General features: G+C 59.4%; 50 protein-coding genes and 3 pseudogenes (1 of these 53 running past the window's edge). 25 read left to right on the top strand and 28 right to left on the bottom strand.

From position 1 onward, the window contains the following. The 11 genes from LB547_RS25215 to virB11 all read left to right on the top strand — a co-directional run. Positions 1 to 643, top strand: partial view of a type IV secretion system lytic transglycosylase VirB1 gene (locus tag LB547_RS25215; protein WP_064993315.1) — the 3' portion only. 131 nt of this gene lie to the left of the window's left edge; 643 of the gene's 774 nt are visible here — the last part of the coding sequence; its start codon lies off the left edge, out of view; the stop codon is at positions 641 to 643. 74 nt (positions 644 to 717) lie between these two features. After that, entirely contained in the window at positions 718 to 1023 is a 306-nt protein-coding gene (gene virB2 / locus LB547_RS25220; RefSeq protein ID WP_411908931.1) for a pilin major subunit VirB2, read from the top strand. After that, on the top strand, positions 1023 to 1349 hold the full coding sequence (locus tag LB547_RS25225) for a type IV secretion system protein VirB3 (protein ID WP_013533342.1): 327 nt from the start codon (positions 1023 to 1025) through the stop codon (positions 1347 to 1349). The genes virB2 and LB547_RS25225 overlap by 1 nt, the downstream gene beginning before the upstream one ends. After that, positions 1349 to 3718: a VirB4 family type IV secretion/conjugal transfer ATPase gene (locus tag LB547_RS25230; protein WP_064993314.1), complete on the top strand. Its 2370-nt coding sequence runs from the start codon at positions 1349 to 1351 to the stop codon at positions 3716 to 3718. The genes LB547_RS25225 and LB547_RS25230 overlap by 1 nt, the downstream gene beginning before the upstream one ends. Before the next feature lie 13 nt (positions 3719 to 3731). After that, a complete protein-coding gene (locus LB547_RS25235; protein ID WP_064993313.1) occupies positions 3732 to 4415 on the top strand; it encodes a type IV secretion system protein VirB5 in 684 nt (227 codons plus the stop codon). 58 nt (positions 4416 to 4473) lie between these two features. Next, positions 4474 to 5361 (top strand): type IV secretion system protein, encoded by an 888-nt coding sequence (locus LB547_RS25240; protein WP_064993312.1) that lies wholly within the window; start codon positions 4474 to 4476, stop codon positions 5359 to 5361. A gap of 22 nt (positions 5362 to 5383) precedes the next feature. Beyond that, the gene (locus tag LB547_RS25245) at positions 5384 to 5542 is read left to right on the top strand and encodes a type IV secretion system lipoprotein VirB7 (RefSeq protein WP_013533338.1); all 159 of its coding nucleotides are present in this window, start codon (positions 5384 to 5386) and stop codon (positions 5540 to 5542) included. After that, positions 5539 to 6252 carry a type IV secretion system protein VirB8 gene (locus LB547_RS25250; protein ID WP_013533337.1) on the top strand — a complete coding sequence of 238 codons (714 nt, stop codon included), beginning with the start codon at positions 5539 to 5541 and terminating at the stop codon, positions 6250 to 6252. The genes LB547_RS25245 and LB547_RS25250 overlap by 4 nt, the downstream gene beginning before the upstream one ends. Further along, entirely contained in the window at positions 6249 to 7130 is an 882-nt protein-coding gene (locus tag LB547_RS25255; protein WP_064993311.1) for a TrbG/VirB9 family P-type conjugative transfer protein, read from the top strand. Before LB547_RS25250 ends, LB547_RS25255 begins: the two co-directional genes overlap by 4 nt. After that, a complete protein-coding gene (gene virB10, locus LB547_RS25260; RefSeq protein ID WP_064993310.1) occupies positions 7127 to 8269 on the top strand; it encodes a type IV secretion system protein VirB10 in 1143 nt (380 codons plus the stop codon). Before LB547_RS25255 ends, virB10 begins: the two co-directional genes overlap by 4 nt. After that, positions 8253 to 9293, top strand: coding sequence for a P-type DNA transfer ATPase VirB11 (gene virB11, locus LB547_RS25265; protein ID WP_013533334.1), 1041 nt, complete (start codon positions 8253 to 8255; stop codon positions 9291 to 9293). The genes virB10 and virB11 overlap by 17 nt, the downstream gene beginning before the upstream one ends. Positions 9294 to 9411: 118 nt before the next feature. Here virB11 and LB547_RS25270 read toward each other — a convergent pair whose 3' ends face one another. From LB547_RS25270 to LB547_RS25290, 6 genes are all read right to left on the bottom strand, one after another. Continuing rightward, positions 9412 to 11847, bottom strand: a complete 2436-nt coding sequence (locus LB547_RS25270) for an ATP-binding protein (RefSeq protein ID WP_064993308.1) — start codon at positions 11845 to 11847, stop codon at positions 9412 to 9414. Between the two features lie 167 nt (positions 11848 to 12014). Then, positions 12015 to 12767 (bottom strand): carbonic anhydrase, encoded by a 753-nt coding sequence (locus LB547_RS25275; RefSeq protein ID WP_064993307.1) that lies wholly within the window; start codon positions 12765 to 12767, stop codon positions 12015 to 12017. Positions 12768 to 13938: 1171 nt separating this feature from the next. Further along, entirely contained in the window at positions 13939 to 14208 is a 270-nt protein-coding gene (locus tag LB547_RS32740) for a hypothetical protein (RefSeq protein WP_411908923.1), read from the bottom strand. A gap of 58 nt (positions 14209 to 14266) precedes the next feature. After that, the gene (locus tag LB547_RS32745; protein WP_411909458.1) at positions 14267 to 14440 is read right to left on the bottom strand and encodes a porin; all 174 of its coding nucleotides are present in this window, start codon (positions 14438 to 14440) and stop codon (positions 14267 to 14269) included. Continuing rightward, the gene (locus LB547_RS32750) at positions 14358 to 14879 is read right to left on the bottom strand and encodes a nucleotidyl transferase AbiEii/AbiGii toxin family protein (RefSeq protein WP_084015686.1); all 522 of its coding nucleotides are present in this window, start codon (positions 14877 to 14879) and stop codon (positions 14358 to 14360) included. Before LB547_RS32750 ends, LB547_RS32745 begins: the two co-directional genes overlap by 83 nt. Then, positions 14876 to 15475, bottom strand: a complete 600-nt coding sequence (locus tag LB547_RS25290) for a type IV toxin-antitoxin system AbiEi family antitoxin domain-containing protein (RefSeq protein WP_084015684.1) — start codon at positions 15473 to 15475, stop codon at positions 14876 to 14878. The genes LB547_RS32750 and LB547_RS25290 overlap by 4 nt, the downstream gene beginning before the upstream one ends. 104 nt (positions 15476 to 15579) lie before the next feature. Between LB547_RS25290 and LB547_RS25295 the strand changes: the two genes are divergently transcribed. Further along, positions 15580 to 19638 (top strand): helix-turn-helix domain-containing protein, encoded by a 4059-nt coding sequence (locus LB547_RS25295; RefSeq protein WP_064993355.1) that lies wholly within the window; start codon positions 15580 to 15582, stop codon positions 19636 to 19638. Between the two features lie 171 nt (positions 19639 to 19809). Here the strand turns inward: LB547_RS25295 and LB547_RS25300 are convergent, their stop codons facing one another. Further along, entirely contained in the window at positions 19810 to 21456 is a 1647-nt protein-coding gene (locus LB547_RS25300; RefSeq protein ID WP_064993354.1) for an MFS transporter, read from the bottom strand. A gap of 141 nt (positions 21457 to 21597) precedes the next feature. Here LB547_RS25300 and LB547_RS25305 point away from each other — a divergent pair, with 141 nt between their 5' ends. Then, the gene (locus LB547_RS25305; protein ID WP_064993304.1) at positions 21598 to 21786 is read left to right on the top strand and encodes a hypothetical protein; all 189 of its coding nucleotides are present in this window, start codon (positions 21598 to 21600) and stop codon (positions 21784 to 21786) included. Positions 21787 to 21796: 10 nt separating this feature from the next. On the opposite strand, the gene LB547_RS25310 is transcribed toward LB547_RS25305, so the two are convergent. The 9 genes from LB547_RS25310 to LB547_RS25350 form a co-directional block, all read right to left on the bottom strand. Then, positions 21797 to 22780 carry a beta-ketoacyl-ACP synthase III gene (locus tag LB547_RS25310; protein WP_064993303.1) on the bottom strand — a complete coding sequence of 328 codons (984 nt, stop codon included), beginning with the start codon at positions 22778 to 22780 and terminating at the stop codon, positions 21797 to 21799. Further along, a complete protein-coding gene (locus tag LB547_RS25315; RefSeq protein WP_064993302.1) occupies positions 22777 to 24042 on the bottom strand; it encodes an adenosylmethionine--8-amino-7-oxononanoate transaminase in 1266 nt (421 codons plus the stop codon). The genes LB547_RS25310 and LB547_RS25315 overlap by 4 nt, the downstream gene beginning before the upstream one ends. After that, the gene (gene bioD, locus LB547_RS25320) at positions 24042 to 24677 is read right to left on the bottom strand and encodes a dethiobiotin synthase (protein ID WP_064993301.1); all 636 of its coding nucleotides are present in this window, start codon (positions 24675 to 24677) and stop codon (positions 24042 to 24044) included. Before bioD ends, LB547_RS25315 begins: the two co-directional genes overlap by 1 nt. Next, a complete protein-coding gene (locus LB547_RS25325; protein ID WP_064993300.1) occupies positions 24674 to 25816 on the bottom strand; it encodes an 8-amino-7-oxononanoate synthase in 1143 nt (380 codons plus the stop codon). The genes bioD and LB547_RS25325 overlap by 4 nt, the downstream gene beginning before the upstream one ends. After that, positions 25813 to 26823 carry a biotin synthase BioB gene (bioB, locus tag LB547_RS25330; protein WP_064993299.1) on the bottom strand — a complete coding sequence of 337 codons (1011 nt, stop codon included), beginning with the start codon at positions 26821 to 26823 and terminating at the stop codon, positions 25813 to 25815. The genes LB547_RS25325 and bioB overlap by 4 nt, the downstream gene beginning before the upstream one ends. Before the next feature lie 190 nt (positions 26824 to 27013). Further along, the gene (gene nadC / locus LB547_RS25335; RefSeq protein WP_064993298.1) at positions 27014 to 27892 is read right to left on the bottom strand and encodes a carboxylating nicotinate-nucleotide diphosphorylase; all 879 of its coding nucleotides are present in this window, start codon (positions 27890 to 27892) and stop codon (positions 27014 to 27016) included. Beyond that, positions 27889 to 29436 (bottom strand): L-aspartate oxidase, encoded by a 1548-nt coding sequence (locus LB547_RS25340; protein WP_064993297.1) that lies wholly within the window; start codon positions 29434 to 29436, stop codon positions 27889 to 27891. Before LB547_RS25340 ends, nadC begins: the two co-directional genes overlap by 4 nt. After that, positions 29433 to 30407: a quinolinate synthase NadA gene (nadA, locus tag LB547_RS25345; protein WP_064993296.1), complete on the bottom strand. Its 975-nt coding sequence runs from the start codon at positions 30405 to 30407 to the stop codon at positions 29433 to 29435. Before nadA ends, LB547_RS25340 begins: the two co-directional genes overlap by 4 nt. Before the next feature lie 64 nt (positions 30408 to 30471). Beyond that, on the bottom strand, positions 30472 to 31434 hold the full coding sequence (locus LB547_RS25350; protein ID WP_064993295.1) for an NUDIX hydrolase: 963 nt from the start codon (positions 31432 to 31434) through the stop codon (positions 30472 to 30474). 173 nt (positions 31435 to 31607) lie between these two features. Here LB547_RS25350 and panB point away from each other — a divergent pair, with 173 nt between their 5' ends. The 4 genes from panB to LB547_RS25370 all read left to right on the top strand — a co-directional run bounded on the left by panB (position 31608) and on the right by LB547_RS25370 (position 34919). After that, positions 31608 to 32444 carry a 3-methyl-2-oxobutanoate hydroxymethyltransferase gene (panB, locus tag LB547_RS25355; RefSeq protein ID WP_064993294.1) on the top strand — a complete coding sequence of 279 codons (837 nt, stop codon included), beginning with the start codon at positions 31608 to 31610 and terminating at the stop codon, positions 32442 to 32444. After that, entirely contained in the window at positions 32441 to 33304 is an 864-nt protein-coding gene (gene panC, locus LB547_RS25360) for a pantoate--beta-alanine ligase (protein WP_064993293.1), read from the top strand. Before panB ends, panC begins: the two co-directional genes overlap by 4 nt. A gap of 159 nt (positions 33305 to 33463) precedes the next feature. Further along, positions 33464 to 34189, top strand: coding sequence for a LuxR family transcriptional regulator (locus LB547_RS25365; protein ID WP_064993292.1), 726 nt, complete (start codon positions 33464 to 33466; stop codon positions 34187 to 34189). Between the two features lie 94 nt (positions 34190 to 34283). Then, positions 34284 to 34919 carry an acyl-homoserine-lactone synthase gene (locus LB547_RS25370; RefSeq protein WP_064993291.1) on the top strand — a complete coding sequence of 212 codons (636 nt, stop codon included), beginning with the start codon at positions 34284 to 34286 and terminating at the stop codon, positions 34917 to 34919. A gap of 557 nt (positions 34920 to 35476) precedes the next feature. Here the strand turns inward: LB547_RS25370 and LB547_RS25375 are convergent. From LB547_RS25375 to LB547_RS25400, 6 genes and pseudogenes are all read right to left on the bottom strand, one after another. Continuing rightward, positions 35477 to 36700, bottom strand: a complete 1224-nt coding sequence (locus tag LB547_RS25375) for a hypothetical protein (protein WP_224655955.1) — start codon at positions 36698 to 36700, stop codon at positions 35477 to 35479. Between the two features lie 657 nt (positions 36701 to 37357). Next, positions 37358 to 38167, bottom strand: a complete 810-nt coding sequence (locus LB547_RS25380; RefSeq protein WP_064993289.1) for a galactosyl transferase — start codon at positions 38165 to 38167, stop codon at positions 37358 to 37360. After that, positions 38164 to 39176 (bottom strand): annotated as a pseudogene (locus LB547_RS25385) (polysaccharide pyruvyl transferase family protein). The gene LB547_RS25380 and the pseudogene LB547_RS25385 overlap by 4 nt, the downstream one beginning before the upstream one ends. Positions 39177 to 39208: 32 nt before the next feature. Next, positions 39209 to 39616 (bottom strand): hypothetical protein, encoded by a 408-nt coding sequence (locus tag LB547_RS25390; RefSeq protein WP_064993288.1) that lies wholly within the window; start codon positions 39614 to 39616, stop codon positions 39209 to 39211. Positions 39617 to 40027: 411 nt separating this feature from the next. After that, positions 40028 to 40218 (bottom strand): annotated as a pseudogene (locus LB547_RS25395) (polysaccharide pyruvyl transferase family protein); the annotation flags it as partial. Further along, positions 40215 to 41180: pseudogene (locus LB547_RS25400) on the bottom strand (glycosyltransferase family 2 protein). The pseudogenes LB547_RS25395 and LB547_RS25400, both read right to left, overlap by 4 nt. Before the next feature lie 522 nt (positions 41181 to 41702). On the opposite strand from LB547_RS25400, the gene LB547_RS25405 reads away from it, so the two are divergent. Continuing rightward, entirely contained in the window at positions 41703 to 41957 is a 255-nt protein-coding gene (locus LB547_RS25405) for a helix-turn-helix domain-containing protein (RefSeq protein ID WP_064993353.1), read from the top strand. Between the two features lie 209 nt (positions 41958 to 42166). On the opposite strand, the gene LB547_RS25410 is transcribed toward LB547_RS25405, so the two are convergent. Further along, positions 42167 to 42556, bottom strand: a complete 390-nt coding sequence (locus LB547_RS25410) for a hypothetical protein (RefSeq protein ID WP_064993287.1) — start codon at positions 42554 to 42556, stop codon at positions 42167 to 42169. A 452-nt stretch (positions 42557 to 43008) separates the two neighbouring features. On the opposite strand from LB547_RS25410, the gene queC reads away from it, so the two are divergent. The 3 genes from queC to queE are packed head-to-tail and all read left to right on the top strand — an operon-like array spanning position 43009 to position 44794. After that, the gene (gene queC / locus LB547_RS25415; protein ID WP_064993286.1) at positions 43009 to 43707 is read left to right on the top strand and encodes a 7-cyano-7-deazaguanine synthase QueC; all 699 of its coding nucleotides are present in this window, start codon (positions 43009 to 43011) and stop codon (positions 43705 to 43707) included. Further along, a complete protein-coding gene (gene queD, locus LB547_RS25420) occupies positions 43707 to 44063 on the top strand; it encodes a 6-carboxytetrahydropterin synthase QueD (RefSeq protein ID WP_013533306.1) in 357 nt (118 codons plus the stop codon). Before queC ends, queD begins: the two co-directional genes overlap by 1 nt. Next, a complete protein-coding gene (gene queE / locus LB547_RS25425; protein ID WP_064993285.1) occupies positions 44060 to 44794 on the top strand; it encodes a 7-carboxy-7-deazaguanine synthase QueE in 735 nt (244 codons plus the stop codon). The genes queD and queE overlap by 4 nt, the downstream gene beginning before the upstream one ends. Before the next feature lie 440 nt (positions 44795 to 45234). On the opposite strand, the gene LB547_RS25430 is transcribed toward queE, so the two are convergent. Next, entirely contained in the window at positions 45235 to 45471 is a 237-nt protein-coding gene (locus LB547_RS25430; protein WP_086081356.1) for a DUF2188 domain-containing protein, read from the bottom strand. A gap of 246 nt (positions 45472 to 45717) precedes the next feature. On the opposite strand from LB547_RS25430, the gene LB547_RS25435 reads away from it, so the two are divergent. Continuing rightward, on the top strand, positions 45718 to 46251 hold the full coding sequence (locus tag LB547_RS25435) for a hypothetical protein (RefSeq protein ID WP_064993284.1): 534 nt from the start codon (positions 45718 to 45720) through the stop codon (positions 46249 to 46251). Between the two features lie 523 nt (positions 46252 to 46774). Here the strand turns inward: LB547_RS25435 and LB547_RS25440 are convergent. From LB547_RS25440 to LB547_RS25450, 3 genes are read right to left on the bottom strand one after another with little or no spacing between them, the layout of a single operon-like run. Further along, positions 46775 to 47320, bottom strand: a complete 546-nt coding sequence (locus LB547_RS25440) for a hypothetical protein (RefSeq protein WP_086081355.1) — start codon at positions 47318 to 47320, stop codon at positions 46775 to 46777. 22 nt (positions 47321 to 47342) lie between these two features. Then, a complete protein-coding gene (locus tag LB547_RS25445; RefSeq protein ID WP_084015674.1) occupies positions 47343 to 47588 on the bottom strand; it encodes a DUF2188 domain-containing protein in 246 nt (81 codons plus the stop codon). Between the two features lie 56 nt (positions 47589 to 47644). Continuing rightward, complete coding sequence (locus LB547_RS25450) at positions 47645 to 47911, bottom strand: DUF3892 domain-containing protein (protein ID WP_064993282.1); 267 nt, start codon at positions 47909 to 47911, stop codon at positions 47645 to 47647. A gap of 435 nt (positions 47912 to 48346) precedes the next feature. On the opposite strand from LB547_RS25450, the gene LB547_RS25455 reads away from it, so the two are divergent. Next, the gene (locus LB547_RS25455) at positions 48347 to 48487 is read left to right on the top strand and encodes a hypothetical protein (RefSeq protein ID WP_181168594.1); all 141 of its coding nucleotides are present in this window, start codon (positions 48347 to 48349) and stop codon (positions 48485 to 48487) included. Positions 48488 to 48656: 169 nt separating this feature from the next. Here the strand turns inward: LB547_RS25455 and LB547_RS25460 are convergent, their stop codons facing one another. Then, positions 48657 to 48893: a hypothetical protein gene (locus LB547_RS25460; RefSeq protein ID WP_140700729.1), complete on the bottom strand. Its 237-nt coding sequence runs from the start codon at positions 48891 to 48893 to the stop codon at positions 48657 to 48659. A 494-nt stretch (positions 48894 to 49387) separates the two neighbouring features. Here LB547_RS25460 and LB547_RS25465 point away from each other — a divergent pair, with 494 nt between their 5' ends. Together LB547_RS25465 and LB547_RS25470 are read left to right on the top strand one after the other, a co-directional pair. Next, the gene (locus LB547_RS25465) at positions 49388 to 49810 is read left to right on the top strand and encodes a thermonuclease family protein (RefSeq protein ID WP_224655965.1); all 423 of its coding nucleotides are present in this window, start codon (positions 49388 to 49390) and stop codon (positions 49808 to 49810) included. 329 nt (positions 49811 to 50139) lie between these two features. Further along, positions 50140 to 51093, top strand: a 954-nt coding sequence (locus LB547_RS25470) for an RNA-directed DNA polymerase (protein ID WP_140700728.1), incomplete at its 3' end; no start/stop codon positions are given.

Raw genomic sequence — 51093 nt, forward strand, 5'->3', positions numbered from 1 at the left:
CACCCTTGCCGCGATTGCCAAGATTGAAAGTGGCTTTGAAACGCTGGTGGCTCATGACAACACCACAGGTGAGCAGCTTCGCTGGATAGACCACCTGCAAGCCACGCGGGGCATCAAGGACCGACTCGAAGCACAACATTCCGTCGATGTTGGATTGATGCAAATAAACAGCAACAACTTTCCCACGCTCAATCTCACGCCGGAAAAGGCATTCGAGCCCTGCGCCTCGCTTTCGGCCGCCGCCCACTTGCTTGAAAGCCGGTATGCCGGCGGCACGACTGCCCCAGCGCAGCAACTGGCGCTTCGCCGTGCCATCTCGGCCTATAACACGGGTGACGTCACGCGTGGCTTTGCCAACGGTTATGTACGCAAGGTCGAGTTGGCCGCAAAGGACATGTCAGAGACAACGCAGGAGCCGACCGCCCAAGATGCGCCACACCTTGAGGCACCGGGTCGGAAAGCAGTGCCGCCTCTGCTCCAGCTGAACCAAAAGGCCAACCAAAAGCAGCCCCGCCAAAATTCCTGGGCCATCTGGGGCTCCTATCAGACAAACCGCTCCGGGGCCGATCCCTCCGGTCCGACAGACAGCCGGGCTGCCGATGAGCGGGAACCCTCGAACCCGAACAAACTCGTATTCGATTGAAACATGGAGATACAATGATCAAGCCACTCAAAATACTTCGTGCGCTTAAAACGCGTGTTCCTTCGCCTTTTTCCATGCTGCGAATGGCGGCTGAATACGCGCCGGCCGCTGCTGCGGGCGTGGCGTGGACGGTCTTCTCCAGCGGGCCGGCCGCGGCACAGGTGACCGGAGGGACGGATCCCGCCAAGATGGTCCAGAATATCTGCACCTTCATACTTGGTCCCTTCGGACAATCACTGGCCGTGCTCGGACTCGTGGCCATCGGGATCTCCTGGATGTTCGGTCGTGCTTCACTTGGCCTGGTTGCGGGTGTCGTTGGAGGAATCGTCATCATGTTTGGCGCCAGCTTCCTGGGCAAGGCGCTGATAGGCGCCGGCTGATGAGCGACCGGCTGGAAGTGAGCACCCTCTATGTGGCGGCGACACGCCCCGCACTGTTTTTGGGGGTGCCGCTGACGCTGGCCGGAGCGCTCATGATGTTGGCGGGACTCGTCATCATCATCCTTAAGAACCCGCTCTATGAAGTCGTGCTCGTGCCACTCTGGTTCGGAGCACGGCTGATTGTTGAGCGTGACTATAACGCCGCAAGCGTGGCGTTTCTCTATTTGCAGACCGCCGGCAGAAGCGTGGATGGGTCGGTCTGGGGCGGGGCGAGCGTCAGCGCGAATCCGATCAGAGTGCCGAAGCGCGGAAGAGGAATGGTGTGATGTTTGGCGCCAGTGGCAGGACCGAGAGATCTGGCGAGATCTATCTTCCGTATGTCGGTCATCTGAGCGACCAGGTTGTCCTTCTGGAAGACGGATCGATTATGGCCATGGCACATCTGAACGGGCTGCCATTTGATTTGGAAGACGCTGAGATGCGCAACTCGCGCTGCCGCGCGTTCAACACTCTCTTGCGCAACATCGCCGACGACAATGTCACGCTGTACGCCCATCTTGTGCGAAACAACGATGTGCCGGAGCCGGCATCGCGCCAGTTTCAAAGTGCATTCGCTGGCAGTCTGAGCGAGGCGTATGAGAGCCGTGTCCTGTCGGGCAAGCTCTTTCGCAACGACCATTTCCTCACTGTCGTCGTGTTCCCCCGCACCGCAATCGGCAAGATCGGCTGGCGTAGCGCAAAATCGTCCAGACGCAATGACAACGATCTGGCCACACAAATGCGAAGCCTGGAAGACCTCTGGCAGATCATTGCTGGCTCACTGGGCGGTTACGGTCTGCGCCGGTTGGGTGTTCGTGAGAAAGGCGACGTGCTCTTCACGGAAATCGGTGAGGCGCTTCGGTTGATAATGACGTGCCGGTTTCTTCCGGTTCCGATGGTTAGCGGCTCACTCGGCGCCTCGATCTACACTGACCAGGTCATCTGCGGGAAGCGGGCGCTTGAGATTCGACGGCCCGGGGGCAGCTCGGTGGGGTCATTGTTTTCGTTCCGTGAATATCCGGCGACGACGCGGCCCGGCATGCTAAATCCCTTGCTGTCGGCCAACTTCCCGCTTGTGCTCAGCCAGAGCTTTTCCTTCCTCACTCGGCCCCAAGCTCATGCGAAGCTTAGCCTTAAGTCCAGCCAGATGACGAGCGCCGGCGACAAGGCTCTCACCCAGATCAATGAACTTGCCGAAGCAGAGGACGCACTGGCAAGCAACGAGTTCGTCATGGGTTCGCATCATCTGAGCCTGTGCGTCTATGCCGAGAGCCTCAACAGCCTTGCAGATCGCGCAGCAAATGCCCGCGGAAGGCTGGCCGATGCGGGCGCCGTCATCGTCCAAGAGGGTATCGGTATGGAGGCCGCGTACTGGTCCCAACTTCCGGGGAACAACAGGTGGCGCACACGCCCCGGGGCCATCACCTCGCACAATTTTGCCGGGCTTGTGTCATTTGAGAACTTCCCAAACGGTTCCGCATCCGGCCACTGGGGCAAAGCTGTTGCGCGCTTCCGCACGAACGGTGGAACTTCTTTCGACTACATCCCCCATGAGAATGACGTGGGCATGACGGCGATATTCGGGCCAGTCGGCAAAGGCAAGACGACGCTGATGACCTTTATCCTCGCGATGCTTGAGCAAAGCGTGGTCGATCGCGATGGTGCCATCGTCTTTTTCGATAAGGACCGGGGTGGTGAACTGCTGGTGCGGGCCACGGGGGGGACATATCTAGCCTTGCGCAGAGGCGCTCCGAGCGGCTTGGCCCCTCTGCGTGGACTGGACAACACCTCCGCCTCGTTGGACTTTCTGCGCGAATGGTTGATGGCCCTTATCGAGAGTGACGGCCGCGGTCCGATCTCGCCGGAGGAAAGCCGTCGACTAGAACGTGGCATTGTTCGTCAACTTTCGTTCGAACCCGTGATGCGCTCAATTGCGGGCCTGCGCGAATTCCTGCTGCACGGCCCCTCCGAGGGCGCAGGAGCACGGCTGCAGCGGTGGTGTAGAGGGAATGCGCTTGGATGGGCCTTTGACGGCGATGTCGACGAAGTAAGGCTTGATGCCTCCATCACCGGCTTCGACATGACGCAGCTCCTGGAATATGAGGAGGTCTGTGCGCCGGCCGCCGCATATCTTCTGCACCGCGTGGGCGCCGTTGTCGATGGCCGTCGGTTCGTCATGAGCTGCGACGAATTTCGCTTCTATCTGCTCAACCCGCAGTTCTCGGCTGTTATCGACAAGTTCTTGCTCACCGTCCGCAAGAACAACGGGATGTTGATACTTGCAACGCAGCAGCCCGAACACGTGCTGGAATCGCCGCTGGGAGCCAGTCTCGTTGCGCAATGCATGACGAAGATTTTCTACCCGTCACCGACGGCGGACCGGGCTGCGTATGTCGATGGTTTGAAGTGCACCACGCAGGAGTTCGAGGCGATCCGCCACGGAATGGCAATTGGCAGCCGCAAGTTTTTGCTCAAGCGCGACAGCGGGAGTGTTGTTTGCGAATTCGACCTTGGCCAGATGCGCGAGTACGTAGCCGTACTCTCGGGGCGGGCCAACACCGTGCGCTTTGCCGACCAGCTTCGTGACCAGCACGGAGATGCCCCAAGCGGGTGGCTCGACGAGTTCATGGCTCGTTACCACGAAGTTCAAGACTGAAGGAGGAATATTCATGAGATTTGCCAAGCTTGCAGTGACGACGCTTGCTGTTTCCTTTCTGCTTAGCACACAGGCCAGGTCGCAATTTATCGTCAGCGACCCGGCATTGACAGTACAAGCGGGACTAACAGCGGGTTCCACTGCGGCGATGCTTATAAAATCGGCTCAGACGCTCGCTACCACGATCGAAATGGTAGAGATACTGAAGTCGTCATTTGCTGTCACGGGACTGCTGGGCGCACTGAACCAGGGAAACCACTACCCATCGAGCAATAAGCTGGACGGGCAGATGTTTGATGCTCGGGCGCCGGTTTCGACCATGGCGCGTACCATTGTGCAAGACCCAACCCGGAGAGTCACCGGCACCGATTCAGAAGCGAAACTGTTAGAGGAGCAAATCACTGGTGCCGCCAATGCGGCAGCTCTTGCAGCCGACACTCTGGACGTAATGGACAAGCGCCTTAAGGCTAACGACAACACGCCTGGTCAGCTTTCGCGCTCGCGAAATATTGTGCAGGCCACCGTGACCAACGGTCTGGTCCTCAAGCAGATTCACGATGCGGTCATCCAAAATGTCGAGGCCACGAGTCTGCTGACGATGACCACTGCACAAGGCAGCCTTCACGCCGTGGAGGAGGCCGCCACGCAGCGTCGCGAGCGCCAGGACACCGCCAAGATGTTTGGCACACTGCCGTGAACCACGCAAAGTTCGTCCGGCTCAACTGGGCTGATCAGGGACAAATCAGGCTCAGGCCATGAATTTCAAGATTGCCGCGCCATTCACGGCCATACACACGATCTTTGATCTGGCCTTTACCTCAGGGCTGCACAACGTGCTTGAAAAGATCCAAGAGGCGGTCAGCGCACCTCTGGTCGCGTGTGTAACGCTTTGGATAATAATACAAGGCTGTCTGGTCATGCGCGGTCAAGTCGATGCGCGCGGGAGTATCTCGCGCGTAATCATGGTGTCGATTGTCGTTGCCCTGATCTTGGACCAGTCCAACTACCAGCAGTACATTGAAACGTTCTTCGACGACACGATTCCAAGGTTTGCTCACCATATAAGTAGCAGCGACTTGCCATTCGTCGATATTCCTCGGAAGCTAGACTTTATGTTTGCTGCAAGTCAGTATGCTTTTCAGATGATTGCTTCCGAAATTGGGACAATGAATGGCCAGGACATACTTGCCTTCCAGGGAGCGCAATGGATTTTCTACGGCTCGCTGTGGACGGCGTTCGAGATCTACGATGCCGTTGGAATTCTGACGAAGCTGCTCTTGGCGATCGGACCCCTGGTCCTTGTCGGCTACCTTTTTGATCGCACGCGAGACATGGCCACCAGATGGATCGGCCAACTGCTCTCGTACGGGCTGCTGCTTCTCCTTCTCAACATCGTTGCGACGATAGTTATTGCGGCCGAAGCAGTCTCGCTGACAGCAATGCTTATCATAATCAAAATGTCGGGCACGACAGCAGCCAAGATCATCGGGCTTTACGAGCTCGACATGCTCTTCCTCGCTGGCGACGCTCTGATCATCGCGCTTCCGACGATCGCCAGCAGCATCGCCGGCGGCTCTTTGGCAGGCGAGAACCGACCTCTTAGCAACCTCAACCGCTACTTTGCCAAAACGGCGGGTGGTTAATCAATCAACCGGTGCCAAAAACATGAAACGCTATCTACTGTTGCTAATCCTCGCTTTGGCGGCCTGCAAGACAACCGATCGGCTTGCGACCTGCACGGGTACGCCATTCCAACTGAACGCGGGACAATGGGAAACCACTCCTGAGGATCTTCAGGTCGAGTGCGCGGAAGAGCCCAAGTGAAATTTCCTGAACATGCCCTTCTGGTGGAGAGAGAAACGCTAGCCGCTCACTACAAGAAGGTGGAAGCGTTTCAAACTTCACGAGCGAAGTCTGCGCGGCGCTTGTCAAAGGCGCTTATAGCCTTTGCCGCAGCGGCGGTCCTGGGAAATGTCGCCCAGGCATTTACCATCGCTGCCATGGTCCCGTTGGCCAAGCTCGTACCTGTGTTCCTCTGGGTGCGGCCGGACGGTACCGTTGACAGCGAAGTGTCAATCTCTCGACTGCCGGCAACCCAAGACCGAGCCGTCATAAACGCTTCGCTGTGGGAATATGTACGCCTGCGCGAGGGCTACACGGCAGATACAGCCCAATACGCCTATGACCTCGTCTCCAGTTTCAGCGCACCTTCTGTGCAACAGCAATATCAAGATTTCTTCAACTATCCCAACCCCACCTCGCCGCAGGTCACGGTTGGGAAGCGCGGCAAGCTCGAGGTCGGGCATATTTCATCAAATGACATCAGTCCCGACGTTCAGCAGATCCGATACAAACGTACGCTTGTTATCGATGGGCAGACGCCGATAGTGACCTCCTGGACTGCTACCATCCGCTACGAGCGCTTGACGGGTCTGCCTGGGCAATCGAGGCTCACCAATCCGGGAGGTCTACTCGTCACATCCTACCAAGCCTCGCAAGACACCGTATCGAACCTGGGCTTCGTGCAGCCATGACAAAAAGAGCATTTCTGGCGCTGGCCTGTTCACTCTTCCTAACGATGGAAGCGTGCGCCGAAGACACGCCACTTGCCGGCAAGCATGATGCGCGGATGCGCTACCTGGCTTACCGCCCCGACGAAGTGGTGCGCCTATCGACCGCAGTTGGGGCAACGCTGGTTGTCACATTCGCGGCAAACGAGACCGTCGCAGCCGTGGCTGTTTCCAATAGCAAAGACCTGGCTGCGCTCCCGCGCGCCAATTATCTCTTTTTCAAGGCTAGCCGGATGCTGTCGCCGCAGCCGGTCGTCGTGCTGGCCGAGAGCGAGTCCGGTACACGCAGATACGTCTTCAGTATTTCAACGAAAGCGATGCCCAAACTCGATGAGGAGCAACCAGACCTATACTACAGTGTGCAGTTCACCTATCCTGCTGATGAGGCTGCTGCTCAGAGAAAGGAAGCGGAAAGGCGCTCGATTCTTGGCCAGGCCCGGGCGAGAGTGCTGCAAGACGAGAGAGTTCGGGATTTGTTGAATCGGCCCGCCGCAGCTGCCAGTCCGGACGAAAGCAATTTTCACTACGTCGCAAAGGGCGATCGGTCGCTGGCGCCGCTGGAAGTCTTCGATAATGGCTTTACGACCGTATTTGGATTCGCAAGCAATTCCCGCATACCCTCCCTCTACGTTATCAATCCCGACGGCAAGGAAGCCGCTGCCAATTACACGGTCAAAGGCGACTATGTTGAAGTATCCGCCGTCGCCCGGGAATGGCGTCTGAGAGATGGCAACACGGTCTTGTCCATTTTCAACAGAGCTTATGACCCTGTGGGACGAGCGCCAGCGACCGGTACAGTGACACCCGACGTGTGGCGCGTTTTGAAAGGCTCGGGACGATGAATGAAACCGGCCCACAGGCGGGACATGATGTCCATGCATCCGGATCGATGGTCTCGGAGCCGGCCCGCCGGCATGTTTCGGGATCGCAGAAGTTGGCCGTCGCTGCTCTTGTTCTCATCTCGTCTCTATCGCTCATCTGGCTCGGAGGTCGTTCCAGCACACAAGACGAACCATCTCAGCCAAAGCCGCCAATTGTCGCCAACGTCGAGCCATTCCGTCCCGTGCCAATCGAGGTTGCTCCAGAACCTCCAGCACCCGCAGAGGCGGCCAAGGCGGCAGAGCCTGCGCCATCCACGCCGCCCCCACCAGCGGCAGATGATCCGCCGCCGGAGGAATCACCAATTTTCGCCTACAGCGGCAGCGGTCAAATGCCCAATGCCGATCAGCGGAGCGAAGACAAGCAAAATGATGCTCCGGGGACAGCGGATGAGATTTCAAACGGTGGCGATCTGTCAGGCCGATTGAAGCCAGATATACAGGAGCCGAGCCGGGCCACACTTTTGCCGCACCCTGATCTCGTGATTACTCAAGGAACGATCATTCCCTGCATTTTGCAAACTGCGGTCGACACAAATTTACCCGGCTATGTGAAGTGCGTCTTACCTAAAGCCGTCCGAGGCGCCACCAACAACGTCGTGCTCTTGGATCGCGGGACAACCGTGATTGGCGAGATCCAGCGCGGTCTCCAGCAGGGGGATGCGCGTGTATTCGTGCTGTGGACGCGCATCGAAACACCTGACCATGCCCTCGTTTCGATAGCATCGCCGGGCGCTGACGAGCTCGGCCGCTCCGGAATGCCTGGCACGGTGGACAATCACTTCCGGGAACGCTTTGGCGGAGCGATTCTCATGAGCGTCATCCAAGGCGCGTTTCAGGCGGCTGGTCAATATGCGGCCAGCTCTGGCGGAGGAAGCGGCACCAACAGCTTCCAGAGCAATGGTGGACAAGCCGTCGAGACGACATTGAGAGCGACGATCAACCTTCCCCCAACCCTGAAGAAAAACCAAGGAGACGCCGTATCCATCTTTGTGGCTCGGGACCTCGACTTCTCGGATGTATACGATCTTAGAGCGACTGCCGCAGCGCCATCCCCCCAACATCGCGAACGCCGGAGAAACAACAATGCAATCGGAGGCTGATCCTCAATTGCGTTTGCTTCTCGATCCCGTTCTGAAATGGCTTGAGGAGCCAAGAACCGAAGAGGTCGCTATCAACCGGCCTGGGGAAGCCTTTGTCCGACAGGCCGGCGTTTTCACGAAACATCCACTGCCGCTGTCTTATGACGATCTGGAGGACATCGCGATCCTCGCCGGAGCGCTGCGCAAGCAAGATGTCGGACCGCAAAGCCCCCTCTGTGCGACTGAGTTGCCGAACGGAGAGCGGCTGCAGATCTGTTTGCCCCCCGCAGTACCCTCAGGAACAATAAGCCTGACGATACGGCGTCCCTCAAGTCGTGTGACCGAACTCAAGGAAGTTTCTTCTCGCTACGAATATTCGCGTTGGAATCAATGGCGGTCACGAAAAGAGCGCCAAGAGCGGCAGGACGAAACGATTCTTCAGCACTACGACCATGGTGACTTGGAGCAATTTTTGCGAGCCTGCGTCTGCGGGCGGCTCACAATGCTGCTTTGCGGACCGACTGGAAGCGGCAAAACGACAATGAGCAAGACTTTGATCAACGCTATACCCCCGCATGAGAGGTTGATCAGCATCGAGGACACGCTCGAACTTGCAATCCCGCACGAGAACCATGTCCGCTTACTCTATCCAAAGGACCGAGCAGGCGCAGGTGCGGTGACGGCCGAGCAACTGTTGCAAGCCAGTTTGCGCATGCGGCCTGATCGAATATTGCTTGGCGAGATGCGCGATGACGCCGCTTGGGCCTACCTTAGTGAAGTCGTCTCCGGCCATGCGGGATCGATATCAACGATTCATGGGGCTGATCCGGTACAAGGTTTCAAAAAGCTCTTTTCACTCGTCAAGAGCAGCGCGCAAGGAGCCGCTGTCGAAGACCGCACGCTTCTTGACATGCTGTCGGCTGCCATTGACGTCATCATACCGTTCCGTACCCAAGGCGACGTGTATGAGGTAGGAGAGGTATGGCTCGCCGCCGATGCCCGGCGGCGGGGAGAGACAGTAGCCGACCTTCTCAACAAGCACTAAGGCTGGAACAACGTCTCGGGATCGGTAAGCCGGTGTCGACGCGTTATTCTGTTCTGCTTCGATATCTTTTTGACGGGCCTTCTCGCAGTGGTTGGATAGGCTGAGCGATTCGGCGGTATCATGCCATCATCATTGTACGAACCGCATGCGCCATTGTCCGGGATGAGACCGGCTTCGCTAGCCAAAGGACGAGGGCCTGATTAGCGGATATGACCGGCATGGAGTCGGTTTGGCCGACGACTATGACAGGCACCGTCATGAGGGTGGGGCATACGGATTCGGCCTGTCCTCGCTCCAGGAAAGGCGTTCTACCTAAAATCACCAGGTCTGCTGCCTTCCCGCTTTCGGTCCACTCGCAAAGACCTTCAAGGTTCGCGAAGCCGACCGGCTCATAACCCAGCGCGGCGATCTGGTCCCTGTAGATCTCCAACTCTGCTGGATCGGGCTCCACGACTGCAACGATTTCTCCGTTGCCAAGTGGTCCGTCGTACCGACCGAAAGCGATGTCAGCGGTGACTGGCTCCTCGTCGGAGGCCGGTAGGTAGATATCAAACCGCGTCCCTCGGCCAACAGCCGAGGTGACATCAAGGCATCCTGCGAGCGCGCTCACGTGCCTGTCAACCGCAGCAAGACCCAGCCCGGTCCCGCCGACGACAGAGCGCGTGGTAAAAAAGGGCTCAAAGACATGCGGAAGTATCGAACTTGCGATTCCCGGGCCATCGTCGCTGATGGAGAGGAGAACGTAATCTCCAGGTCTCAAGGTGCCCTGAGCCAGCGGCTTGGTTTGGCGCACCTGAGCGCGAGAAACGCTGACCTCGACACGGCCCTCGTTCAAGACAGCCTCCGACGCGTTCTTGCATAGATTCATGAGGATCTGCTGTATCTCGGTTGGGCTGCCCTCGACCACCGTTTGCCACTCGTTGATCTTGAAGTTCAACTGAACATCCGACCGAACTGTGACCCGCAGCAATGGCGCAAGATCCATGACAATTTCGGAGACGTTGAATGGCACTGCCACGCGCTGTCGGTTTCGGCTTAGTGACAGGATCTGGTCGACGATCAGCTTGGCTCGGTGTCCAGCTAAAATGATCTGGTCGATGTGATTACGGATTCTGGAGGGGCGACGCACAAGGCTTTGGGCAATCTCTGAATAGCCGATTATTGCCCCTAAAATGTTGTTGAACTCATGTGTAACGCCGCTTGCGATCGTGCCCACGGTCCTCAGCCTTTCCACATGCTCCCATCGACTCACCAGAAGGTCGCGTTCCGTATTTATACGTTGCAGTTCAAGATGGTTGCTCAAACGCACAATGGCGCTGGCAAGAACCCGCAGGTCGTCTGCCGAGGGGAGTGAGCGATCTCCTTCAAAAACAAGGATGCAAACCACAACCTGCTGATCGGAAGCCCTGCAGGCAACAATTTGACAAACACCGGAAAGCCCTAAGGCGGTCCGAACGACGCGAAACACTGGCCGTCCGGCGCGGACAAGTGAAACGACTTCATCAATAAGCGGCACGTTCCAGACGGGTGTGTACGTGTTCGCCACAAAGCACTCGGTATGCCTGCTGAGACTCGGATCCACTAGGGCGAGCGCGCATTGATCCGCATCGAAAACGCGTTGAACGACTCTGAGCGCTTCTTCGGTGGAAAAGCGCGCCGAGGCGTCCTTTGCTTTACTTTCGTTGAGGCGAGTTTCGATCTCACTCATTGCCTCTTCAAGCTCCAACCGCCTTTTCAGCCGGTTCGTCCGCAGAGGCTGCCTGGAGGGCGGAATCATCGCAAACAAGCAGAGGCATATGGACACCAAACCGAGGAAAAGTCGCATGCGCTGCGCGTGCGCGCTGGCCAAGCTGTAGCCCTCCAGATGCTCTCGCTCCAGTTCGGCGGCCTTGGAGAACGTGTCCGGAGATGCGATCTGATCGGCAGCTTCGTCCAACCTCCATGAAGAAGATAAGGCAGCTCCAGCCTTGCTCAGAACGAGCCTCGGTTCAGCCGAAAGCACGATCAGCATCGAAAGTTCAACCATGCCCGACGGTGCTCCCCCAAGGCGGCCAATCGAGCGAGCTAGCTGTGCAAGACAGCTTTGCATGAGCTGATTTTGTTCGACCAAGACTGAGACGGCAGCCTTTTTGCTTTCGATCGAATCTATGAGCTGCGCGAGCAATCTGGATTGCTCTGATCTCTCATCGGACGAAATCTCGAAAGAACGTTGCAAGTTTACACGAGTCTTTTGCAACGCTTGCCCGATAGAAGCAACCGAACGGTAGTCCAATGTCATATCCATCCCAGCGCGGGCGACGTCGCGCCGGAGCAATGCGTCATTGATCTGAATCGTTCGCAGCTGGCTTAGGATCGCGTGATCGATCTGCGGGGGCTGGCCCTGCGTCCCGACCAAGAGCGCAATCGAGGTGGCTAGGGCGATCATAATTGCTTTGTCGGAACTGAGCCAAGGAAACGGCGTTTGATCCGCGATGGACCCCTTGCGAAGGTCCGACATGAATTCCAGTTCATGGGCTCGGTATGCGGCCGGATGCTGCTGGAACAGGAAAGCCACGCCTACCTCTCCCCCTTATGAGAATGGCTTAACACCGTTACCGAACTTGGTCCTGGTGCGCTTCCAGCGCGAAATGAGCTCCCAAAGCGCCTACGCGACGCGGAGCACATCCTTACGATTCTGAAAGCAGATCAACATGACGCGCAGGCGGTTTTTACGCCGGGGCGTCAGCTTAGGCCCAGGATGAAGCGCCGATTGGGCGCGCGGATAGGGCGCGCGTTTTCGGGATATAGCGAGGTAAATCGCTCTATGTCTGCTGGGTCGACATCAACCGGTTCCGTCGCCACCATCCAGTCGACGTTTTCCGTGCATGGCGGCGTCGTCAAAGATCCTTCATATGTCCAGTAGCCAAGCGAAGCCGGCAGAAGCTCGTTCGGGTCGACTTCATCGACGGCTGCCTCTTCGCCTGACGTTGCAGGAAATGCGGCAGCAAGCCGGGCAAAGCTGGCATTTGTGGCGCCTGGCGTCAGAAACACGCTCAGAACACCCACAGTATCGCTGTTGCGGCCCTTATGGACAAAATGCGCTTCCATCGGGAAACTCTTACCTGCGACGTGGTGCTCGCTTGGTGCATGGAAATGGAACTGTAGCAGCTCATAGACACGATCCCCCCGAGTGAGCGTGCTGCCTTGCGGCAGGTTGATCTGAATGGTGTGGCCGTTGTTCACCATTCTGCCGCCGCCCCTGTGCCAACCTATGGCGATGTGCGGAATATCCGCTTTGACCGCGCCCCTGATATCGACCGGCGATTGCTGCATGCCCGCCGAGCAGACCAAATTCGTCTTGTCCAGATGCCCCCATTGTTCGGGGCCGACCGGCCCGGCATATCCCCATTCGGTGCTGGCCGCCCGCGCGGCTTCAGCGCAAATGGGACAAGCGCCGAGTGCAACGAAACCTTTGATCAGATTACGACGGTGCATGTTGCTGTGGCTCCTACTGAACACTTCAATTTGGCGTGGCATGGGAACTGCGGGCGCAGCTGTGATGTGGGCGACAGGGGCCGAACAGTTCGGCACGCCACCATCGCGGCCTCAGGGCGACCGACGGTCCCGCGCACGGCCGTGCTCGCCGGCCACATGCGGTTGTGACAGCTATTTTCCCCCGGTAGAGGATAGTCCCAGCTAGCCGGCTGTATCCATGCTCATTGTCTCCACGACCGCCGTTTGCCGTTCGGCTGCAGATCACATTGGCAACTCCACCGAAGATGGCGGCACCCGGGCCGCACTGGGTAAGCGATTCCACGCAACAACTCCGATGGCCCCACCAGGCCAACTGACGCTTCATATTCATCATCGGACAGCCGGAGAAATCGATTGCTTAGATAAAGAAGCATCCATGACGTGGATGCATACATTGCCATTGCCCAATTTGCGGTGCTGCTTGGGACGCCGGCTACGGATAGGAGGGTCGGCCATTTCCCGGCGACAACAACGCGGCTGAGAACTGGGCGAGGCGGCACGAAATTTGGCTAGACCTTATGCTGTCACGGCTTCCGGGACCAAAGGCTTGCGAGCCTGGGCAGTCGGCTGCGATTCAGATTGAGTTGCCCTGAAGACGGCCCAGCAGAACAAAATTCTCACTGATGTTGCGACGACGCCCGCCGAAACTCATCCTGAACCACTGAAGAAGGTTCAAGTGCCTGGACGAAGTGTCTAGGTGTTCTCAGCCCTTGCGTGCTCTCGATTCGGCAGCTTCATCGCCAGGTAGTAGCCCAACAGAGATGCAGATCGACCGGCGATGTCGCGGACCAGCTGTTGAGTTACCGAGCTTGGGAGTCTCGCTGAGCAGGTTCTGAAGCCCAGCAACGGAGTCCGGGCATGATCATGCGGGACGACATCTTGAAAGGCCAGACAGCGAGGCACCCGTCGGGCGCCGCCGTTCAAATTCATTCCGTTAGAACGAGCTTTGGAATCGCAGAACGCCGCCGAGCCTGTCCGCTTTGCCGACGTTAGCCGGGTTCGAGGCGACGGGAGTGAGCTTGGCGTAGTGGGCATAATCGACTTCGGCCCTGATTGTGAACCCTGGAATGGCCATATAGGCGAATTGCAGCCAGTCCGCAGTTGCTGAGCTGATCGCCTGAGACCTGGAGGTTCAACGACGTTTTCTCGTCGAAACCTGTAAGTGGCCCCTACCCACAAAGCCCAGTCGCCGCTCCATTCTTGTAGAAGCCGCGACCCTGAGCGGCGATCGCCCTGCTTGGGTCGTCGTTGGGATTGCCAAGGGAGCCGTAGCCGAACATACCGAATAACGACAATCATCTGTGACGTTGAGGTCGATGCGGACCTTGCCAGCCAAAGCGTTGTAGTTGCTGTCACGAGCGATGACGCCGGTGATCGCTCCGCCAGCCTGTGTCTGTCTCACGCCTAAGACGACGTGGGGAACATGGCCGTCAAGAGAACCGACCTCACCCGCCCCTTATTCAAGTGAAACCAGAGCTGAAAACCCATTGTCGGAATCCAGATAGTACTGAGCTACGTTGGTGTCGAAATCGCCAATACGCAACGAGTGCATTATTGAAGACGTTCCCGGAGTATCCGGCAAACGTGTCGAAGGCCGAGTCGTCCTTCCCGACACGCAGGCCACCAAGCTGGATCCAGGCGGAAGTCAACTTGGCGCCGCTGTTGAAGGCTGTTCGGCCAACCCTTCAGGTTCAGGCGAACGCCTTGGTATTTTCCTTCGCGCACGGGATCGACTGTCAGGGAGGCCGCATCGAAGACGATGCCTTCGTCGGGAGCTTCGACCTGGCAAATCCGGGTGAAGAGGTCGTGAATGGCGCCGGGGTCAGGGTCGCCTTGGCCGAGCAGGTCAAGATCGCCGGTTGGCCTGAAGACGTATTCGGGCCAGGTCACGAACAGCATTGCGCCCTTGAGTACATAGCGCTCGGACGCTTCGGTCATACTGAGGCGGAAAAGCAAGCGTTCGATCGCATACCGCGTCAGGATGCGCTGATAGTCGTCACCCTGTTGCCTAGAGTGCTGAAGAAGGCGGTCTCTTATTGAGGCGGCAGGATTCTTGAGAACCTTAGCCATCATTGTACGGCCTTGATATAGGGCTCGATCCGGGCGGTCACTCGATCAATGACCGCGTACTTCATCAGCTCACTCGCTATGGTCTTTCGTTGTTGCAGAGCGTCGCGGAGCGCCTCGACTGCGACGTCTTCGCCAACATGACGGCGATGCTTGAAGCAATCGGCAACCGTTTTTGCGACGCCATAGATCGCTACATCGACGCCTTCGACGCGGATGAACTCGACTCCGGATGCCAGGACTTCGCAGGTCGCCCGAACAATCTCCAGACGCAGGCCTGGAGTGTGCGGCGTCCTTGCCTTGTGTGGTATCGTCATCCACACCGCGTGCGGAAGCTGGGTCGTCAAACCGTGGTGACGAAGCGCGCTGATGAGGCTGACCACGCCGTTCGGCACAATACGTGCCGCTTCTGCCAGATCATGATCGGTGTCTTCGCCCATTCGCTCGGGATGCTGGTATAGACCGCGCCTGAGACGTACGATATCACCGGCCTCGGTAAGGCGCCTGAGATAGACCAGCGGGATGCCGGCCGCCGTAAAGTCGCGCGCACGCACGATGCCGCGATCTCGAACGAGATTCAGGGCGGTCTCACGGTGGGTCATACGATTTCGAGGCATTTGTTATCTATTGTCGGCAAAAATTTAGATTTGTCGACAGAAAAGAACAGTTGGGAAAACTCAACTGATGTCATATATTTCATATGACCATGGCGCAACAGGTTTCCCCGCTTGATCTTACCCCAAAGCACGTCCGGGCCGCCCGGGCTCTTTTGGCGTGGTCCCAGCACGACTTGGCCAAGCAAGCCGGCGTGGCGACCTCTACCGTTGCGGATTTCGAGCGGGGTCAACGTATCCCCGTCGCCAACAATGCCCAAGCAATTCGTACGGCGCTCGAAAATGCCGGCATCCGTTTCCTGCCGACGGGTGCGGTAATCGGACCAGCTATCCCGAATATCACCCCGTCCGAGCGAGCAGGCGCACCTATCCGCTGGGTGGATGCGGAAGATCTTTCGGTCTGGGCAAACCGAACAGAAGGCGTGCTGAGCATGCCAACCCTTGTTTCACATCTGATACGCGCTACCGCCGGCACCGCAGTTCACCTCCGCTTTCCAGCTGACGAAGGGGTCCAGCATCCGGGCTGGGACGGACAGACCTACACGGACACAGGAAACTCTTACGTGCCGAAAGGTGAGGCTGGTTGGGAGATCGGAAGCCAGCGTCGCGACATCGAAAGAAAGGTGACCGAGGATTACCGGAAGCGAACCGACGAGCCGGCGCCGTTCGATCCAGCCAATGCTAGCTTTGTGTTCGTCACTCCCCGCCACTGGCCCGGCAAGGATAAATGGGCAAAGGCCCGAGAGGCGGAAGGGCCTTGGGCAAACGTTCGTGTTTATGACGCCGACGACCTTGTCCACTGGATCGAACAAACACCGGTGGTTGGGCTGTGGTTGGCGGTTCGCCTGGGGAAGCGACCGGAGGACACTCGAGAGCTCGAGGAAGTCTGGGAAGAGTGGTCGCTCGCTGCGAAGTGGCCCCTGACCGAGGAGTTGGTCCTAAGTGATCGTGACGAGGAAGCAGCTGACCTTCTCCGCTGGCTTCGCAGCAAGCCATCCGTTTTCTCGCTCCAAGCTACGACCACAGATGAGGTCGTGTCGTTCTTTTACGCAACACTTGCGATGCTCCCGGACGAAGTGAAGGCCGCTTACAAGGCCCGATGCCTGGTGGCGACGACCGCTGCGGCGGCGCGAGCATTGGCAAACGCGCCAGGTCCTCTGATTGTCGTCATGACTGAACCAGACCCCGGCATCGCGCACGCGCTGGCGGGACGCGGCCACTATGTCCTGCAAGCCTATGACGAGCGGCCGATCTCCCGAGGTGACGTCCGTGCCCTACCGCGACCGTCGCGCGAGGGGATCGCTAGCGCTCTGGTTGCCGCTGGCATTGCGCAACCTCGTGCCGAGGCATACGCGCGCGACAGCGCACGCAATTTGGCTGTCCTGCGTCGCCTTATTCCCAGCGCGCCGGGGCGACGGCCACAGTGGGCGGAGGTTAGGCCGCCTCAAGCATTGTTGGCAGCACTTCTCGCGGGCGGCTGGGATGAGGACGCAGAGGCGGATAAGGCACGCCTTGCAGAGCTCGCTGACGAACCATATGACGCAATCGCCCGCGATCTGATGCCTTACGTCGGAAGATTTGACAGCCCACTGCAAAAGATCGGCTCGACCTGGCGTATCGCTTCGCCGCAAGATGCATGGTTCCTGCTTGCGCGGCATTTGACAGGGGTCGACATCAAGCGCTTCGAGGCTGCAGCCCATGCTGTCCTCGGCTCCGTAGATCCGCGGTTCGAGATGGACCCAGACGAGCGCTGGATGGCGAGTGTTCGCGGCGTCCAGCGCGACTATTCGGGAATGTTGCGCCATGGGATCGGACAAGTACTGATCCTGCTTGCTCTGTGGGGCGAGGAGATTAAGACGATACCGGACGCCGCACGCCGTGCTGATCATATTGTCGCGAAGCTGCTGGCGAATGCCACCAAACAGAGATGGTGGTCCCTATCTCGAGACTTCCGATTGTTGGCCGAGGCCTCACCGAGCGCCTTTCTTCGGGCCATCGAGGATAGCCTTGATCTGAACGACCCGCCAATCCGCGCCCTATTCGGCAGAGACGGGGAAGGTGTCTTTGGGGCAGAGCATTTGTCGGATCTTTTGTGGGCGCTCGAGTCCCTGGCCTGGTCGCCAGAGCTCATGCCGAAAGTGACCCATGTCCTGGCTCGGCTGGACGCCATCGACAACCCGCCCGGGCAATACGCGAACCGACCGGCCAACAGTCTCCGCGCGATTCATCTTCTCTGGCTGCCCCAAACCTATGCGACGCTCGACCTGCGGCTTCGGGCGCTCGACCTCATTCGCAAGCACGAGCGAGACGCCGCCTGGAAACTCATGTTGAGCCTGCTACCGCAGGGGCACGACACCTCCATCCCGTCGCCGATGCCGCTGTGGCGTGATTTTACCGTCGATGAAGTCGAGGTGGCTACATGGGCCACCATCGGGCGCGGAGCTGTGGCGATCACGGAGCGTGTGCTCGTCGACGTCGGCCTCGATGCCGCCAGGTGGACCGCGCTGCTCGACCGATTCGCTGACCTTTCACCGGACACGGAAGGTGGGTTCTCTACACTGGAGGCGGCTGAGCCGAGGATTACTAAGCAGATTGACCGCGCAGCAATATGGGCCGCCATGCGCCGTGTCCTCCATCACCATCGGCAATTTCCAGACGCCGAATGGTCCATGCCGAGTCAAGTGCTCGACCGACTTGAGGCGATTTACGAGCGCTTCGCACCCGCTGATCCAATAGAGCGCGTGGCATGGCTCTTTGAACAAGATGCGGGCTTGCCACGGCCTTCGGCCGAAGGTTGGAAGACGAATGAGCGTGAGGTCGATCTAGCGAGGAAAGATGCCGCACACGCCCTGTTCTCCAAAGACGGCATTCCAGCCATCCTCGCGCTCTCCCGCAAGGTTGGCACAGCGGGATACATCGGCAAGGCGCTCTTTGCTGGCGGTCTCTCCGAACCCGATCTCGAAGCGCTGTTGGAGTCGGCAATTCGAAGCGAAGATGCGCATGAGCGTGCTCTTGCCCACGGCCTGATCGTCTCTGCCTTTGCAGAGCGAAAGGAGCCATGGGCAGCTGAGTTGATCGCTAAGGCAACCAGTCGCTCTTGGGGCGACACCGCATTGCTTACGATCCTGCGCGCGCTTCCTGGGCGGCGTTGGACTTGGGACCAGGCTACCAGCGCTGGCGCTGAAATCGAAGAAACGTATTGGCGTCAGACGCCGGTGTTCTGGATGAGCGACGACCGTGACGAGGTCGGTTTCGCGATCCGCAAACTCATCTCCGTTGGTCGCGCGCGTCACGCTCTGCCGCTCGCGGCACGCGACAGCCGAACTGATCTGCTCTCAGATCTTCTCATCGAGGTGCTACTTGAGGCCGTCCGACAGCCGTTCGAGAGCGAGGGCGACAGGAACGAAGCGACGATGTTCCAGCACTACGTCGCCGAAATCCTCCAGGTGCTTGACAAACGTGATGACGTCGACAGCAATGCATTGGTCAAGGTCGAGTGGGCCTATCTACCGATTTTGACTCGCTCGCGCCGTCCGCCCAAGGTGCTTATGAAGGCGCTGTCGGAGCAGCCATCCTTCTTTGTCCAAATACTCAGCGCGGTATTCAAGGCGAGCGAGGAAAGCGGTGTCGTCGACGTTGAGCCGCAGGATCCCGAGCGAGCACGCGCCATCGCCACCCAGGCCTACCGACTTCTTGAGGAATGGGATCGGCTTCCCGGTACAAAAGATGATGGGACGATCGATAACGTTGCTCTTGAGGGGTGGATCAAGGAAGCTCGATCGCTCGCTAAGACCGCCGGCCGAGAAGATATCGCCGACAGTCGCATTGGCAACGTTTTGGCTGCCTCTCCTTTTGGAGCAGACGGCAACTGGCCGGCCGAAGCGGTCCGCGACGCAATCGATCTTTTCCGCAGCAAACCAATGATCAATGGCTTTTTGACCGGTAAGATGAACCGACGTGGCGTAACAATGCGATCGCCGCGCGACGGTGGGGAGCTGGAACGGAAGGAAGCCGCTAAATACCGCGGATGGTCGAATGCGATCTCTTTCGACCATCCGCATACGGCCAAGGCTCTCGACACGCTAGCGGACAATTATGAGGCTCAAGCACATCGCCACGATCAGAGTTCCGAGCGACTGGACTGGGAATGACTGCTGGGTTTCGGGCCTGGGATCGTGTGGCCAATGCTGTTTCACACGCGAACTGCTGTATGCCGAGCTTCTGGTTGGCCGCGCGGAATTCGGAGCTTTTGCAGCAAAGTAGGTCTCTCGGTCCGCCAGAAGCGCCAAAGGCCAGACCCCAATGCTCGACGCGTGGTCACGTCACCTCGGAGGGCGAGAAAAGAGTGTTGGGGAACGGGTACGCGCGGCCTCAGTCGTGCGTTCAATGGAAAGCACTGTGTGAGGAGGATCCTCCCCATCGTGCAGTGACAGGAGATGGTCACCGATTTCCTTATCCGCTGCCGTGAGCCGATGATTCAGGCGAAGAAAGTCCATCCAGGTCGGCGTGCGGAATGTCTCTGTCCAAATCGAAGGCGTTTGAAGATTTCGCTGCAGTGTCCAGTTTCGCGCACCGGCACGGCTCTGAACATGCCGCCTGGCGCGCATGTAGCCCAGAAAGGTCTCGATGTTCTCTTCGGGTATCCGATACTCCACCTTGACCACTATGGGTCCACTTCTGGGCTTCAAGTCGAGTGCCAGCTCCGGCGGGCGAAAATCCGAACTTTCCTGATCCGTTTCCTCCCATGGACCGACCGGTAACAGCATTCCCGCAGCCGCAACCAGCAACAGAGCGCCGGCGGCGCCCTCCAAAGCCCAGCCTAAGGAGTAGTTCTGTGCGACAGTACCCCAGATCCAGCTGCCAGCCGCCATCCCGCCTGCGCTCAAGGCGTAGTAGATCGACAGTGTCCGGCCGACCACCCATCTGGGGCTTGCCAGTTGCACCGACACGTCGATCCCAGTCCAGGTGATGAGCCAACCCGCGCCGCCGAGTGCCAGCGAAACGACCGCCACGGGGACCGATGATGTGAGTGCAAGCGAAAGGCAACATGCCGCACAAGCGACAGAGGCGAAGGACACCAGCCTGTTTTGAGACGTCATCCGCCTTAGAAAGCTATTGCTCATGCCCGCAATGAAAGCACCCATCCCGAAGCCGGCCAGCAAGATGCCGTAGATGATCGGGCCGCTCTTCAGCTGGTCCCGGACAAATAGAGGCAGCAATGCAAGGATGGAGATGCTTGCCAGGCCGAAAAGGGTTGCACGGGCAATCGCTGCCCTGATCTCCAGGGACATCACAGTGAAGCGCACTCCGTCATGAATTGCCATCGTCATGCGTTCACGAGGGAGAGGGGAAGTGCGAACCTTCCATCGTGTGCGCCATATCGCGGTTAGCGGCGCCAGATCACTCAGCGCTGCCAAGGCGAAAGCGGCAAGCGGTCCAAGAAATGCCAGGACCACGCCCCCCAAAGCCGGACCAACGCTGCGTACAATGTTGTATCCTACGGACATGAGGGTGACCGCGGCCGGGATGTCCCTTTTGTGAAGGATATCGCCAACAGATGCGTGCCAGGCCGGATCATTCAAGGCAAAGCCGCAGCCAGCCAGGAAACCCAATGCAAGAATTAGCCATGGACCGGCAAATCCCAGACCCACGGATATCATCAGCGTCGTTGAAGCCAATGCTATCAGGCAGTGCCCCGCAAACATCACCCATCGGCGGCTGAAGTTGTCGGCAATGGCTCCGGCAACGATTGAGAGGAGGAACACCGGCAAGGTGGATGCAGCCTGCACCAGCGCAACCATCAGGTCCGAAGCGGAAATCGTGGCCATCAGCCAGCTGATGGCCACCGTTTGCACGAGCCAACCGAGGCTGGATATTTGTGTGGCGGTCCAGATCGAGCGAAACACCGGGTTTCGAAAGGGAGCGAGCGTTGCTGAGGCAGGCAGATGGGTATTGTTTTCGGACTGCATGATCATTTGATGCCTTCGAGGGGCCGCTTGTTCAATTCTCGGCTGCCGGTGCTGCCGCTACAATATTGATCTATGGACCAGAAGGGCCGGACTTATCGACCAGGACGACTTCGTCGAGGTGAGGAGGGGTGATGAACTCTGTTGGCTCCGCTCTCCCATGCTGGCGCCGACAACCTTCGAAAGACAGCATTGCCGATCGTGCTGATCGACAGAATCATCTGCAACTTTGATCGCTCTGGCCTGACCACGCCAGCGCCCATGAAGCTTGTCGGCGACCATTTTTTCGTGCGCCCGTTCGTTCGTGTCATCGGTGACGGATCCTGTGCATGACCGCGTACGGCTAAATTCCTATGACGAGTGCGCCTCCGCTGAGACCGGCACCGGCCGCGGCAAGAAGAATCTTTTCGCCTGGCCGAAACGGCTGCGCCCGATGCGAAAGCGAGAGCGAGAGTGGGATCGTCGCGGCCGAAGAGTTGCCGTAATCGGCAATCGTCTTGACAATTGCTTCATCCGCTATGCCCAGATTCCTGCCGACCGCATCGAAGATCCGGGCATTGGCCTGGTGCGGCACGAAACGATCGATGTGTTGCGGCGGCATTCGGGCGGCCGTGAGCGCACCTCTCGAGCAGTCAGTCATCATCTCTACAGCCCTGGCGAACACTTCACGCCCGTCACTGATGGTCATACGGGTTTGCTCGAGGTCCAGCTCGCCATGAAACGGCGTGTTGCTGCCGCCGGCGGGAATCTGAATCAGCCCGTAGCGCGAGCCGTCCGAGGCCATCGCCGCGCCGAGAATGCCTCCGTCCGGCTCTTTGCACGGGGCAACCACCACCGCGCCGGCGGCATCCGCAAACAACACCGCGCTTGCGCGCTCGGCCGGATTGATGCGGCGGCTGAGGATATTGGCGGCAATCACCAGGCTCGCTTTGCCATGGAGGCGGGTGAACCCATCCGCCAACATCAAGGCATAGATGAAGCCGGCGCAGGCACCCGTCAGGTCAATCGCACCGGCGCGGTCGAGCCCGAGCCGGTGGGCCACCAGCGGCGCGCTCGGTGGCAGGAGATGGTCGGGCGTGGACGTGGCCAGCAACAGCAGGCCGATATCGTCACGGTCGACACCGGCATTCGCCAGCGCCATGTCGCCGGCGCGCGTGGCAAGGCCCGATAATGTGTCTTCGCCCGTTGCCCAGAAGCGCGACCGTATCCCGGTGCGCCGCTCGATCCAGCCGGGTTCGAGCCCGAGACGACCTTCGATTTCCGCGTTATTGACCTTGCGCGCCGGCGCGTGATGACCGAAACCGACGATGCGCGACGACCGGATCATGATCGCGAACCGAAGCGTTCGCCGGCCTCCTCTATGGCGTCATAGAGCCCGTCCAGTTCGTCGCCGGTGATGCAATAGGGCGGCAAAAGATAGAGGACATTTCCGAGCGGGCGCACCAGCATGCCACGTTCGAGGAAAAAAGCGCGCAGTTTCGGCCCGATCTCCGCCAGATATCCGGCCGAGCCGGTGCGCAGATCGAGGGCTAGGATCGTGCCGTTTGCTCGGCCCTCGGCGAAGAAGGGATTGTTTTGGAAGCGTTGCAGGCCATCGGCCTGTCTCGCACTTAAGGCCGCAATCCGCTTGGCGACCGGCTCGCACCGCCAGACCTCGACATTGGCAAGCGCGGCCGCGCAGGCGATCGGATTGGCGGTGTAGGAACTTGAGTGGAAAAAGGTCTTCTTTCGGTCCACGCAGTAGTGGGCCTCGAAGATGGCATCGCTGGCGAGCGTGGCTGCCAGCGGGACGGCGCCGCCAGTCAAGCCCTTCGAGGTGCACAATATGTCCGGTGAGATCGATGCCTGCTCGCAGGCGAACATGGTTCCGGTGCGCCCCCAGCCGGTCATCACTTCGTCGGCGATCAAGAGCGTGCCGGACGCTTCAGCGATCCGCTTCAATTCCGCCAGCACCCAGGCCGGATACATCAGCATGCCGCCGGCGCCAAGCACGAGCGGCTCGATGATCAGCGCGGCGGCGCGGCGGTCAAGAGACAGGGTCTCGAAACGATCCAGCGTTTCCTGCTCCCGCCCCGCGGCCGGAAAAGGAATGGTGTCGACCTCGAACAACAGCGGTTCGTAGGCGGCATTGAACACGCCCCGGGCGCCGACGCTCATCGTGCCGATCGTGTCGCCATGATAGCTGTGTTCCATGGCGACGATGCGCGAGCGCGGCGCGCCTGTGTTGCGGAAATAGCCGAGCGCCATCTTCAGTGCGACTTCAACGCTCGTGGAGCCGCTGTCGGAATAAAAGACCCAGTCGAGGCCTGGCGGCACCATTTCGATCAGCGCCGACGCCAATTGCTCTGCCGGCTCATGGGTGAGGCCGGCGAAGATCACCTGGTCAAGCATCTCGGTCGCAATCCGGATCGCTTCCATGATCCGTGGCTGGCGGTGCCCGTGAGTGACCACCCACCAGGAGGAGATTGCGTCGAGGATACGCCTTCCGTCATTCGTCTCCAGCCAAGCTCCGTCGGTGCGGACGACGGACAGCATGGGCGGCTCGATCGCGTGCTGGGTGAAGGGATGCCAGACGCGCGACCGCGGCATCACTCGCCTCCAGCCATCTGCGCAAGGTCGAAGCTTGCAAACATCGCCTTTCTCAGAGTTTCGCTCGTGAGCGGAGCGAGGTGTGGCAGTCTGCCGAGCTGACGCACCGCGCCCAACTCGGTGATTGTCTTTTGCGTATCGGCCGCCTCTTCACCGATGAAGACAACGCCGATCAGCGGGATCGAGCGAGCCCGCAGGGCTTCGATCGACAGCAGGCTGTGGTTGATCGTGCCGAGTTCAGTGCGGGCGCACAGGATCACCGGCAGCCGCCATTCAGCGAAGATGTCAATGAATCTTGTCTGTCGATTGATCGGCACCATCAGTCCGCCAGCGCCTTCGATGACGAGCGGTGTGGGCAGGACCGGAAATGAAAGATCGGCAGGCTCGATCGAGACACCGTCGATTTCGGCTGAACGGTGCGGCGACAAGGGGCTCCTCAAGCGGTGGGCCTCCGGCAGCACCCGCCCCGATGGCAGGCCAGCGAGCCGTTCGACCACCTCACTGTCGGTCTCACCTTCGAGACCCGATTGGACCGGCTTCCAGTAGAAGCCGTCGAGCAGACCTGCGAGCCCCGCGGCGAAAACGGTTTTGCCAATTCCCGTATCGGTTCCCGTGACGACGATGCGCTTGCTCATGCCGTGGTGGCCAATACTTCGGCAAGCGTCTCGACCATGACGCGAATGTCAGCCTTGCCCACGTTGAGCGTCAGCGAAATGCGCAGCCGCGAGGTACCCTCCGGCACCGCCGGCGGACGAATGCCGCGTAAGTCGAAGCCGCGAGCCTGCAGAGCCGCCGCGACAGCCATGGTGCGCGCCACGTCCCCAATGACAAATGGGTGGATCTGCGAACCGCTGGGCTTGGCTCCGCAATGCTCGGCCAGTTGCCGGCTTGCGAAGGCAACGTGCTCGTGCAAATCAACGCGGCGCATCGGCTCGTCGACCAGCATTGCGAGCGCTTCGCGCGCAGCCACTGCCATCAGCGGCGATGGTGCGGTGGCGTAGATAAACGGACGGCAGCGATTGACAATATAGTCGCACAGCACTCGCGGCCCGGTGACGAGCGCGCCCGATGCGCCGAGTGCCTTGCCGCATGTATGGAGAGCCACGATGTTGTCGCGGCCCTCGAACGCGGCGGCCAGCCCGCGGCCCCCCGGTCCCCAGACACCTGTGGCATGTGCCTCGTCGACCAGTATGAAGGCCTCGTGCCGATCGGCAAGCTCAACCAGGCTCTCCATCGGCGCGCAGTCGCCATCCATGCTGTAGAGGCTTTCAACGCCGATCCAGATGCGGCCAATGCCGCCTTCGGCGCGCCAGCGCCTGATCGCGTCCTCAAAAGCATCAATGTCATTGTGTGCCACCAGCCTGAACTCGGCGCGTCCTGCCCGGGCCCCTTCATGCATGCTGGCATGGGCGAGTTCATCGAGGATCAACAGGTCGCCCTTCTTCACCAGGGTGCTCAGGAGGGCGAAGTTGGCCATGTAGCCGCTGCCGAAGAACAGCGCCCGTTCGGCCCCGAAGAACGCGGCAGCATCTGACTCCAGCGCCTCATGCTCCGGCGCGTTGCCGCGCAGAAGCCGCGATCCGGTAGCGCCCACAGGGGTGCCCCGCTCGATTGCCGCCGCGACTGCATCGCCAAGTCTCTTGAAGGCAGCAAGCCCGAGATAATCGTTGGACGAGAAGTCGAGCCCGACCCGCGGCGCCAGTGCGCGCAGCCGGTCCTTGCGTGCCAACCCCTGCAAGGTTGCTTCAAAGCGGGCGAGCGGTGGCTCGTTCATTTCGCCTCGCCTCGCATCGGTTCGATGCCCAGACGTCTAAATAGACGAGTATCCTTGTCCTCTCCGGGATTGTCCGCAGTCAGCAGCGTGTCGCCGACAAAAATGGAATTGGCGCCGGCAAAGAAGCACAGCGCCTGGGTCTCGTCGCTCATCGCCGTCCTGCCGGCGGAGAGCCTTACATCAGACTTCGGCATCATGATCCGGGCGAGCGCAATGGTGCGGATGAAATCGATCGGATCGATGGGTTCGGCATCGGCGAGCGGCGTCCCCCTGATGGGGATCAGCATGTTGATCGGCACGCTTTCGGGCGGCTCGGGCAGGTTCGCCAGCGTCACCAGCATGTCCATGCGATCGGCCTTTTCCTCTCCCATCCCGACAATGCCGCCGCAGCAGACCTTGATCCCAGCCTCGCGCACGCGCCCAAGCGTTTCCAGCCGGTCGGCAAAGGTCCTGGTCGAAACGACCTTGCCGTAATAGCGCGCAGAGGTGTCGATGTTGTGGTTGTAGTAGTCGAGACCGGCCGCCTTCAGGCGCTGCGCCTGGCTGAGGTCGAGCATGCCGAGAGTCATGCAGGTCTCCAGGCCGAGCGCCTTCACGCCTTCGATCATGGCGAGCACGGCGTCCATGTCGCGCTCCTTCGGACTGCGCCAGGCAGCGCCCATGCAATAGCGGGTTGCGCCAGCATCTCGTGCCTTGGTCGCCTCCTCGACGACATGTTTGACCTCCATCAGCTTCGAGGCCTTCAGGCCGGTTTGGTGATGCGCAGACTGGCTGCAATAGCCGCAATCCTCCGGGCATCCGCCGGTCTTGATGCTGAGAAGCCGCGACAGCTGCACCCGGTTGCGATCGAAGTTCTGGCGATGGACCGTCTGCGCCAAGAAGAGCAGATCGTTGAACGGCATTCCGTATATAGCCTCGGCCTCTTTGCGGCTCCATCGGGCTAGTGCTGCCTCCATCGACTGCGTGGCAAAGTCCGAGTCGCACTCCTCGTTCATTTCCGTTGTCATCGTCAAAGCCTCTATTGCCGATCAGCGAGCGCACTCACCAGTCCGTCGAGTGGGAGCCCCTTCCGATTGGCTCGTCGGTGGGCGCAATATTGGGATCCGGAAGTAATGAAGGGTGAGCCGCATGAAGCGTGCTCTTTCGCGCCTTTTGGTGCGCGCAGCCCGAGCACGTTGCTCCCCATTGTGTTTCCCGTTAGTTCAAATGAGTGCTGATGTTCCCGCGAGTTGGCATGTCCAGGCCGATGTCGAGAATGGGCGCGCTGTGTGTCAGCCATCCGACCGAGATGAGATCAACACCCGTCGCAGCAATCGCCGGTGCCATTTTCGGTGTCACCCGGCCGGAAGCCTCCGTGACGGCGCGGCCCCCAACCATTGCCACGGCGCGGGCAAGGTCCTCAACCGACATGTTGTCGAGCAACACCGCGTCGACCCCCAGCGTGAGCGCTGTATCGAGCTGCTCGAGGGTCTCGACCTCGACCTCGATCTTCACCATGTGCCCCGCGGCAGCGCGCGCCCGCTCTATTGTCGTGCGAATGTCGCCGGCGATCGCGATGTGGTTGTCCTTGATCAGGAAGGCGTCGTCGAGCCCGAAGCGGTGATTGGCGCCGCCGCCGACGCGTACCGCATATTTCTCCAGCGCGCGCAGGCCGGGCGTCGTCTTTCGCGTGCACACGATCCTCGCCTTGTGGCCACGCACGGCTTCGACCATCGCTGCCGTGGCAGTGGCAATGCCGCTTAGATGACACAGAAAATTGAGCGCCGTGCGCTCGGCGGTGAGCAGGCCCCGCGCCGGTCCGCACAGCATGGCGATGATTTCGCCCCCCGCGACATCGCTGCCGTCAACTCTCCAGATTTGCATGTCGATCGCAGGTTCGACGAGCATGAAGGCGAAGGCGGCCAGATCGAGCCCGGCAACGATCCCCGTTTGTCGCGACTTCAGCACCAACGTGGCGGTGCGATCGCGCGGGATCACGGCCTCGCTGGTCAGATCGCCGCATCTGCCCAGGTCTTCGAGAAGAGCACCGCGCACGATCGGTTCGATCAGGGTTGAGGGAAGCGGTGAGAATTTCATGTCAGGGTACTCCGCATCGGCGCTCGCCAGCTGAGTGCGACGGCGGTCTGTATTGCGCTGCGCAGTGTCAGTCGTGACTGGCGCGCATCTGCATCGCGTCCGGCGAAATCGGAACGATAGTGCGAGCCGCGGCTCTCTTCGCGCCGCAGAGCCGCAATGGCGATCATCAGCGCGACCATGGCGGGGTCAGACGCCGCGCTGTCGTGAGCTGCAACCGGCAACAGGGTAGCCACCCCGTCGCGTAGCGTCTCGCCGTCGCGGACGATGCCGAGCGCGGCGGAGACGATTGGACGGATGCCGGAGGCGTCCGGCCGTTGAGGCACGAATGCCGAACACACGCGTGGTCGCCGGGTGTGTGATGCGTCGGCGACGCTTTCAGCAACCCAGCTCGCCGTCACCACTGCTTCGATAAGCGAGTTGCTGGCGAGCCGGTTCGCGCCGTGCAGACCCGTGCAAGCGACCTCGCCGCATGCCCACAGTCCCTCGATGGAGCTGCGGCCCGCAGCGTCTACTGCAACACCGCCCATGTGATAATGTGCGGCCGGGCGCACCGGGATCAGGTCGGTCGCCGGATCGATGCCGGCCTGGCGGCACAAATCGGCGATCGCCGGAAAGCGCTTGTCAAATCTGGGACCCAGACATTGCCTGGCGTCAAGAAACACACGGCGTCCGAGAGCGAGTTGGCGCCAAACCGCGCGCGCAACCACGTCGCGAGGCGCAAGCTCGCCCCCTGGGGTATCACCCAGGAAACGCTCTCCCTGCTCGTCGACGAGCACAGCACCCTCGCCACGCACCGCCTCGCTCACCAGCGGCATCGGCCGCCGCGGGCCCTCGAGGGCGGTCGGGTGGAATTGCACGAATTCCAGGTCGGCGAACTCCGCCCCGGCACAAGCGGCGAGCGCGAGCCCCTGTCCACATGAGCCAGGCGGGTTTGTCGTCTCGCTGAACAAGGCGCCGATGCCGCCGGTCGCCAGCACCGCGCGGCGCGTTGGCAAGGCGATTGCGCCCGTGCACCCGGCCGCGACCACGGCGATGATCGCCCCGTCTTCCACGACAAGCCGGCGGGCCTCGACGTTTTCCAGGACAGTGATGGAGGCTGTGCGCCGTGCTGCCGCGACCAGCGCGCGCACCAGTTCGCGACCGGTGGCATCGCCCGCCGCATGCACGATCCGCCGCTGCGAGTGCGCCGCCTCGAGCCCCAGCCGCAAGGCGCCATCAGCGCGTCGGTCGAATGCGACTCCAAACCGCTCTAGAGTCCTGATCGCTTCAGGTGCAGCTCGGACCACTCGCCGCACCGTTGCCTCGTCGCAGAGGCCGTCGCCGGCCGCCAGGGTGTCACAAAGATGAAGTTCGGGACTGTCTTCGCCGCCGACACTTGCAGCAAGACCGCCTTGGGCGAGCTCGCTGCAGGCTCCGGTTCCCAGCCCCGCATTAGATAGAAGCACAACCGGTTCCGGCGCCAGATGGAGCGCGGTCATCAGGCCTGCCAAACCAGAGCCGATGATCACCGGTGCCCCGCCAATGTCATGAACGTCGAGGCTCATATGGAAAGCATTCGCTCGACTGAGTGGCGCGCGCGCTCTGCAATCCCGGCGGCGATCCGAACCTCATGCCGGTTCTCTTCGAGCGCGGCGCGGATGTTGGCCAAGGTGATGCGCTTCATGTGCGGGCAGAGATTGCAAGGGCGGATGAACTCGATTTCGGGATGCGCGACCGCGACATTGTCGCTCATCGAACATTCGGTCAGCAGGACGACGCGCGCTGGTTTCTCCCGCTCGACATAATCCAACATGGCCGCAGTCGAGCCGGAGAATTCCGCTTGTGTGACAATCTCGGGCGGGCATTCTGGATGGGCGAGCACGATGACCCCAGGATGTGCATCGCGCAATTCCCGGATGTCGGTCGACGTGAAGCGCTCATGCACTTCGCAGTGGCCCTTCCAGGCGATGATCTCGACATCCGTGTCCGCCGCAACGTTTATCGCCAGGTATTGATCGGGCACCATGATCACGCGCGGCACGCCGAGAGATTCCACCACCGCGCGGGCATTGCCCGAGGTGCAGCAGATGTCCGACTCCGCTTTTACCGCTGCCGAAGTGTTGACGTAGGTGACAACCGGGACCCCCGGATAGCGCTGCCGTAGCTGCCGCACGTCCTCTGCCGTGATGGATTCGGCCAGCGAGCAACCGGCGCGGAGGTCCGGAATGAGGACCATCTTGTTAGGATTGAGCAGCTTGGCCGTCTCGGCCATGAAATGCACGCCGGCAACCACGATGACCTGCGCCTCGACCGTGGCCGCCTTGCGGGCCAGTGCGAGGCTGTCGCCGACGATGTCGGCCACGCAATGGAAGATCTCCGGCGTTTGGTAGTTGTGCGCAAGGATGACCGCGTTTCGATCGCGCTTCAGCGCAAGGATGGCTTCAAGGTCGTCGGTAAACGCCGGCCATTCGACTGGCGGAATCACCCGCCGGACGCGCTCGTACAGGGACGCAGCCGTAGGTAACGCCCCAGTCATCAGCGCCTCCGCTTATATTCGATCTGACAATAAGGGGAATATGTCTACCTTGACTATAAGTATGTCAAGCCCGCGCGAGCGGCAATTTTGTCCCGGCCCCAGCCCTGTCGTCGAGGACGGCATGCCGGAACCGATAGAGCTTTGCCGGTCGCCCGCCCGTCTCGAGGGAGGTCTCGCCAGTTTCCTCGACCAACTCTTGCTGCTCAACAAGCCTGCGGAAATTCGGCTTGTTGATGAGCCTCCCGGCGAGGGCCTCCACGGTCCGCTGCAGCTGAAGCAGCGTGAAGGACGGCCTCATGAGCTCGAAAACCACCGGCCGGTATTTGATCTTGGAGCGTAGCCGCGCAATGCCCGTCGCCAGGATTCGTCGATGGTCAGCGACCATTGCCTTGCCAGATGTCACCGCAGGCGTTGCGTCCCGCCCGCGGCCAGCCTCTTCGATCAGGGCAGATTCATAGAGCAACTCATAACGCTGTAGGGTGAGTTCCTCATTCCAATTGCGGTGGTCGAAACCGAAGGCAATCGCGGCGCGCTGCAGGCGTTCGCGTCGCGTGGTGGCGTCGCTGGCGCCCTCAGCCCACTCACTCAGGCGTGGTCGTAAGATATCGAGCACCACCGGCGTGCCGGAGCGATGATCTTCCCAGGGCAAATACTCGTACCAACTGCGCCACCCACAACTAGCGGAGCCCGCTGCCTGTTCCTTGCGAGTGAGTGCGAGATAGCTGATTGAGATGGCGCGTTCCTGGGGCTCGGCACCTATGCGGTCCCGATCGGCGAAGGTGTAGAGCTGCTCGATATAGCCGAGCGGGTGGCCGGTCTGTTGCTCGACCCAACCCCTCAGACCTGATTGCAGCGATCGATGCTCCAGCGCATAGGGGCCGGACGGAAGGGTATCCGCGTTCCCGATGGTGAGAAGACAGGGATCACTGTCAGTTACGGCGACGACAACGGCGATCAGGTCCACTTTTGCTTCGTCGGCCTTGACCGCGGCTCTGCCTTTTCTGGTTCCTTTTGCCTGATGGTTCATGTTCGCGAAGGTGAGTTGTTCCCGAATTCGGGGTTATCAATCGATTGAATTTAAGCGTTGCTGCACGAACGTCAACACCGCACAGCTGGACGATCTTTTTTGCACTTCGCACTCGCACAAAAATATGCCAAACGCGACACCCGCGGGGGGTAACGCTAGGGAAGGATGCATCGTTGAGTGCAACGGGTGAGACAAAGGCGATCACACCGCCGGATATCAGCGCGCGGAAAGGCCAGGCTCCACTCGTCTGCCTGACGGCATACACCACGCCGATAGCCAGATTGGTTGATCCACACTGCGACGTCGTTCTCGTTGGCGACAGCGTTGGCATGGTATTGCACGGCCTCTCATCGACGCTGGGCGTCACTCTCGACATGATGATCATGCACGGCCAGGCGGTGCGCCGCGGTCTGGTGCGATCATTGATGGTCGTTGACCTGCCATTCGGCTCCTATGAAGAGAGCCCCGTGCAGGCCTTCGGCAACGCTGCGCGCCTGATGGCGCAGACCGGTTGTGCGGCTGTGAAGCTCGAAGGCGGTGAGAAAATGGCCGAGACCATCCGCTTCCTCTGCGCCCGCGGCATCCCTGTCATGGCGCATGTCGGTTTAACGCCTCAGGCGGTCAATACGCTCGGTGGCTACCGCGTCCAGGGGCGGGGAGAAGATGCCGAGCGCATCAGGCGCGATGCCAATGCGGTTACGGAGGCCGGCGCATTCTCCGTGGTGCTGGAGAAGGTGCCCGAACCCCTCGCAAAACGCATCACTGCGGAGATCGCCGTCCCCACCATCGGCATCGGCGCCTCACTCGCCTGCGACGGCCAGATTCTGGTGAGCGACGATATGCTCGGGCTTTTCAGCTCCTTCCGGCCGAAATTCGTCAAGCGCTACGCCGAACTTGGCGAACAGGCCGATGCAGCGATTGCGGCTTATGCCGCTGACGTCAGGAGACGGTGCTTTCCGGCGGCGGAACATCTCTACACACACGAGGCGAGGGCCGGAGACGTCACATGAGCGTGCCGATCGTTCGAAGCACTGCCGAGCTCCGCGCTGTTACCGCGCGATGGCGTCGCTCAGGCGCCAAGGTCGCCCTTGTACCGACCATGGGGGCCTTGCATGAAGGTCATCTCAGTCTCGTGCGTGCTGCGCTTCAGAAGGCCGATCGGGTAGTCGTGACGCTGTTCGTCAACCCCAAGCAATTCAACAGTGCCACCGATCTTGATGCCTATCCTCGCACGGAAAACCAAGATGCTGCAAGGCTTGCGCCGCTCGGCGTGCATTTGCTCTATCTGCCGGATGCAGAAGAGATGTATCCGCCAGGCTTCGCCACGAGCATTTCGGTGTCCGGCATCAGCGAGGGCCTGTGCGGCAGCTTTCGGCCGGGCCATTTCGACGGCGTGGCGACAGTCGTTTCCAAGCTCTTCCTGCAGACCGGCGCTGACTTGGCCTGTTTTGGCGAAAAGGACTTTCAGCAGCTTCAGCTGGTCAGGCGCATGGTCGGCGACCTGGACATTCCAATCACCATCCTGGCCTGTCCGACAATCCGCGAAGCCGACGGTCTTGCACTGTCCTCGCGCAATCTTCGGCTCTCGCCAGCACAGCGCGCCATTGCCCCAAAGTTGGCAGCGGTCTTGCTGGGGGTGGCCGATCGGCTTGCGCGCGGCGCTCCTGTCCTTCCCACTCTTGCGGAAGCGCGCGCAGCAATCCTGGCTGCCGGCTATCGCGAAGTCGAGTACCTGGAACTTCGCCGCGAGGCAGATCTGCAACCGCTGACGAGCCTTGACCAACCGGCACGCTTGCTTGTCGCGGCATGGCTAGGCGACATACGGCTTATCGACAACATAGGAATGTCACCAATTGGTGCAACAAATTAGAGGCTCGCGGCGCTGCATCGCCGCACAACAGGCTCATTGACCAGGAGCAGAGCAATGCCCGCGATTAAGCCGACCAGCTCGCAAACGTCGAATGGATCGCCAATCATTTAGACGAAGGTCTGCGCCGAGCAACGGCACGGAGGTTTATGCAAAGCGCAGATGCATCGCGTGTTTGAAAATTTCCTCGAGCAACTCTCCGAAAGCGTCGATGCTGTCGATCTGTGTGAGACAATGGCGTCTGCCGCAGCCGCGTTAGACTTTCCGCTCTTTGCCTATTTCAGTTGCCCGTCAGCTTCCGGCCGGAAGCCGCGCTTGATTTCGAATTATCCCCCATCCTGGACATCGCGCTATATGCAATTGCGCTACCACAGGCATGATCCGGTGATCCTGCGCGGGCTTCAAGGCTGGGACACCTTTGATTGGGGTGTGGATTTAGCTCGGCAACATCTCCCGGCTTCACAGCAACGGATTCTGGAAGAAGCAGCTCGATTTGGCATTCGTTCCGGGTTGACCATGTCGATACATGACCATCGCGGCCGCTTTGCTGCGCTGACCTTGGCTTCCGACCAGCCCCGTCCGCCTCTCTTGCGGTCACTGACACGGTACGAGCAAGCATTGCAGCTGGTCGCGATCAGCTTTCATATATTTGCCCGGCGCAGGCTCGCCGAAGATTGCGTGGTCAATGGCGTAATCCTGACCCCGCGAGAATTCGAATGCTTGAAATGGGCGGCGGACGGCAAGTCGGCCTGGGATATCAGCCAGATTCTCAGCGTCTCGAAACGAACCGTGACCTTCCATCTGGAAAACGCCAAGGCAAAACTTGGCGTGCGAACCATCAACCAAGCCGTAGCACGGCTGGCTTCTTCCCGACATTCGAGATCCTGATTCCTTTCTGCGGATACCTGTAAAGGTCTACAGGCTGCATGATTGTCGGCTTTGCTCTTCGATGGCGGGACCACATCCTGCACGGAGGCGACAAATGATGCAGCTAATCACACCTGAGCTCTACGATGAGTTTTCAAGCGAGCTCAAAGAAATGTACGGACTGAGGCATCGCGTTTTCAAGGAAAGGCTGGATTGGGATGTTCAGACCGAAGAGGAACTGGAAACAGACGCATATGACGGGCTGAGGCCCGTCTATCTCCTTCTCAAAGGATCCGACTGGCGCATTCGCGGTTGCGTCCGTTTTTTGCCGACGACGGGACCGACAATGTTGCGCGACACGTTTCCGATGCTGCTTGGCGAGACCGCGGCGCCAGCGAGTGCCCGCATTTGGGAGAGCAGTCGTTTCGCACTCGATCTCCCTGCATCAACGCCCAAGGCTGGAGGGCTGGCCCAAGCAACCTACGAGCTATTCGCGGGCATGATCGAATTCGGCTTGTCGAACGAACTCACTCGGATCGTGACAGTGACCGATACGCGCATGGAACGGATCCTGCGTCTTGCAACTTGGCCGTTGGCGCGCATCGGGCATCCCAAGGCGGTGGGCAACACGGAGGCGGTCGCCGGCTTTCTCGAGGTTTCGCACGCTAGCCTCATGCGCATCCGCTGGAGGGGACGTTTGAACGGACCTGTATTATGGCAGCCGGTTCTCGGCCTGTCGGCATACGCTTAAGATCTTCCCACGCTTGAAGGCGTCATCGCGCTGCCGTTGGCCAAAGGCGTTTCAGAAGCTCACATGAGGCCTCTATCGACGGTCCGGGGGGTCCATATTGCGGCGAAGGCTGGCGGCTCCAGCAAGGGAGCGGTGCGCAACAGGAAGCTGACCTCAATCACCGCCCGCGCGCTTTCCAACGGAGCTACTAAAGGAATCAGCCTTACGGCTTTGATACCTACGTGAAGCGATGCAGCGCGCCACTGCGCGATGACGAGGAGGGGGCATCGCCGGCCGGGCCGGTCAAGCGGCCCGTGAAGGTGGAAAATCTTCTGCCCAGTCCGCGAGCGGACCGAGAAGGTCCCCCACCTTCCGCACCACGCCACTTGACAGTCCCGCCCGCCGCAGTGGGGCGGGCTCTCGCCATCCCCCCGGAAAGACCGGGGAGGCTTCGCTCGAAAGGGCTTTCCCGTCGGGAAACACACACTCAGGACACAGACCATGACCGAACTCGCAAACTTCATCCCCCTCAACGAGGACGGCACCTATCTCGATGGCGTCGTGCGCTGGCGTCTGTGCTAATCGAAACCACGTTCTTCCACAGGTGCAATCTTGCTTCTGTGAAATAAAATCACCTCGTACGAGCTTCCATATTCCGTCTTCACTCCATCCAAGCCGTATCTCTGCGCCAAGGGAGCCCATGCGCCTAGTTCATCGGGGAACACTTGATTACCCTGCTCGTCCATGACCGCTAATTTCAGGGGCTCTTTCGCCTCGACAACAAAGTACTTTCCAGAACTACCTGCATAGCCGCGTGCCGTGTTTACATCGTTTTCTGAGGTCATCCAAATTGCGTCGCCCGTGTGCCCGCTTTGCCCGCGACCGCCCCACACCCCATCCCTGTTAGCGTGGTTGAACTTTGTTCCCGCCGGAAGTTCTTCCATCTTCTTCCTCTCCCAACCAACTGAGGCTGCCTGATCTATGTGGTGAACGGTTTGTCCCTTGCCCTTAGCCGAAACCTGACTACTCGGTACGAGGACGATCACGGTCGCAGCAAGGATCATCCCCTTCCAGAAAGACGGGGGATGCACTCGATGAATCGGGATGGCCGCGGTGGCGGTCTCTTTCGGTGAGGATCTCATGTAAGGATTTCCTTGTGCTCGTTTGTGAATTGTCCGCCATCGCATCCATTTCGCGATCGTCAAGTCGAATGGAGTTGCCGTCAGGTCTGATGACCCGGCGGCGGTCTTCGCTGGCGGGTATGCCATGAGCGCGGCGAAGATCAGGCCGCCGGCCAGTTGTATCCAGTCAATGCTGGCGCCTGAAATAGCGATAGCAGGTTCCTGCGGCACCGGGCTGGCGGCCGGCCAAGCCAGTCCATCCGTAAAGCTCTGAGTAGCGGCAAGTTCCTTATGCAGATCAACCCGCTTGGGCCATTCGGGGTCATGCAGGCAGGCGAAATTCACGATCGAAGAGGCCTCGGGCATTCGGAAGGCAAGTGCATGTGACAGATGACGTATCCCGAGATAATTCACGCGTGCGACAATGTCCCGATCCAGCGTGCCCGAGACGCCTGCGGCATTGACGAGGCCGTCGATGCGTTCGGGGAACTGGGTAAGCGCTGCATCAATTTCTTCGGGAGAATCCTGATCGATGCGAAAGAACGCGTCCAGCATCACGACGGGATCCTCCAGATCGACTCCAATAAGACGCACGCCTTCGCACCGGGCGAGACGGGCGACTTCGGCGCCGACCCCGGAGCAGACACCGGTTACGACAACGGTTTTACCGGCAAGCTTCAACGGCTTCTCCATCTTTTCGCAAAGGACGGCGCTCTCGAATGTCTGATCAGGTCGCGGCGTCCTTGACCGCCGACGCCGATTGGTTGAACTCCTCGATGCCGCCTCAGACTCCCGGGCGTGCCGTTGCCCGACTCGGACGTTTCGTGCCTCAGCGATTGAAGCAGCGATACGGGCCGATGCACCGCAGGTGCTGTCGCTTATGTCGGTTCGGGTACGATCGACAAAACTGATTCTATGCATGGTGTTCATCCATACCGTAGATGCAAAGCGCCCGTCGGCTTGGACGGTTCAAGCGCAAAAGCCATGCCAACTGACAGAGCGCTTCGGCCTGGCTTGCTAAGGTATGGTTTGGCGCAGCCGGTGCCACCGAGAGACCTTCGGCCCTCGATCGCGAATGCGATACCCTCCTTTGCGGATGTCAGAAGCTGGAGAATAGAGTCCCCGCCTAATGGCCGCTCATGCTGAAGCGGTGGCCAAGATTCTCCTGAATTGCCCCTGACCGATAGTGAGTCGATTCCCTTACCTGGGCTGACAATGGGTTACGCAATTCAGGCCAGGCAACCAATCAGGCATGTCGAACTCGCGCGTTAAGGCCGTAGAGCGCAGCCGCAAACGCCAATATTGCTCAAGCCCTGCTACAACTTTGCAGCCGCCCGTCTATTCCGGTCGTCCGAAGAACTCTTTCCTGTGGCGAGCTGACAACAGACGCAACCCGGCGAGATTTCTCGCGACACGGAAGGGGCGCTTCAGAGCGCTTCTGCTTACGAAATACATCTGCATGAGGCTCGGAGTCTTATTGTGCGACCCCTGGTGTGCAACACGGTACACAGCGGCCCGGAACGGGAGGCAATTCAAGGGAGTTCCGCGCTTGGCCAGAGCTGGTGCTATACGGACGTGGCTGCCAAGCGTATCTTTGATCCATTCGATGGGGGCATCTTCGATTTTTGCCGGCAGCCCGTACAGATCCGAACGAATGATCAGCGATGTTCCGCAATAGTGACTGAACTGGTCACGACAGAGCAGAACATTGCCGCCATCGTCCCAGCGATACCCCTTGTCAATCCTCCAGCCGTTTTCGTTCGGATGCTTAGAAGCATACTGCACGATACGAGAGCTTACCAAATCGTCGTCGTCAACGATCATGAAGAAGCGGCTGCCAGCGGCATTGAGCATGCCGGCAAGAACACGGCGGCCTTTGTCGGCGCGGAATGAATCCAGAAAGTCGTTCTCAGTTGCATCGCCTCGCTCATGAATGTCGTTCGGTGGAAAGCTCACCCGGACCACCGAGAACTTATCGGGCATGACAGGAAGATCGGCCCCGTCATTGGCAACCACTATGCCTCGCCAATCGGGGTTGGTTTGATTGGCAATGGATGTGACGGTTTGGGCGAGGTTCCTCTTCAGGAGGCCCCAATCACGCGCGTTATCCTGATGCCTGACAGGAACAATGAACGTTACGGCAGTCATGACAGTCTCCAGTCTTTGACTGTGCCAACCGCCTGTTCTCTTGCCCATCTAATGCCGTCGTCATTCGACATTGCCTTGTAGGATAGATCGGTACCCCCTGAAAAAGCGTTCATGAACCGGCGAATTTTTCCGTAGTTGTTGTCCAGCACCGCGTGGGGGCGCCCTATGAGAATCGAACAGATGTGCACATGCAGGCGATCCGTAAGGATGGCCTTGCCACGGGAAATCTGCCGGATGCCGCGTCGAAAGCGGTTGTTGGCCGCGGCATTCAGTTTGCGCAACCGCACTTCTGAGGGGCTGAGGTGCAGCAACGCAGATGCCGCACCGAGCGCTTTTGCAACGCCCACCCTCGAGTGGCGCTCGGTGATCCAGTCCTCCCTTGGGATATGGGGATAGACAGAGAAATCGACCGCTCCGACCTGCTCCTTGTCCTGGCGAAGCATCGCGAGCACCGGGAAGCGGGGCGCATCAGGCTGCACACTGCCGATGCAAAAAGCCATGTCGGGGCAGAGATGCACCTGGCAATCGAACTTTTCCCGGGCGAACAGAAGGGATTCCTCGTCGCGCACCAGCAGCACGAAGTTCTTATGTCGGCCAATGGCGCGTCTGCTTTGCTCAAGCCGTTCCGGAGAGCTGTAATGGATCGATTGCGGAAACTGGACGATCTGCCGGTCGGGAAACAACTCCAGTATATGTTCCCGGAAGTCCTGGTGAGATACCCATAAGTCGCCGAAATTGCCGCCCCCATGGATAAATATGGGCCCACTCGGAGCCGTCCCCTTGAGTTCATCATGGGAAAAATCGTCCGTCGTGCAGACATAGGAAGGCCGCTTTGCGTAACGATCCTTCAAATAGGCAATCCCAGCCATATTGCCGAGTCGCCACAGTTCTTGATGTCGGGAAAATCCAGTATCGCTATCGGCTCATCGGGCCTGACGAACATCTTTAGGCAATCATGCGTTATGTCCTGCAGCGCAGCAATCAGTTCTAGTTCCTGAGCACCTGGCATCGTACCTCTCTTTTGAATTGACGAGCTGGAGATCACGCGTGGCTGACTTTGGACAGCACCTTGAAAGCGAGCTTTCTCACTTCGGTTTCCGGCCCATCCGGACGGCCCATAACGATCCAGAGAAAGAGACTGAAACCGCAATAGAGAGTTCCGCCGAGGCAGATGAGGACGGCGAGTTGGAGAACCAAGCCGGTCTGCGTGGTCTGAGCGCCAATGCAATGATCGGCGAGCGTTACACCTGCGGCCAGAACGGCCGAGCTGGCGAGCGCCCTGAAATTCGCCAACAACTGCGCCCTGACCGAGACATTGATGAGCCGCTCCACCACCACCATGTTGACGACAGCGCTGAACAGACCGGTGAGCACCCGGCTGAATATCAGCCCCGGAAGCCCCCAGCACCCCAAACCGATCGAAATCACCGGTATGCGGACAAGAAGCATCTGTGTATCACGCACGAACAGGGTCCGGGTCTGCCCCAGGCTGCAGCCCCATTCTGTCGGTGTCCTCTATGCCCAACTGCTCGGCACCGCGCCTGTCTCGCCATGGATGCGATCAAAGCTTCCTCGCGCTAGAACGGCGTGACTTGCGTGGGACCCGCCAACGCACCTCTCGCCAAGTCTCAGCACCACGGAGTTCCGGAATTTCCGGCCCGAGTCGCTGCTCGCGGACTTTGTCATCGCGTGTCTTCAATCGCGCGACCTCGTCTGGCCGCGAGCAGCACGCCACGCTGATTTTCGACATTTGCTGGAGCGTCCCGTTGCTTAAAGATAATCTTTGCGGATTCCGTTCAGCACCTCACCAAAGCGACTTTTCAAGCCGTCGAGCGAGCCATCGGGACTAAGCTGCGGTTCCCCGCGGCTGCTTCCCACAACCAGCTTGTGCACACCGCGCGGAAGCAGGCCCGAATTCAGGACCGTGCCGACGCCCACGAGCATTGTTTGTTGGTGCACCTCCCGGAATCCAGGCAACAGAAAGTCCCATAGCCAGAGATTGAGGTCGTCACCAAATTGCCGTGGCTCGATTCCCAATGATATGGAGTCATTTCGCCTCCGCAAACTTAGCTGTCCCGAGTTCCCTCAGTGTCAGCAGCAACTCAGGGTCACGCCACGCCCAACGCGCGAGCAGGCCGACGTTTGGCACTTTGCCGCGACGAAGAAGTCCGGCCTGGCTCCAAAGCGCCTGGCGACGCGCTCTGCCCTTGGAGGGTGGCGATTGACTCAACTTCCTCTGGCCGTCAGGCAAAGCAAGCTTCGAGCGCGTCGAGCGCTGCCCAGGTGTTGAATTGCTGCTGCAGGAAGCGGCGCGATGTGCGGTCGATGCGGTGAAAGATATTGACGCCCAAGCCGCGCACGACGCCCGGATCACCGCAGAGCAGGCTGCGCCGAGAGGCGAGGATTGTATCGCAGAAGAAAAGCACGTCCTCTGCGGCGCGCCGAAGAGTGGCGTCGAAACGGATTTTTTTGAAGATGGTACGGCCGATCACCATTCCAGAAAGATGGAGAAAGCTCCAGTCCTTCAGCATTGCGCTTGCAAGGTCAGGAACTTCGATGACAAGCGGCTGCTCCCCCAATCGAATCACCCGTCCGCCCCTGCAAGTTCGGATATTGCGAGGTGGTAATAGAACTCTTCGCTCGCTTGAATTGAGGCCCAGTAACAGTCCCCTCCGAAGCACAACATGCTCTCAAAAGCGTTGTGCAGATGATGTGGCAGCCAGGTGTCGTCTGAATCGAGGAAAGCGACGAGACGCGTCGAAGGCGAAACGTTCTCAAGCCCGGTGTTGCGAGCGCCACCAGGGCCGGCGTTGGCCTGCCTTATGACCGTGATGCGCGACCTCTGATCGGCGTCAAGCGCTTCCAGCTCGACCTCAGCCGGAAGAGGGGACTCATCGTCGATAACCAGAACCTCAAAGCCCGTATAAGTCTGCTCAAATACGCTCTGTAGCGAACGGCGAAGAATCCCCGCTTTTTTCTGATAAAAAGGGATGACGATTGTGAAAGAGGCCAATTCTCATCCATGCCTTCGGGAGGTCTGTGCGAGGCCCGAGTAACGCATTCGGCAATGGTTGGCCAAAGTGATTGTATGGATGATGATCATCCATGGCGTGGATAGGCCGTCTGCGGCGAGCGTGGCGTCATCTATGGCACCAATCAGCTCGGGTCTCGGGCGCACTCTCGTTTGCCCGTTCCCGTTGGCCCGGGGCGGCTGCTTCGACATGGCTAGCAGGCCAGCAGGAACACCGAATCCAGGGTTGAGCAAGCCGAACTACTGCCCCGGAACGTCGGCGGTGATCAGCCCCACTGGGTGGCGCGGGCATGGTCGGCGCAGTCGATCAGACCATGTTGCGGCGGTCAGTTTGTTACGACTTGATCGGACCCGGTTGAGCCACCATATACCGCCTCCGGCCGCTGGTCTTAGGTGCCTCATGCACCAGACCTCCAGGCTGAATTGAGTCAATTCATTTGACTGTCCGGGTCCAGAGGAACTCTCCCGAGGTGCCGGGCATCTTTGCTCTTCTTCGAGGTGTTTATGAAAGATTCACGCATTCCCGAGCCGGTGTTGACGGCCATGTCGGCGGGGACCCACATCACCCGTGCTTATCGTGAGCACCTTGGATATTCCGTCGAGGACCTGGCAGTGGCGTGCGGGCTTGCCGCTGAGGAAATCCTGAACATTGAGTCCGGTCTGAGATACAACAAGGGTTATAGGGACCGGATCGCAAAATCGCTGTCCCTACCCGCCGGAATTCTTGAGACGGAGGCGGACATATTGGACGCTGCCTGATCGGTGGAAGGCCGGTTTCCCGTTGGTTGCCGGGAAACAGGTCTCTCGTTTTCGCATTGTTGGAACCCAGCGTTTGCGCCACAGGTCCGTTTGCCCAGGATATCACCAACGCGAGCAGCAGGTGCCATACGCGCCCGGAGAGCCTAGCTCGGGCGCCGCTCGCGGCGCGTTCGGGGGGAATGCAGGATCACACATGCATTCCAGTCACGCTAACTGCCAAGCAGATGACCGGCATTTCGTAGGGCGGCGAGGAAGGGGCCGGCATGGACGGTGATATCGATCTTTGCCTGCGTTGAGAGGGGCATGCTTGTCCAGTTCTCCAAAGGCGCCATCAGATCTGAGAACGTGTCATTCACCATGCAATAGTGGGTAAGAAGGCCCTGCCTGTCCAACGCGACCACGCCAGTTTGTTCGCCTCGATACCGGATTGCCGCGATTCGCTGCACCTGCGGGTCATCGTCGACCCGCACGTCGAAAACCAATGTACCCTGGCTCCTCGCGGCTATCTCCGCGGCTCTTTCGCTGAAACTTGATGAGAGAGAGCGGACGCTTTCGACCGCCATCTGGAAAATCGCCCAATCCAGTTCCTGCGAGGCCATGTCGGCAATTGCGCGTAGTAGAGGGGTGATTGCAACGACGCATGCGGCTTGTTCACAGATGTCGGCTGACGACCGATCCTAACCGGGGTTCTGCCGCCCATCGTGCTGTCCGATTCGGACTGATGCTGAAGCGAGGGGGCACGCCCACTGAACTACCTCTCGGCACCACGCTCACTCCCTTGCTCTTGTTAGGCAGCGCGTGGCCTCCGCAGCCTCCGCTCTCCCACGAGTACGGGAATTCTTCCCAAGCCATATCGCGAGGCTTCGCATTTGTGATTCTAAGCGTATGCCCGGGTTTGAACATTGACCTAAGGAGGCTGCGCGGTGTCGCGACCCAGCCGCACCCTCGGCGAGTCAGCGCCACAGGGTTCACAAAGTTGACTGGCTGGGCTAGGGGGAGCGCAGAGAAATCTCCGGTCGCAGCCTTACCCGGTCAAAACAAGGATACCACGATGAAGACTCTCGTCATCTGCTCCGGCGGATTGGACTCCGTTTCCCTTGCCCACAAAGTGGCAGCGGAGCACGAACTTGTCGGGCTGCTGTCCTTCGACTACGGCCAGCGGCACAGCAAAGAACTGAAATTCGCCGCGATGTGCGCGCAGCGATTGGACATTGCGCATCAGATCATCGACATCCGCCAAATCGGCCGCGGCCTTTGCGGCTCCGCGCTCACCGATGGTGTCGACGTGCCGGACGGCCACTACGCCGAAGACACCATGAAGATCACGGTGGTGCCGAACCGAAACGCCATCATGCTGGCCATCGCCTTCGGACTCGCCGCCGCGCAGCAGCTCGAAGCAGTGGGGATGGCCGCTCACGGCGGAGACCATTTCATCTATCCAGACTGCCGTCCGGCCTTCATCGAGGCTTTCCAGACGATGCAGAACCGAGCGCTCGACGGAGACGCGCAGATCCGTCTTTATACGCCTTATGTGAACCTCACCAAGGCGGACATCGTCGGCGATGGAGCAAGGCACGGGACCCCATTTGCGCAGACCTGGTCCTGCTACAAGGGCGGCGAACGTCACTGCGGACGGTGCGGGACCTGCGTCGAGCGGCGCGAAGCGTTTCATCTGGCGCAGCACGCCGACCCGACCGACTATGAGGACACCGATTTCTGGCTTGAGGCGCTGCGGAGGCGGAGCGCCTGATGTTCCGCATTACCAAGGAATTCCACTTCTCGGCCTCGCATCAGCTCACCTCCTTGCCACCCGAGCACCAGTGCGCGCGACTGCACGGGCATAACTACATCGTCGTAGTGGAGCTCTCGGCCAAGGAGCTGAACTCGCACGGCTTTGTGCGCGACTATCACGATCTGGCGCCGCTCAAACACTATATCGACGAGAGCTTGGACCACCGGCACCTCAACGACGCGCTCGCGCATGAGCAGGTCACAGCGGAATACCTGGCCAGGCATTTCTATGAATGGTGCAAGGCACGGCTGCCGGAAACCGCCGCCGTGAGGGTGAGCGAAACCCCTAAAACCTGGGCGGAGTACCGGCCGTGACCGACACGCGGCCCGCAATCCGGGTCAGCGAGATATTCGGGCCGACGATCCAGGGCGAGGGCGTGCTCATCGGTTTGCCGACCGTCTTCATCAGAACCGGCGGGTGTGACTACCGCTGTTCCTGGTGCGACAGCCTCCATGCGGTTGACAACCAATTCCGCGATGAATGGAAGATGATGCCAGTGGACGCGGTGTGGCAAAACGTGGTTGCGCTTTCCGGCGCCCGGCCAGTTATGGTGTCCCTGTCGGGCGGCAACCCCGCCATTCAGCCCTTCGGCGGCCTGATCGAGCGGGGCCATGCTGAAGGTTACCGCTTCGCGCTGGAAACCCAAGCTTCGGTGGCCAAGGACTGGTTTGCCGAGCTTGACGTACTGGTCCTCAGCCCAAAGCCGCCGTCGAGCGAAATGAGGACCGATTGGGTTGCATTCGAGGCTTGCATCGAAGCGGCGCGGGAGAAGCCGCAAGTCGTGCTCAAGCTCGTCGTTTTCGACGAGAGTGACTACGCCTTCGCCAAAGACGCCGCCGCCCGATTTCCACGTCTCCCGGTCTATCTGCAACCCGGCAATCACACGCCACCGCGCCGTGGCGAGGAAGACGCAGCTGTCGACCTTGCCGGAATCATGAGGCGCATGGAGTGGCTGATCGAAAAGGTGACGCGAGACAGATGGTTCGAAGCCCGCGTATTGCCGCAGCTGCATGTTCTGCTCTGGGGTAACAAGAGGGCCGTCTAGGTCTCGCTCGCCGGTGTGGGAACTGCACCAATCTTATCCTCGGCCAGAATCTGGCGCCGTCAGCGCCGGACGGAACTAGAGCCCGTGCGCCTGTCGCGCCGCTGCTATGGCTTGGGTAAGCCCCCTCACGCCGACGTCAGCACCTTCTGGACCGCAGAAGGTGAACACCGGGCCTCTTTGGCTGCCTCACAGACCGTCCCTCGGCCTTCAGGGCCTTGATCAGGTCATGGTCTAGCGTCACCGGCCTGCCGGTCTTCCACGGCTCGCTTCAGCTATTTGACCGGGCCGCCTTGTGAGGCTGACGCGGCGCCAATCTTTACGGGCCTCTACGATGCGGCAGGCAACAAGGTCTACCGCTTAGTTGAGCGTCGGCCAGTTGGCTTTGTTTGGCGCACCCAGAGGTTGACCACTTTGTGCTACGCAAGCTCTGACGCCGCAACTTAACCTTTGGTTTTTCGTGGGTCTGCACCGTAGGTGCGTTCCTCGCGAATTGTTCCCTTTGCCTTGTGCAAAACCGCTTGGGCGAGGCCGCCAGCCTTATGAACAGCGCGACCTGCGGCCGTTGCGGCGGCCTCAGATGCTTTCTGGGTCTTGTGATCGGATACGGTGTTTCCGCCTTGCGTCACCTTCCAACCGCTCTTTGACGGCGACGAGTGAAATACAGTTCGTTTTGCCATTCGCATACTCCCATAGATGAACCGGCAAGCGCCGGAGTTTCGCGTGCGTAAACGTACGCACGCCAGAGCCGACTGCGGTGGAGTTATTTGTGGAAGACTAGTGTAAGAGGTTACTTCTTAGGTGGCTTGGGCGGTGGCGGCGGCGCAGGCTTGGGTGGCGGTGGCGGAGAAGGTCTGGGGGCCTCGTGCCTAACACCTTTGCGTTCTCCCGGCGGTTTCTCAGGTTGAAATTCGAAAGATGGAATCATGGCTTCCTCACTTAGTTCTCGCCTCGAAAAGGCAGACAACGATACGCTAAAGGAAATCTTGCGGGAAGCTGAGAGCCGACTTGATGCACAACTAACAATGGCTTTGGCAGCAGATTTGAGGGCGATGACGTTGCTCGGTTTCATGGTTGCGGTTGTCGCCGTAGTCGTCGCTGGCACGCTTGCTATCTATAAGTCCGAACACGTCGACATCTTCTTTGGTGCCGTTGGACTATTTGCGACGTTTGGGATGTCGGTTTCATCCTTTTACGCTTTTGAGGCGGCCAAGCCGATAGACTTTGATGCTGTGGGCAATTATCCCTCCGGCTGGGCATCTGATGCAGAAAGTGGGAAGCCGCTCCACATCGCCCTAGCTGAAGTCTGCGCCCATTACGATGAGATGCTGAAATCCAACAAGGCTGCCATGAAGAGCAGTAGCGAACACTTGCTGTGGTCCTCGCAAGTCGCACTAGGAACGATGTTTGTGTCCGCCTTTTTGGTGGCATGTCGTATCTTGCACCTGTTTCCCTACTGAAGGAGGGGAGGGCTGGGTACGATCTTGATGAACTAGATGCGACGAGAAGCGCGCAAGACCTAATCCGAAAGTTATGTTTGGAAAGGTAGGATCTGGCCCACGGTGTAGGGTGGTCGGATATCTAGGGCCGATGGTCCTAAGGACCGGTGGTGGCTGCAAAAAGCGTTGAGCAATTGCGGCTTTCCGGGACGCTTGCCAAGAATCCGGATACGTCAATCACTTCGAGCCGCCCGACGATCGGCCGATCGGTGAGCCATACGAATGGCTGTCGGCGCCAGGGCAAGCGGCCTGGAAAGAGATGGCGCCGACTTTGCTGCGGTATTGCCGCCGCGGGATTGTCGGTCTTACCGCGCTACTAGTTGGGAAAATGCGCAGCGGAGATCTGGGTGTTGCGGGCCTGAGAGCGCTCAACCAATGCCTGGGCTCACTTGGAGCCACGCCGGCGTCGTTCCCAAAGGTAGGTTGGGCGCCGCCTTCGGATGACCACGACGATTCTGCAGCCGAGTACTTTCGATAGGCGCGTTCAAGGGAGAATGTTCGGCGGCTCAACGTCAACGCAGCCATAGGCGCGGTCCGTCGCCAAGCCGCCTTCCTGCCTATATTCTGCCTTGAAGCAAAAGCGAAATGACTTCGGCTTCACGTCAGTTCTCCACCCACATCTAAAGGGTATGACCAGTTCATGCGGCACAGCGTTCATCCCGCATCCCTTCACACGGTGCGGGATTGCAAATTTCTTTGTTCGCCCGCCTTGTTTGACTGCCTCGATGATAGACCCAATCACACCGGTCAGGTCGTCATGATCGGTAAACACGATTACATCGTCCGGGTATTGAAACGACAACTCATGGACAAGCAACGCTCGTCTGTTGTGGTTCAGAATCTCGAATTTTAGGCTAGCCTGCCGTGAATACTCAACATACTCAGCCTGGTAGACGCCAAACGTAGGATTCACCTCACCAAGCACGGCGTCAGCTTGCCGTTTGGCTTGTGCGGCCGACAGCCATGCTAGCAGGGCGGAGATCAAAGAAACAGCGACCGCGACAGCGGCAATCCAATCAGAAGTCACCATGCCGAGGGCTTTCTCTATGCGGCTAACCGGGCGTTTTCTTAGGGTCGCGATCGCGGGGGAACGTTCTCTCCTCTTCATATCCGCCGCGCTTTTTCTCAATCCGGACAGAGCCGCCATCTTTCCCAATCGCGCTGGATAGAACGCCGCCAGCGGTGGCATCCGCTTTAGTTTCGAACCGCTTAGTAGCGCGGTCGGCACCATCTTTATGCAGTTTCCAGTCCTGTTTTTTCTTGTCAAACGACAGAGTGTATGTCGGCAGTTTGGTCATAGGATAATCTCCGAGAAGAAAGTGATGGCGGGCCGAAACCCGCCATCGTTAGAGCGTTACGGACACTCAGGAAGCGCCAGCAAATTATCGTTCCACTGGCCATCCGCGTGAGTGCGGACGTATTTCTCGTTGGGGCCATTGACCACAGCGACGTTGGCGCGCTTTCCGCCTACCGATGTGTAGAAAGTATGCGTGCCCGCTTCGATCCATTGGATCACTTGTGATCTCGACCATTTCCCGGTGGAGTTGCCGAGGTTTGTAATAGCCTCGTGCTTGTTCTCACGTGGGACTTTGTTGATGCAAGTTACCTGCACGTCTGCCATTGCAATTGCTCCTTTCGAGCGCTTTGCGGAGCAATTGGGAATGGCAGGGCTTGGGAGGATGTCTGACCATTACGTAGCTCCTGTGGCTTGTCAAAAACGCCTCAGGACGCTAGTTACCGACCTGCTATGGAGCGGACACGCGGTCTTGTTCGTCCACTCGGCACCACAAGACCGTGAGTACGCAACAGACAGAGGCAGACGGCGAATCACCGTCTGCCTCTTTTTTATGCAAAAATGGCATTCCAGTAAATGGCCAGTAACGTTTTGTTAACAATATAGTGACGCTGAGATAGTCAGCTTTGCTGTCGTATCGTCACTACCTCGTGGTCCGCCCAATCCTTTGAACGCGGCGCGCCATCATTTCCTTTTTACAGCAATCCGCAGATGTCAAAATACCCACCGCGCCCGGCGCGATCGACCGCCATGGAGTAAGCAATGGCTGCAAGTAGCGACGACCTGCTAATTAGCATTTCGACCGACCTCTCTACGCTGCAGGCGCGCATCAACGACATGGTCGGTATCGGTGCGAAGGGCCAGCAAGGAGCGGAACGGCGTCCTAGCGGACCAGGGGCGTGAGCTTGAGGCTCTGCGAACGAAATACAGCCCGCTGTTTGCCGCCCAGCAAACATACTTGGGAGTCTCAAAAACATTAAGATGGCGCAGGCGATCGGCGCAATTAGCGCGGATGAGTCCGCAGCTGCCATCGCGCGCGAGAAGGCTTCCTTTGCTGCGAACGTTGTTGCCATCAATACCGTGGCGAGCGCTCACCAAGCGCAATGCGCTCTCCCTTAACGCGTCCGCTGACAACTATCTCTTCTTGCATGCCGAGCTTGGCGTAGCGTTCGCCTTTAACGGTGGGACGGAACCATCGCTCCCGTGGATCGGCCCGTTCTCGGTCGCCAATGCCGTCGCAACCGGCGGCGTCAGCAGCATCGTGCAGGGGCGTTACGGTGCACAATACCAATCCGGCAATTCCGATCATCAAGCAACAGCCGTTCTTCTAGGCCTCCTTGGGCCATGCGCACATGATTTCGGTCCTCTCCCGCGTCCCACATCGGACTTGTATGCTGCACCGGCCGCCCAGTATTGTTGCGAAGGGGCGGGGCCACCGAAATGGAGCCTGAGGACGATCTGAAATCCCGTATCGAGGCTGCATTGGTTCGCGGCCACCTTAGCCAATGGCAGCGCCAGTTCCTCCTCGATATGCGTGACCGATTGGTGAAATACGGCCCGCGCACGCGGTTGAGCGCGAAGCAGTGGGCGAAGCTCTATGAGGCGATAGGACCCGCACATCCAGGCACCTACAAGCCCCCATCGCCGCGTTGGCGACCGCGCCGTTGGCGCAACCCACTCGTTCGGGAGGTTCGATACTTGGCAGGCAGGTTCGTCAGAACCTTTGGGATCGCTCTCGCATTGGTCGTCGGGTCCCTGATCTATTCGTTCGTTGTCAAGGGCGGCCAAATCACTTGGCCAAGCATGCCCTCCTTCGCGAGGTCAGACGCAGCAGGCTACAGGGTGCCACTTGCCAGAACCCAGTTCACCGTAACGGACGGAGATACCATTCGGCTCAACAGTTCCGCGAAGGGGACCCGGCTGGTTGGCTTCAACGCACCCGAAAGCATCGAGCCAAGGTGCGACTCTGAGGGAAACCTCGGGCGTCGAGCGAAGGCACGCCTCAAAGAGTTGGTTGCTGCGGCGAAGCTTGAGCTGAAGATGGTTCCATGTTCCTGCCCGGCAGGCACTGAGGGCACCGACAGGTGCAACTACGGGCGAAGTTGCGGCTCACTCTTTGCCGATGGCCAAGATGTGGGCGACATATTGGTGTCAGAGGGGCTGGCCGTCCCGTTCGCCTGCGGCTCTACAAGCTGTCCGCCAACGCCCCGCCCTTGGTGCGGATAGGATAAGACGCCTTCTCGCACAATGGTGTCCCAGCTCTGGCCCTTCCGCAGCATGTCCATGATCGCCTCGCTACGCTCGGCGTCTTCGGGACGGACCTTCATGTGACCCTCGGCCTTTGCCTTGGCGATCCCCTTGAGCCTGCCTGCGCGTCGGTCGTCATAGTACTTGCGGACAATGGCCGCGAGCATGTCGACCAGCATCCCGTTGATGGCGTCGAACATGGGTCCGGTGAAGGCGTCCTCGGTCTTCAGCATCATGTGCGAGGTCGGCAAGTCCAGCGCACCTTTGGAAACCCATCATTTGGCGTTGGCAATTTTTAGGAAACCCATGTGAATTACCCTGATCTTCCGTATCGTGGGCTCGGGGAGCGTATTTTTGGACAAGCTTCAAGTCATGCTATCGAAGGGCTACTTTCCAAAAGAGCTGCCGCCCCCTTTATAACCGAGGATTTCGGCGAGTATGCGCGGGAATTGTTGGCGATATGGGCCGCGAGCGGCCCGCTGAAGCCCAGCCATGCAAAGCATCAGAAATTTTGGGAGATAAGCGAGACTGAACCCGAACTCTACTCGACGCCAAAAGCGAAGAACGAGCGTCGACAACTGCACATTACAAACCCAGTGCCCCAGCTTCTGCTCGCTTCGGTTATGACAAGGAACTGGGCGACTATATCTCGCTGGCTGGACCGGCAGCGATTTAGCTTCTCCAGAACCATGATCTCATCCAAATCGTACAGGGCGATTGAGGAGCCCGACTTCAAGAGCAACGCGGTGCACAAACAACTCATTCGAGCTACCTACGATGTAGAGGTCAAATCAGACGTTCTTCGCTTCTATCCATCCATATACACCCACTCGGTGCTTTGGGCGGCCTATGGTAAGGAACGGGTCAAGAAAAACCGCAAGAAGTATAACGACAGCTTGGGTGATCGAATCGACGTACTTCTCCGTAAATGTAATCGAGGTCAGTCCGTGGGCATCCCGATAGGGCCCGATACATCCCGTATAGTCGCGGATATTCTCTCAGGCTACATCGACAGCAGACCGATGCTGAGGACCGGTCTTCAGCGCGGCGCAGCCGATCGCCTGCAGGATGATTGGGTAATAGGAACTGAAACTGTTGGTGATGCAGAACGACTGCTTTCTGCGTTACGGACGACCTACCTTGAGGTAGGTTTAGAAATTCACGGAGGAAAGACATCAGTTATCGGTAAGACCGTATGTCCGCTTCTGCCGGTGAGGTGGCTCACCCTACACTGCGCGTCCGAGGGTTGCTCGGGCGGTCCG

Source organism: Mesorhizobium sp. B264B1B (genome assembly GCF_020165765.1).
GTDB lineage: Bacteria > Pseudomonadota > Alphaproteobacteria > Rhizobiales > Rhizobiaceae > Mesorhizobium.

What these genes read in the sequence shown, in the direction of transcription:
- virB2 (WP_411908931.1), top strand. Translation starts at nt 718, where the DNA reads ATGCTGCGAATGGCGGCTGAATACGCGCCGGCCGCTGCTGCGGGCGTG.
- LB547_RS25225 (WP_013533342.1), top strand. Translation starts at nt 1,023, where the DNA reads ATGAGCGACCGGCTGGAAGTGAGCACCCTCTATGTGGCGGCGACACGC.
- LB547_RS25230 (WP_064993314.1), top strand. Translation starts at nt 1,349, where the DNA reads ATGTTTGGCGCCAGTGGCAGGACCGAGAGATCTGGCGAGATCTATCTT.
- LB547_RS25235 (WP_064993313.1), top strand. Translation starts at nt 3,732, where the DNA reads ATGAGATTTGCCAAGCTTGCAGTGACGACGCTTGCTGTTTCCTTTCTG.
- LB547_RS25240 (WP_064993312.1), top strand. Translation starts at nt 4,474, where the DNA reads ATGAATTTCAAGATTGCCGCGCCATTCACGGCCATACACACGATCTTT.
- LB547_RS25245 (WP_013533338.1), top strand. Translation starts at nt 5,384, where the DNA reads ATGAAACGCTATCTACTGTTGCTAATCCTCGCTTTGGCGGCCTGCAAG.
- LB547_RS25255 (WP_064993311.1), top strand. Translation starts at nt 6,249, where the DNA reads ATGACAAAAAGAGCATTTCTGGCGCTGGCCTGTTCACTCTTCCTAACG.
- virB10 (WP_064993310.1), top strand. Translation starts at nt 7,127, where the DNA reads ATGAATGAAACCGGCCCACAGGCGGGACATGATGTCCATGCATCCGGA.
- virB11 (WP_013533334.1), top strand. Translation starts at nt 8,253, where the DNA reads ATGCAATCGGAGGCTGATCCTCAATTGCGTTTGCTTCTCGATCCCGTT.
- LB547_RS25275 (WP_064993307.1), bottom strand. Translation starts at nt 12,767, where the DNA reads ATGCACCGTCGTAATCTGATCAAAGGTTTCGTTGCACTCGGCGCTTGT.
- LB547_RS32750 (WP_084015686.1), bottom strand. Translation starts at nt 14,879, where the DNA reads ATGATGGCTAAGGTTCTCAAGAATCCTGCCGCCTCAATAAGAGACCGC.
- LB547_RS25290 (WP_084015684.1), bottom strand. Translation starts at nt 15,475, where the DNA reads ATGACCCACCGTGAGACCGCCCTGAATCTCGTTCGAGATCGCGGCATC.
- LB547_RS25295 (WP_064993355.1), top strand. Translation starts at nt 15,580, where the DNA reads ATGGCGCAACAGGTTTCCCCGCTTGATCTTACCCCAAAGCACGTCCGG.
- LB547_RS25300 (WP_064993354.1), bottom strand. Translation starts at nt 21,456, where the DNA reads ATGCAGTCCGAAAACAATACCCATCTGCCTGCCTCAGCAACGCTCGCT.
- LB547_RS25310 (WP_064993303.1), bottom strand. Translation starts at nt 22,780, where the DNA reads ATGATCCGGTCGTCGCGCATCGTCGGTTTCGGTCATCACGCGCCGGCG.
- LB547_RS25315 (WP_064993302.1), bottom strand. Translation starts at nt 24,042, where the DNA reads ATGCCGCGGTCGCGCGTCTGGCATCCCTTCACCCAGCACGCGATCGAG.
- bioD (WP_064993301.1), bottom strand. Translation starts at nt 24,677, where the DNA reads ATGAGCAAGCGCATCGTCGTCACGGGAACCGATACGGGAATTGGCAAA.
- LB547_RS25325 (WP_064993300.1), bottom strand. Translation starts at nt 25,816, where the DNA reads ATGAACGAGCCACCGCTCGCCCGCTTTGAAGCAACCTTGCAGGGGTTG.
- bioB (WP_064993299.1), bottom strand. Translation starts at nt 26,823, where the DNA reads ATGACAACGGAAATGAACGAGGAGTGCGACTCGGACTTTGCCACGCAG.
- nadC (WP_064993298.1), bottom strand. Translation starts at nt 27,892, where the DNA reads ATGAAATTCTCACCGCTTCCCTCAACCCTGATCGAACCGATCGTGCGC.
- LB547_RS25340 (WP_064993297.1), bottom strand. Translation starts at nt 29,436, where the DNA reads ATGAGCCTCGACGTTCATGACATTGGCGGGGCACCGGTGATCATCGGC.
- nadA (WP_064993296.1), bottom strand. Translation starts at nt 30,407, where the DNA reads ATGACTGGGGCGTTACCTACGGCTGCGTCCCTGTACGAGCGCGTCCGG.
- LB547_RS25350 (WP_064993295.1), bottom strand. Translation starts at nt 31,434, where the DNA reads ATGAACCATCAGGCAAAAGGAACCAGAAAAGGCAGAGCCGCGGTCAAG.
- panC (WP_064993293.1), top strand. Translation starts at nt 32,441, where the DNA reads ATGAGCGTGCCGATCGTTCGAAGCACTGCCGAGCTCCGCGCTGTTACC.
- LB547_RS25365 (WP_064993292.1), top strand. Translation starts at nt 33,464, where the DNA reads ATGCATCGCGTGTTTGAAAATTTCCTCGAGCAACTCTCCGAAAGCGTC.
- LB547_RS25370 (WP_064993291.1), top strand. Translation starts at nt 34,284, where the DNA reads ATGATGCAGCTAATCACACCTGAGCTCTACGATGAGTTTTCAAGCGAG.
- LB547_RS25380 (WP_064993289.1), bottom strand. Translation starts at nt 38,167, where the DNA reads ATGACTGCCGTAACGTTCATTGTTCCTGTCAGGCATCAGGATAACGCG.
- LB547_RS25390 (WP_064993288.1), bottom strand. Translation starts at nt 39,616, where the DNA reads ATGCTTCTTGTCCGCATACCGGTGATTTCGATCGGTTTGGGGTGCTGG.
- LB547_RS25405 (WP_064993353.1), top strand. Translation starts at nt 41,703, where the DNA reads ATGAAAGATTCACGCATTCCCGAGCCGGTGTTGACGGCCATGTCGGCG.
- LB547_RS25410 (WP_064993287.1), bottom strand. Translation starts at nt 42,556, where the DNA reads ATGGCCTCGCAGGAACTGGATTGGGCGATTTTCCAGATGGCGGTCGAA.
- queC (WP_064993286.1), top strand. Translation starts at nt 43,009, where the DNA reads ATGAAGACTCTCGTCATCTGCTCCGGCGGATTGGACTCCGTTTCCCTT.
- queD (WP_013533306.1), top strand. Translation starts at nt 43,707, where the DNA reads ATGTTCCGCATTACCAAGGAATTCCACTTCTCGGCCTCGCATCAGCTC.
- LB547_RS25430 (WP_086081356.1), bottom strand. Translation starts at nt 45,471, where the DNA reads ATGGCAAAACGAACTGTATTTCACTCGTCGCCGTCAAAGAGCGGTTGG.
- LB547_RS25435 (WP_064993284.1), top strand. Translation starts at nt 45,718, where the DNA reads ATGGCTTCCTCACTTAGTTCTCGCCTCGAAAAGGCAGACAACGATACG.
- LB547_RS25440 (WP_086081355.1), bottom strand. Translation starts at nt 47,320, where the DNA reads ATGGTGACTTCTGATTGGATTGCCGCTGTCGCGGTCGCTGTTTCTTTG.
- LB547_RS25445 (WP_084015674.1), bottom strand. Translation starts at nt 47,588, where the DNA reads ATGACCAAACTGCCGACATACACTCTGTCGTTTGACAAGAAAAAACAG.
- LB547_RS25450 (WP_064993282.1), bottom strand. Translation starts at nt 47,911, where the DNA reads ATGGCAGACGTGCAGGTAACTTGCATCAACAAAGTCCCACGTGAGAAC.
- LB547_RS25455 (WP_181168594.1), top strand. Translation starts at nt 48,347, where the DNA reads ATGGCTGCAAGTAGCGACGACCTGCTAATTAGCATTTCGACCGACCTC.
- LB547_RS25460 (WP_140700729.1), bottom strand. Translation starts at nt 48,893, where the DNA reads ATGATCGGAATTGCCGGATTGGTATTGTGCACCGTAACGCCCCTGCAC.
- LB547_RS25465 (WP_224655965.1), top strand. Translation starts at nt 49,388, where the DNA reads ATGCCCTCCTTCGCGAGGTCAGACGCAGCAGGCTACAGGGTGCCACTT.